We start from the raw sequence: 44719 nt of genomic DNA, 5'->3' as shown, positions 1-44719 counted from the left end.
CGTGGCGTTCAGCGACCCCATAGCCGACGGGCCTGTCATCCAGGGAGCCTCGGAGCGCGCGCTGAAGGCGGGCTCGACGCTGAAGCGCGTGCTGGAGGAAGTGGTGCCGGAGGTGCGTCGGCGCTGCCCGGAGACGCCGCTGGTCATTATGACGTACGTGAACGTCATCATGGCGATGGGCGAGGAGCGCTTCGCGAAGCTGGCGCGTGAGCGCGGCGTGTCAGGCGCGATTCTTCCGGACCTGCCTCCCGAGGAGAGCGGAAGCCTGCGCGCCACGTTCGACGCGGCGGGCGTGGACCTGATTCCGCTGTGCGCGCCCACCACGCCACGAGCACGCGCGGAGGCCATCGCGAAGGACGCGCGCGGCTTCGTGTACTGCGTGTCGGTGGCCGGCGTGACGGGCATGCGCGCGGAGCTGCCGCCGGACCTGTCGCAGCGGTTGGACCTGGTGCGCAACGCGTCGCCAGTGCCAGTAGTGGCGGGGTTCGGCATCTCCAGCGCGGAGCAGGCGCGGACGTTGTCGGCGCATGCGGACGGCGTGGTGGTGGGCAGCGCCCTCGTTCGCGCCGCGCACACCGACGGGCCGCAGGCCGCGAAGGCACTCTGCGCTGAAATCAAGCGTGGCCTGAAGCGCTGAGCACTCGGGTACGAGGGAGGACGGCGCGCACGGCCTTCCTCGTACCGGCTCACCTCACGGCGCCGCCGTGCGAGCCTTCTCCCAGATGGCCCGATAGTCATACGTCGGATAGAACTCCGTGCGGAACGCGCCCCACGCGCCCTTCTCGAACGCGAGGTTCACCTCGCGCAGCTTCTCGGGAGGAAGGCGCACGGTGACGACCTGTCCCACGCCCATCATCACGTACCAGGACACCACCTCCACGCCGGGCGGCGGGAAGCTCTTGCGGAAGCCCGTGCGGTCCAGGTGCGCGTTGATCTCCTCCAGCGTCTTCCCCTGGTCGTGCTTCATGAAGATGGTCAGCAACATCGTGCCGTCCGTGCTGGCCCCCTTCCCTGCTGGAGCCTGCGCATGTCCCGGCAGTGCCAGCGTCGAAGCCAGCAGCAACGCGAGGACGGTGGAGGCGTGGGGCAAAGGGCGGAGATGGCGCATGCGTGACTCCTCATGGAGGCGGTGAATCACCCCAGGGTGTAGTGGACGACGCACGGGTTCAAGCCTCGCGCGTGTGTCGTTGGACAGCGGACCGGATGACACGAGGACTGTCCACTCGACGTCTCGCGAGACAGGGAGCGCGCGCCTGGCACGGGGTGGATGGCACAATCCAGCCAATGAAAACGCGTGGCCCCCAGGTGGTGCTCGTCCGTCACGGTGAGACGGCATGGAGCCGCAGTGGCCAGCACACGGGACGCACGGACGTCCCGCTGCTGGAGGATGGCCGGAAGATGGCGGCGCTGCTCGGCTCACCGCTGCGCGCATGGACTTTCGCCCAGGTGTGGAGCAGCCCCCTGAGCCGGGCCTTCGAGACCTGCGCGCTCGCCGGCTATGGCGACGCGGCGCAACGGCGCGATGACCTGATGGAGTGGGACTACGGCGACCACGAGGGCCACACCAGCGCGGAGATTCGCGTGGAGCATCCCGGCTGGACGCTGTGGAAGGACGGCGTGCCCCACGGCGAGACGGCGCGGCAAGTGGGCGCTCGCGCGGACCGCGTCATCGCCGACGCCCGCGAGGAGAAGGGAGACATCCTCATCTTCTCCCACGGGCACTTCCTGCGGGTGCTCGCCTCGCGGTGGCTGGGCCTCCCGCCCGAGGACGGCCGCCTGTTCCTCTTGAGCACCGGCTCCATCAGCGTGCTCGGCTCCGACGGAGATGCCGCCCAGCCGGCGCTCGCCGGCTGGAACGACACCACCCACCTCAAGGGGTGAGCCACACCACGCGGCGCGGGCTCAGCAGTCGCCGCAGCTCAACACGGAGCCACTGCTGGTCTGCTCGTAGTCCGTGCACGAGGCACCGGCCGGGTTGAAGCAGACGCGGTAGCGCTCCTGGGAGCCGATGAGCGCGGGCAGGGGCTCGCGATAGAGGACGCCACAACACGGGGGCAGCAGGTCCTCGCCCTCCTTCGCGGGAGGCGCCTCGGCGGCGACGCCGTTCGGACAGCCCCAGGGGTCCTCCTCGCAGACCCAGCGCATGCCGCAGGAGGAGCTGGCGCCGCAATAGCTCCCACCCGTGGCGTACCAGGGCGACCAGTTCGCGCAGGAGTCGTAGCCCGGGCACATGCCCAGCGCCGAATCCACCGTGGTCAGCTCCATTTCCTCCATCGGCACGCCCTCGCCACCTTCAGCGGATGACACGCCACCGCACGCGCCCAGCATCAGCGCGCCGAACACCGCCGCAAGACCACGCAACACCGCGTTTCGAGTTCTCATCGGGGCTCCCTTCCGGTGCCGACCCCTGGATGGGGCCTCGGTCGCCGGAAGGGGAGCGATGCTATGCGTGCGGGTTTCCACCATCCGACGCCCGGCTTCGTCGGAATCCAGACAGCGCCCTTCACATGACAATGACCCAGCCCCGCAGGGTGATTCCCTTTTAGAGGCGCCCTTCCAGGAAGTTCTTCACCAGGGTGGGCCCCTCGGGGGTCAGCACGCTTTCGGGGTGGAACTGAAAACCCACCACGGGCTTCTCGCGGTGGCGCAGCGCCATGATGAGCCCGTCCTGGCTCCACGCGATGGCCTCCAGCTCCGGTGGCAGCGAGGACGCCTCCACGATGAGCGAGTGGTAGCGCGCGGCCTGGAAGCCCTGGCTCGCACCCGTGAAGACGCCCGAGCCTCCGTGTTGGATGCGCGCGGACTTGCCGTGCACCGGCTCCGGAGCGCGTATCACCTTGCCGCCGAAGGCCGCGCCAATGGACTGATGTCCCAGGCACACGCCGAGCACCGGCACGCGGGACTGGGCAATCGCGGCCACGCTGATGCCGGCTTCGTGCGGCGTGCAGGGGCCTGGTGAAATCACCAGGTGCGAGGCTCCCTGGGCCGCGACGTCCGCGACGGCGAGCGTGTCATTGCGCACCACCTTCACCTCGGCGCCCAGCGTGTAGAAGAGCTGGACGAGGTTGAAGGTGAACGAGTCGTAGTTGTCGATGACGAGAATCATCGGCCACCTCCCTCGCGAGCGAGCCGGAGCGCGGCGGCCATGGCACCCGCCTTGGCCTCTGTCTCGTCGGCTTCCTTCGACGGCACCGAGTCCGCCACCAGTCCCGCGCCCGCGGTCCACATGGTCCGGTCTCCATCGACGAAGAAGGTGCGGAGGGCGATGGCCACGTCCAGCGTGCCGCAGAAGGACAGGTAGCCCACCGCGCCCGAGTACGGCCCGCGCCGCTGCACCTCCAGCTCGTCGATGATCTGCATCGCGCGAATCTTCGGCGCACCCGAGACGGTGCCCGCGGGGAAGGTGCTGGCCAGCGCATCGAGCGCGTCGAACTTCGAGTCCAGCTTCCCGCGCACCTGAGAGACGATGTGCATCACGTGGCTGTAGCGCTCGATGACCATCAGGTCCTCCACGCGCACCGAGCCCGGCGCCGCCACGCGGCCCACGTCATTGCGGCCCAGGTCCACCAGCATGATGTGCTCGGCGCGCTCCTTCTCGTCCGCGAGCAGTTCCTTCTCCAGCGCCAGGTCCTCCGCCTCGGACGCTCCACGTCGACGCGTGCCGGCGATGGGCCGCACCACCACGTCGCCATCTCGCACCTGCACCAGCAGCTCCGGCGACGCACCCACCAACGCGCGGGCCTCGCCCAGCTCCACCAGGAACAGGTACGGCGAGGGATTCACGCGTCGCAGCGCGCGGTAGAGCGACAAGGGAGGCGGCGCACCTCGCGACTCGAAGCGACGGGCGAGCACCACCTGGAAGATGTCACCCGCGCGGATGTATTCCTTGGAGCGCTCCACCGCGGCCTCGTAGCCAGCACGGTCCCAGCAGGCCACGGGGCTCTCCCCCTTCATGCGCGGCGACGGCGCATGGGCATCCTGCGGCAGCGGCTTGAGGAGCCGCTCGGCCATGGCCTGCGCGCGGTCCTCCGCGTCCTTCAGCGCGACAGCCACGCTCGCGTGGAGCGAGGGGCGAGCGATGGCGGTGACCTTTAGCGTCCCCGTGCGCGAGTCGTGGGTGACGAAGTCCTCGGAGATGAGCCACTCGGAGTCGGGGAAGGACGTGTCGCGCGGGTGCCGGTCCGGAACGGTGGGCTCCATCCACGAGACACAGTTGTAACCCATGTACCCCACGAGTCCGCCGAGGAACGGCGCCTCACCGGGGAGCCGGGCCACGGCGAGCTCCCGCCACAGGGAGCGCAGCACGTCCATCGGCTTGCCGTCGCGTCGCTCCTCGCGCGAGCCACGCCACACAGTGGCGCCGTGCGCGTCCAGGCGCACGCGACCCGCGGCGTGGGTGCCCACGTGGCTGTAGCGCCCGAAGCGCTCGCCGCCGTAGCACGACTCGAGGATGAAGCCGCGCGAGCCTCCACCCAGCTTCAGATACGCCGACAGCGGCGTGTCGAGGTCCGCCGGCAACTCCACCGAGACCGGCACTGCCTCGCCCTGCTCCGCGCGCTGGCGGTAGGCCGCCTTCCGCTCCTGTGCATCCATGGTCATGACCTCTCCCCCGCTACCGCATTATCTCCGTCCCCAAGACGGCTGGGGACCCCGCTCCAGGTGATGGCTCCGCGCGACCTTCCAGCGCGCGCGCCGCACTCCCACAGCGGGGTCCTCGGTGTAGCGCGGCGGACGTGTCCCGGCGAGGACCATCGGTGCGCCCTCGCCTGTCATTCCCGGGGATGCCGTCAAGGCTGGGAGTGATGGCCGGGCGGCTGGCGACCATCCCAGGGACCAGGGTGGGTGAGAGGCCCGCGCACCTGGGTGGTCGTCCCCGGAAGCCCTCGTTATTTCTGAAGGACTGTGGACGCCTCCGTCTCCTTCCAGGCTCGAAGGCCGCTCATCACGGTGACGCCGCACGGGCTCTATTGTGAGCCTGGAGGTTTCCACATCGACCCTTGGCGCCCGGTGGAACGGGCGCTCATCACCCATGCGCATGGGGACCACGCGCGCTCGGGCCACCAGCGTTACCTGGGCACCCGAGCGGGCGAGGGTCTGCTGCGACGTCGCGTGGGCGCCGACTCGCACATCGATTCCCTGGAGTATGGCGAGCCGCTGAAGCTCAACGACGTCACCGTGAGCTTCCATCCAGCGGGCCACGTGCTGGGCAGCGCGCAACTCCGCGTCGAGCACCGGGGCGAGGTGTGGGTCATCTCCGGCGACTACAAGCGCGCGGCGGACCCGACGTGCGCGCCGTTCGAGGTGGTGCGCTGCCACACGTTCATCACCGAGGCGACGTTCGGCCTCCCCATCTTCCGCTGGGACGACGCGCGCGAAGTGGCGGAGGACATGCTGAGGTGGTGGGACGCGAATCGCGCGGTGGGCCGCTCAGCGGTGCTGTTCTGCTACGCCCTGGGCAAGGCCCAGCGCATCCTGGCGGAGCTGGCGCGACTGACGGACCGGCCTGTCTTCGTCCACGGCGCGATGCAGGGTCTGGTGGAGGTGTACCGGGACGCGGGCGTGAAGATGCTGCCCACGCAGCTCGTGTCGGAGGTGGAGAAGGGCACGTCGTTCGCGGGCGCGCTGGTGCTGGCGCCGCCGAGCGCGGGCGGGTCCACCTGGATGCGACGCTTCGGCGAAGCGGAGACGGGCTTCGCCTCGGGCTGGATGCGAGTGCGCGGCAACCGACGGCGGCGTGGCTTCGACCGGGGCTTCGTGCTGTCGGACCACGCGGACTGGCCCGACCTGCTGCGCACGGTGACTGACACGGGAGCGGAGCGGGTGCTCACCACGCATGGCTCCGCGGAGCCCCTCGCGCGCTACCTCCGAGAGCAAGGCGTGGATGCCTCCCCGCTGGCCACGCAGTTCGAGGACGAGGCGGAGGATTGACCCATGCGACGACTCGCGGACCTGTACGAGCGCCTGGACCAGACCACCTCCACCAACGCGAAGGTGGAAGCCCTCACACGCTACTTCCAGGAGGCCCCGCCCGAGGACGCCGCGTGGGCGCTGTACTTCCTCACGGGACAGAAGCTGAAGCGACTGCTCACCACGAAGTTGCTGGTGGGGTGGACGCAGGAGCTGACGCACATTCCCGACTGGCTCTTCGCGGAGGTGTACGCCTCCGTGGGGGACCTGGCGGAAGTCATCTCCCTGCTGCTGGACAACCTGGAACGGCCGAGCGCACCGGAGGAGCTGCCCCTGTCGCAGTGGCTCACCCAGCGACTGCTGCCCTTGCGCGAGCTGGATGCGACGGAGCAGCGCGAGCAGGTGGTGTCCTGGTGGCGCTCCATGCCTCGGCGAGAGGTCTTCCTGCTGAACAAGATGCTCACCGGCGAGCTGCGCGTGGGCGTCTCCTCCACGCTGGTGGTCCGCGCCCTCGCGAAGGTGGCGGGACTTCCCGCGCCGGACGTCGCGCACCGGTTGATGGGGACGTGGACTCCCTCGAAGGAGTTCTTCCAGCAGCTCGTCTCGCCAGAGGTCTCCGATGCGGAGCACTCACGCCCGTATCCGTTCTACCTGGCGTCTCCACTGGAGCAGCCGCCGGAGGCCCTGGGCGACCTCTCGGAGTGGTTGGTCGAATGGAAGTGGGACGGCATCCGGGGCCAGCTCCTCCACCGGAAGGGCGACGTCTATTTGTGGAGTCGGGGCGAGGAGCTCATCACCGACCGCTTCCCCGAAATCACCGACGCGGCGAAGGCCCTGCCCGAAGGCACGGTGCTGGACGGAGAAGTGTTGGCGTACGAGGACGGCAAGCCCCTGCCCTTCGCCCGCCTCCAGCGTCGCATCGGTCGTCAGAAGCTGACGCCCAAGGTGCTCGCGGAGGCCCCCGCCGCGTTCATCGCGTACGACTTGCTGGAGCAGGACGGGCAAGACTTGCGTCCGCTGCCGCTGCGCGAGCGCCGCGAGCGACTGGCCGCGCTGCTGAAGCACCACCCCACCTTCCCGCTGTCCCCCGCCGTGGAAGCACCCTCGTGGGAGTCCCTGGCGCACACGCGAAGCGAGGCACGTGAGCGCAACGTCGAGGGCTTCATGCTCAAGCGCGCGACTTCCCCGTACCTCACGGGGCGCAAGCGCGGCGACTGGTGGAAATGGAAGATCGACCCGTTCACGGTGGACGCGGTGCTGCTCTACGCGCATCCGGGACATGGCCGGCGCTCCTCGCTGTACACCGACTACACCTTCGCCGTGTGGAACGGGACGGACCTGCTGCCGGTGACGAAGGCGTACTCGGGCCTCACGGACGAGGAGATTGGCCGACTGGACCGGTGGATTCGCGCGCACACACGCGAGAAGTTCGGACCGGTGCGCTCGGTGGAGCCCGAGCAGGTCTTCGAGCTGCACTTCGAGGGCATCCAGAAGTCACCGCGTCACAAGTCGGGCGTCGCGCTGCGCTTCCCTCGCATCGCCCGCTGGCGCACGGACAAGAAGCCGCGGGACGCCGACTCCCTGGACTCGCTCAAGGAGCTGCTCCATGCCGGCGCGTAGGTCGCCCTCGCTGCGAGCCCAGCTCCAGGCGAAGAAGAAGGCACTCCACGGGGCCCCGGCGGCATCGACGTCCGAGAACCCACGCAGGAGGAAGAAGCGAGAGAAGCCACGCCAGGCGGTGCCCACGACGAGCGCCCCACCGATGGAACAACTTCGGGGCTGGTTCACCTCGAAGGGCTGGACTCCCTACGCCTTCCAGGAAGAAGCCTGGGCCGCCTATGCACGCGGGGACAGCGGGCTCATCCATGTCCCCACGGGCGCGGGGAAGACCTACGCCGCCTATCTCGCGCCGCTGGCGGAGGTGGCCGAGCACGGCGAGAAGGGCCTCCAGATTCTCTACGTGACGCCCCTGCGCGCGGTGTCACGCGACGTGGAGCAGGCCCTTCGCGAGCCACTGAGCGTGCTCGATACGGACCTCGACGTGGAGAGTCGCACCGGAGACACCTCATCCTCGGTGCGACAGCGACAACGGCAGCGACTTCCCGAAGTGCTCATCACCACGCCGGAGTCGCTCTCGGTGATGCTGTCGAACGAGCGCGCACCGGAGCTGTTCTCCTCACTGCGCGCCGTCATCGTGGACGAGTGGCATGAGCTGCTCGGCTCCAAGCGGGGCACGCAGACGGAGCTCGCCCTCGCCCGCTTGCGAGGCTTCGCGCCGCGCATGCGCACCTGGGCACTGTCCGCCACGCTCGCCAACCTGGAGGAAGCCGCGCGGCATGTCGTCGGCACCAGCGCGCGCCCCACGCTCGTCAGCGCGGACCTGGAGCGCCCGGTGGACGTGGAGACACTGCTGCCGGACCAGGTGGACACGTTTCCCTGGGCGGGGCACCTGGGCTTCTCCATGCTGGCCCGCGTGGCCGCGAGGCTGGACCCGGCGAAGTCGACGCTCATCTTCACCAACACGCGCTCTCAAGCGGAGCGATGGTTCGAGGGCCTGCGCTTCGCGCGTCCGGAGTGGGAACACCTGCTCGCGTTACACCACGGCTCCATCGACCGTGACGAGCGGGAGCGCGTGGAGCGAGGACTCAAGGACGGCTCGCTGCGCATCGTCGTGTGCACGTCGTCGCTGGACCTGGGCGTGGACTTCGGCCCCGTGGAGCGCGTGCTGCAAGTGGGCAGCCCCAAGGGCATCGGCCGGACGCTCCAGCGCGCGGGCCGAGGCGCCCACCGTCCCGAGGCCACGTGCAACATCCTCTTCGTCCCCACGCACGCGCTGGAATTGGTGGAGATGGCCGCCGCCCGCGACGCGCTCGCGCGGAAGGAAGTCGAGCCGCGTGTACCGCCTGGCAAGCCCTTGGACGTGCTGGCCCAGCACCTGGTGACGTGCGCGCTCGGAGGAGGCTTCACCCGAGAGGCCCTGCTCGACGAGGTGCGCGGCGCGGCGGCCTATGCGGACCTCACGGACGAGGAGTTCGACTGGACGCTCACCCTGGTGCACGAAGGTGGCCCGACGCTGACGGCCTACCCGGAGTTCCGCCGCGTGGAGGAGCACGAGGGCCGCTTCGTCGTGAAGAACGCCCGCGTCGCCCGACTGCACCGACTCAACATCGGCACCATCACCTCCGATGCGGTAGTGGAGCTGCGCTACTGGAGCGGAGGACGGCTGGGCAGCGTGGAGGAGTCCTATGTCAGCCGGCTTCGGCCAGGAGATACGTTCCTGTTCGCCGGCAAGAAGCTCGAGCTCGGCCGGCTCCAGGGGCTCACCGCTTATGTGCGGCCCGCGAAGTCGAAGGTGACTCAAACCCCGCGCTGGGGTGGCAGTCGCCTGCCGCTGTCCACGTCCCTGGCCGCCGCCGTGCGCCGCACACTCGACTCCGCGCGCCACGGCGACGTCACCTCCGACGAGCTCGCCGCCGCGTGGCCCATTCTGGAAGCACAGGAGCGGATGTCTCGCATCCCCTCCTCGGGCGCGCTGCTCGCGGAGCTGTGCCACACACGCGACGGGCACCACCTCTTCCTCTATCCCTTTGAAGGACGACGGGTGCACGAGGGACTCGCGGCCCTGCTCGCCCTGCGCCTGACGCGGCTCCAGAAGGCCACCTTCAACGTGTCAGTGAATGACTACGGCCTGGAGCTGCTCACCCCCGCCCCCTATCCCTTCGAGGAGGCGCTGCGCCCCCACCTCTTCACGCGCGAGCACCTGGTGGAGGACGTGCTCGAGAGCGTCAACGTGGGCGAGCTGACGAAGCGCCAGTTCCGCGACATCGCCCGCGTGGCGGGGCTGGTGCTGCCCGGGCTCCCCGGGGCCCGCAAGTCCACGCGGCAGGTCCAGACCAGCGCCGCCCTCCTCCATGATGTCTTCGCCCGCTATGACCCGGGACACCTGCTGCTCACCCAGGCCCGCCGCGAGGTGCTGGAGCAACAGTTCGAGCAGGGCCGCCTGGAGCGCGCGCTGGAGCGCATGGAGTCGAGCCCCCTCGAACTGCTCCATGTCCGGAGGCCCACGCCACTGGCCTTCCCGCTCGTCGTCGAGCGCATCAGCGCCAGCCTCTCCAATGAGTCCCTGCTGGAGCGGGTGGAGCGAATGAAGGAGCGATGGACGCGAGACGATGCCAGGTCCGCGTAGGCGGCACCCCGCTGGAGCTCCTCCCGGAGCGGGCCCTGCACTGGCCCGAGGCCCGCACACTCGCGGTGGCCGACCTGCACTGGGGCAAGACGGAGAGCTTCCAGCAGCACGGCATCCCCCTCCCACTAGGGGTGCTGGAGGACGACCTCGCCCGCCTGTCCTCGGCGCTCGCCACCACGGGCGCCCGTCGGCTGCTCGTCCTGGGCGACCTCGTCCACTCCCGGGAAGGTCTCACCCCCGCGCTCATCCGGAGGCTCGCGGACTGGCGCGCCTCTCATGCCGAGGTGGAGCTGGTGCTGGTCCGGGGCAACCATGACCTCCGTGCGGGGCCCCTGCCCGCGGAGTGGCGGCTGGACGTCCACGAGTCCCACCTGGACGAGGGCCCCTTCCGCTTCGCCCACCACCCCACGCCCGTGACAGGCCGCTACGTCTGGGCCGGTCATCTCCACCCCACCGTGAGGCTGTCTGCTGGTGGGGACCGCCTCCGTCTTCCATGCTTCCATCTGGGGCCCGGGGTGGGCGTGCTCCCGGCCTTCAGCGCCTTCACCGGTGGATTCGACATGCCGCGCCGCCCCGGGGAGCGCGTCTTCGCCCTCGCCGGACCTTCCGTGGTCGAGGTGTAGGATGAGCGACTCCAAGCGCCGCAAGGTCCTGGGCATCATCGCCACGGACACGACGTTCGAGCGCACCGAGCACCGGGGGCGCGAGGCCTGGCTGGGGAAGTGCCTGCACTGCAACGCGCATCTGGTGGTGGGTCTGGATGGCGAGCCCATCAGCCGGGCCACCATCGAGCACATCCTCCCGCGAACCGCCGGAGGAACCGACGCGCCGGAGAACCTGGGCCTGGCCTGCGCCCGCTGCAACCAGGGCAAGGGCAGCCGACATGACCCCCACTATCACCGGGACCCGAGGGTCCGCGAGCTGGTGGAGAAGCTGCTCGCCCGCCGCAAACAACGCTGGCGGGAGCCGGATGGCGCGGACTCCGAGTGACACCGTCGCGAGCCCGGGCCGACGAGCTGTCTCTGTCGGTAGCTGAACCCGCGCGCAGGGCTGCTCATACCTCGCGTGAGCATCGCGCCGAGACACGCGAACACGCGTGATGATCCATCGCGGACGGGTGGAGGCTCAACGTCCCTTCCTCCCGCCAGAAGAGAGATTCATCACCTCCGGACCGCGATTTCCCGCCTCCGCGCGAGGAAGTGGTATCCCACGGCCCCACAACATTTAGAATGGTTGACACTGCCGTGTCGATGGTCGATGGTCCCGCGCCGCGCTGGGTTGGGACAGGAGGAGGGACCCGCCCGCGGCAACATCCATAGAGGTTTCGTTGGACGTGACTGCTTCGCTTTCCGCGCGCCTGGAGCCGCCCCCCCGACCCGTCGGGGCCGGGATCGCCCCGCCGCTCCTCGCGTTCAGCCTCGTCCCCGCCTCTTCCTCCTCTCCTGTCACCGCAGTTGTCGAAGCCCCCTTGCCCATGGTCCTGGTATGAGCGGCCCTCTGTTTCCACGCTGGACGAACACGGTGTCTCGGCTGTCCGCCGCGGCGCTTCTTGCCGTGCCCGCCATCGGTATCGGCGGCCTCATGGCTTACGTACGGTCTCCGTACGTAACGAACCAGCAGATGCCCATCGAGCAGCCCATCGAATTCGACCACCGCCACCATGCGGGGGACGAGAAGATCGACTGCCAGTATTGCCACTGGAGTGTGGACAAGGCGCCCTCAGCGGGCATCCCGTCCACCACCGTGTGCATGTCCTGCCACGCTCAGGTGTGGAACAAGAGCCCGTACCTTACCGAGGTGCGCAAGGCCTTCTTCGCCGACGCACCCATCCAGTGGGTCCGCGTCCACAACCTGCCGGACTTCGTCTACTTCAATCACGCCATCCACGTGAACAAGGGCGTGGGTTGCGCCAGCTGCCACGGTCGCATTGACCAGATGGGCGCGGTGGAGCAGTTCGCCCCGCTGACCATGGCGTGGTGTCTGGAGTGTCACCGTGATCCGAAGCCGCACCTGCGGCCCCCGGAGTTCATCACGTCGATGACGTGGACTCCGCCGACGGACAAGGCCGAGGCCGCAGCGCTCGGCGAGAAGCTTCATCAAGAGTACGACGTCCACTCGCGCACGAGCTGCTCCACATGCCACCGATGAACACGAAGCGCGACGGCGCCCCGTCGCAGGAATCTTCTTCCTTCGCGCTCCCGGTCGTCTCGGACCGGCCCGCCGCGGCGCCTGACGCCGTCGGTGAGGCACTGGAGCACGCCGCAGCGAACGCCAACTCCGCCGAGCACGGCTACGGCCAGTCGTACTGGCGCAGCCTCGAGGAGAAGCTCGGCACCTCCGAGTTCATGGAGGAGACCCGCCCGGAGTTCCCCGTGGGCGCGGACCTGCCCCCCTCGGGCTTCGTGCGCCGCGAGTTCATGCAGCTGCTCGGCGCCTCGCTGGCCCTGGCCGGCGCCACGGCCTGCAGCACCCGTCCCCAGGACGAGAAGCTGCTGCCGTACACGAAGACGCCGCCGGAAGTGACTCCCGGCAACCCCCTGCACTACGCGTCCGCGATGACGCTGTCCGGCCACACCTCCGGCCTGCTCATCACCGCCCGCGAGGGTCGCCCCGTGAAGGTCGAGGGCAACCCGGACCACCCGGTCAACCAGGGCGCCGCCTGCACCTTCGAGCAGGCGTGGCTGCTGTCGCTCTATGACCCGAGCCGCGCGCGCGTGCTGCGCCAGGGCAAGACGCCCCGCGCCCAGCGCGTGCTCCACGAGACCATCGCGTCCCTGGTCGGCAAGTCCGCCACGGAGAACGGTGGCTCGCGCGTGCGCTTCCTCACGGAGGCGGTGGGTTCGCCGCTGACGAGCGACCTGCGCAACCACATCATCAAGAAGCTGCCCAACGCGCGCTTCCACAGCGCCTCGTCCAACCAGGACACGCAGGCGGACACGCTGCGCACCCTGTTCGGCGGGCAGCACGTGGCCGCGCTGTATGACTTCTCCCAGGCGGACGTCGTCCTGTCGCTGGACGCGGACTTCCTGGAGAGCTGCCCGGGCAACCTGCGCCACATCCGCGAGTTCGCGGACCGTCGCGACCCGCGCAAGGGCAAGCTCAACCGCCTGTACATGGCGGAGGCCCGCTTCTCCATCACCGGCGGCATGGCGGACCACCGCCTGCGCATGAAGTCGCAGGAGGTCCTCGGCCTCGCCGCCGCGGTGGCCCAGGCCATCGGTGGCAGCGCCGCTTCCCTGGCCGGCACCGCGGCCGCGAAGTCGCCGCTGCGCGGTGAGCTGGGCAACTGGGTGCAGGCGGTCTCCGCCGACCTGCGCGCCGCCGGCCCCGGCCGGTCGCTGGTCATCGCGGGCGAGCGTCAGCCCGCCGCGGTCCACGCGCTGGCCCACGCCATCAACAACGCGCTCGGCAACGGCGACAAGACGGTCCGCTACATCCAGGCCCCCATCGCCGAGGCGACGGGCCTGTCGCAGGTCCGCGCCCTCGTCGAAGACATCGAGGCCGGCCGCGTCGACACGCTGGTCATCACCGCCTACAACCCCGTCTTCACGCTGCCGGACGACGTGGGCCTGGGCAAGGTGCTGAGCAAGGACCACCCCAGCCGCGCCAGGCTCAACGTCCTCTACACGTCGCTCTACGAGGACGAGACCAGCGCGCACGTCGACTGGTTCATCCCCGCGGCGCACCCGCTGGAGACGTGGGGCGACGGCCGCTCGGTGGAGGGCACCGTCTCCATCGCCCAGCCGCTCATCCAGCCGCTCTTCAACGGCATGCCGGAGTCGGAGCTGCTCGCGATGTTCCTGGACGAGCCCTTCCGCCCCGCCTACCAGTTGCTGCGCGACTACTGGCGCGGCCAGACGGCCAACCCGGCCGACTTCGAGGCCCGCTGGGAGTCCTGGGTGGCCCAGGGCTTCATCGAGAACACCGCGTCCAACCCCGTCGCGGGCTCGCCGGACTTCGGCGCCGCCGCCTCGCTGGTGTCGGGCTACACGCCCCCGGCCTCGGGTGACCTCGAGCTGAACTTCGTCAACGACTACAAGGTCTACGACGGCCGCTTCGCCAACAACTCCTGGCTGCAGGAGCTGCCCGAGCCCATCACCAAGATGGTCTGGGACAACGCCGCCCTGCTGGGCCCGGACACGGCGAAGGCGCTGAGCCTCGCCCCCGGCGACCTGGCGGAGCTGACCTACAACGGCCAGAAGCTGACGGTGCCGGTGTGGGTGGTTCCTGGCCATGCCGACAACACGGTGACCATCGCCCTGGGCTACGGCCGCAACGGCCTGCACGAGCAGGTCGCCAAGGGCGTGGGCTTCAACGTCAACCCCATCCGCACCAGCAAGAACCCCTGGTTCGACGGCGGCGCCACGCTCACCAAGGTGCGCGGCAGCTACAAGTTCAGCCTGACGCAGACGCACTGGCGCATGGAGAACCGCCCCATCGCGCTGGACATGCCCATCTCCGAGCTGGAGCACCCCTCCACGGAGACGCAGCACACCCTGCACCGCGTGAAGGGCGAGCTGAAGCAGGGCATCCAGGACAACCTCGTCGATTTCGACTACTCCAAGGGCTACAAGTGGGGCATGGCCATCGACCTGTCCCGCTGCACGGGCTGCAGCGCGTGCGTGGTGGCCTGCCAGGCGGAGAACAACATCCCCGTCGTGGGCAAGGAGCAGGTGGGCCGCAGCCGTGAGATGAACTGGCTGCGCATCGACCGGTACTTCGAGGGTCCCGAGAACGACCCGAAGATGGTCATGCAGCCCGTGATGTGCGTGCACTGCGAGAAGGCCCCCTGCGAGTACGTGTGCCCGGTGAACGCCACCGTGCACTCGGACGAGGGCCTGAACGACATGGTGTACAACCGCTGCGTCGGCACGCGGTATTGCTCCAACAACTGCCCGTACAAGGTCCGCCGCTTCAACTACCTGCACTACACCGCGGGGAAGACGGCCACCGAGAAGATGCTGATGAACCCGGACGTCACGGTGCGCAACCGCGGCGTCATGGAGAAGTGCACGTACTGCGTGCAGCGCATCGAGCGCGCCCGCATCGACGCGCGCGTCAACAAGCACCTCATCAAGGAAGCCGACCTCAAGACGGCGTGCCAGCAGACGTGCGCCGCGCAGGCCATCGTCTTCGGCTCCCTGAACGACGAGAACCAGCTCGTCACCCAGCTGACCGAGGACGTCCGCGCCTACAAGCTCCTGCACGAGCTGGGCACGCGTCCGCGCACGTCGCACCTCATCCGCGTGCGCAACCCGAATACCGCCCTCGAGCCGGCCAAGGCCGCGACGAACGAAGGGAGCCACTAATCATGGCCGAGACCGCCGCCACCGCCCCGCTCGATCCGCTCGAGCCCCGGGACCTCATCCCGCCGCACCACGACGACAAGTCCCTCAACGAGACGCTGCTGGACCACGTCTGGCGCAAGCCGGGCAAGGGCTGGTTCATGCTCTTCGGCCTGACGCTCAGCGCGCTGGGTCTGCTCGTCGTCGGCGTCACCTACACGCTCGCCCGAGGCATCGGCGTGTGGGGCAACAACCAGCCGGTCGGCTGGGCGTTCGACATCATCAACTTCGTCTGGTGGGTCGGTATCGGCCACGCCGGTACGCTCATCTCCGCCATCCTCCTGCTCTTCCAGCAGAAGTGGCGCACGAGCATCAACCGCTTCGCGGAGGCCATGACGCTGTTCGCCGTCATGTGCGCGGGTCTGTTCCCGCTGCTGCACACCGGCCGTCCCTGGTTCGCCTTCTGGCTGTTCCCCTACCCCAGCACCCTGGGCGCGTGGCCGCAGTTCCGCTCCCCGCTGGTGTGGGACGTGTTCGCCATCTCCACGTACCTCACGGTGTCCGCGCTGTTCTGGTTCGTGGGTCTCATCCCGGACCTGGCCGCGCTGCGTGACTCGTCCAAGACGAAGATGCAGCGCACCATCTACGGCCTGTTCGCGCTCGGCTGGCGCGGCTCAGGTCGGCACTGGCACAACTACAAGATCGCGTACCTGCTGCTGGCCGGCCTCTCCACGCCGCTCGTCGTCTCGGTGCACACCATCGTTTCGTTCGACTTCGCGGTGTCCCTGCTGCCCGGCTGGCACGCGACCATCTTCCCGCCCTACTTCGTGGCCGGCGCCGTGTTCAGCGGCTTCGCGATGGTCATCACCCTCATCGTCCCGGCACGCAAGTACCTGGGTCTGCGGGACGTGATTACGGACCGCCACCTGGAGAACATGAACAAGGTCATCCTCGCGACGGGCCTCCTCGTGTCCTACGGATACTTGATGGAGCACTTCGTCGCCTGGTACTCGCAGAACCAGTTCGAGTTCTGGACCTTCTACGTGAACCGCGCCACGGGCCCCTACGCCGGCGTGTACTGGCTGATGATCACGTGCAACGTCGTCACGCCGAACATCTTCTGGTTCAAGAAGTGCCGCACCAGCATCCCCATCATGTGGGTGGCCTCCATCGCCGTGAACATCGGCATGTGGTGCGAGCGCTTCATCATCATCGTGACGTCGCTGAGCCAGGACTTCCTGCCTTCGTCGTGGGGCATCTACGCCCCCACGTGGGTGGACTGGTGCATCTACATCGGCACCCTGGGCCTGTTCGGCACCCTGTTCCTGCTGTTTTTGAAGTTCGTGCCCGCGGTGGCCATCAGCGAAGTGAAGGAGCTGCAGTTGGAGCTCAAGCACGCCGCCCACCAGAAATCCCACGGAGCGCACTAGAGTCATGGAAGCCACTGTCCTCGATTCCTGGGTGCTGGCCGAGTTCGAGACGCCAGATGTCCTCGTGGATGCCACCCGTCAGATGCGGGAGAAGGGCTTCCAGGGGATGGACACCTACTCTCCGTACCCGCTGCACGGCGGCTCGGAGGCCCTGGGTCTGCCCCCCTCGAAGGTCCCCTTCATCGCGCTGTGCGGTGGGCTCACGGGCCTGACCACGGCGCTCGCCATGCAGACCTGGATGAACACGTACGACTACCCGCTGAACATCGGCGGTCGTCCGCTCTTGTCCCTGCCGGCGTGGGTGCCGATTACGTTCGAGCTGAGCGTGCTGTTCGCCGCGTTCGGCATCTTCTTCGGCCTGTTGGGGCTGAGCCGGCTGCCGCAGCCGTACCACCCCGTCTTCGAGTCCGACGCCTTCCGCACCGCGTCCACGCACGGCTTCTGGCTGAGCGTGCCGCACGCGACGGGCCAGGACGCCGCGGCCGTCATTGACCAGCTCAAGGCCCTGGGTGCCACCCAGGTGACCGTCGTCACGGGAGAGAAGGAATGAGGTGGCTCATCCCCGCCGCCGGACTCGTCGCCCTGTCGGGCTGCGACGTCCCCTCGGAGTTCCTCCAGCGCATGGAGCACCAGGCCAAGTACGAGTACTACGAGGCCTCTGATTTCTGGGCGGATGGCCGTGCCATGCGCACGCCCCCCGCCGGAACGGTGCCCCGCGAGCGCTTCGCGCAACTGCCGGAGCTCAAGGACCCCGTCGCCCGGCAGACGGCCCTCAGCGGCCGCGCCAACGGTCAGCCCGTGGCCACCATCCCCGTGACGGTGGACCAGGGCCTGCTGACCCTGGGTCAGAAGAAGTACAACATCGTCTGTTCGCAGTGCCACGGAGTGCTCGGAGACGGCAACAGCGTCGTCGCGGAGAACATGTCCCTGCGCCTGCCGCCGTCCCTGCTGGAGCTGGAGAGCAAGTCGGCGGGTCACTTCTACACGGCCATCAACGAGGGCTACGGCGTGATGCCGTCCTTCTCCGGTGAGCTGGACGTGCGCGAGCGCTGGGCCGTGGTCGCCTACGTCCGAGCCCTCCAGGAAGCTCGCAACACCCGTACGGGCGGACAGCAGCCCGTCCCGCAGGAGAACCGATGACCCCCGCAGCCGAAGCCCCTGCTCATCTCGAGCGCTACACCGGCACGCCGAAGCTGATGGTGCCGGCGTTCGCCGTGGGCGCCCTGGGCATCCTGGCCACCCTGGCCATCTTCTTCCTGACCAACGCCAAGGGCGCGGCCGCGCACAGCTACCTGCTCGCCTTCACCTACTGGGTGGGCATCAGCGTGGCCTTCACCATCATGGTGGCCATCTTCCACACGGCGAAGGCCAAGTGGCTCATCGTCCTGCGCCGCACGATGGAGACGGGCGCGTCCGTCATCCCCATCTTCGTGCTGCTCATCATCCCCGTGATTCTCATGGCGGGCTACCTGTACCCCTGGTGGCCGGGCTCGCCGCTGCGCGCCGCCATCACCGGCCTGGAGTCCGAGCACCTGTCGCACAAGGAGCACGGCTACCTGAACTGGAAGTTCACGCTCGTCCGCCACGTCATCTACTTCGCGGTCTGGATTTTCGCGGCGTGGAAGCTGCGCGGGCTGAGCCTGAAGCAGGACACGGAAGGAGGCCTGGACCTCACGGTGCGCATGCGCCGCTTCGCCCCCGGCATCCTGCCGTTGCTGGCGCTGACCATCACCTTCGCGTCCTTCGACTGGCTGATGAGCCTCACGCCGCTGTGGCAGTCCACCATGTTCGGCGTCTACTACTTCGCGGGCAGCTTCCTGTCGGCCTTCTGCGTCCTCACCATCGTCAGCACCCTGGCCCGGGGCAAGGACCTCTACGGCAACGTGGTGACGCCGGCCCACTTCCACAACCTGGGCAAGCTGATGCTGGCCTTCACGGCGTTCTGGGCCTACATCGCCTTCTCCCAGTTCATGCTGGTGTGGATCGCCAACATCCCGGAAGAGGCGCCCTGGTACGGCCTGCGCATCTTCGGCGCGTGGAAGCCGTTGTCCATCGCCCTGTTCTTCGGCCACTTCGTGCTGCCGTTCTTCGTGCTGCTGTCACGGAATCTGAAGCTGCAGCCCCGCCGGCTGTCAGTGGTCGCCGTCTACCTGCTGGTCATCCACGCGGTGGACATGTACTGGCTCATCTGGCCGGCGCTGACGGGCAACCAGGGCCCGAGCTTCGACGTGCTGTCGCTCGTGACGCTCCTGGCTTCGTTCGTGGGCGTGGGTGGCATCGCGGTGGGCTTCGCGCTCAAGAACGCGCGCGGCAATTACACGATGCCGGTGAAGGACCCGTACATCGCGGAGTCCCTGAGGTACGTGCAGCCATGAAGAAGACCCAGGTTGAGCTCGAGTCGCGTGTCATCGTCGGCGCCCACGGTGTGGCCGCCGAGGAAGACCACATCGTGATGAGCAAGGTGGTGGGCATCGGCGTCGGCTCGCTCGTCATCTTCGCGGTGGGCATCGTCTGGGCGTACGCCATCCAGGTGCGGACCATGAAGGAGGCCCAGCCGGACGGTCCTCCTCCGCGTCCGGCGGCGATGCAGCAGTACGAGATTGGCATCGTCAACCAGCGCCTGTTCGAGCAGGACTGGCACGCCGAGGAGAAGATTGGCGGCCAGCAGCAGGCCCTGCAGGCCGGCTGGGGTGACCAGCCAGGCGTCAAGGCGCACCCCACCATCAACGAGGCGATGAAGTCGGTCATCTCCAAGAGCCGAAACCCGCCCCCGGCCCCCCCCGCTCCCGCTCCTGAGCCCACTCCGGCTCCTCAGCAGTAGCTTCCCTTCCCTGCCTCGCGTAAGAGCCGTCCGCGATGATGTCCTTCCTCTCCTACATCTCCCCGTGTGCCCCGCGCCGGGGGATGCTCGCCGTCGTGGCGCTGCTCGTCGCCACGGCGCTCCCGGCCTCCGCGATGCCGGGCGGGGGCAAGACGCCCCGCGCCATCGTCGAAGCGCAGCAGGACGCGCCCCCGCAGCTCAAGGGCGTGGACGTGGAGGAGCACCTGGGTGACCCGGTGCCCCTGCACACCCGCTTCACCGACGTGAACGGCCAGGACGTGACGCTGGGCTCGGTGATGCCCAAGACGCGTCCCACCCTGCTGACGCTCGTCTATTACAACTGCCCCATGCTCTGTAACCTGGTGCTCAACGCCCAGGTGAAGAGCATGCGGGAGCTGGGGCTGGAGCTGGGCCGCGACTACGAAGCCGTCACGGTCAGCGTGGACCCCGAAGACACCCCGGCGATGAGCAACGAGCGCCGGCGCAAGCACCTTCAATCCATGGGGAAGCCGGAGAGCGCGCCCTGGCACTTCCTCACAGGCACCGACGAGCAGATCCGCCAGCTCGCGGACGCGGTGGGCTTCAAGTACACGTATGACGCGAGCACCAGGCAGTACGCCCACCCCGCGGTGGTGATGGTGCTCACGCCGGAGGGGAGCATCTCCCGGTATCTGTACGGGACGGACTTCCCCGCCAAGGACATGAAGCTGGCGTTGCTGGAGGCGGCCGGCGGCCGCGTCGGAACCAGCTTCGACCGCGTGGTGATGTCCTGCTTCAAGTACGACACCGCGACCCGGCGGTACGGCTTCTACATCTTCGGGTTCATCCGCCTGGGCGGCATGGCTGTCTTCCTCGCCCTGGCGACGATGCTGATCTATTTCTGGAGGCGCGAGCTGAAGAAAGGCGCGGCGGCATGAGCGAGCTTCTCAACAACCTTCTGTTCCTCCCGGAGAGCGCGTCCACGTTCGCGGAACGGGTCGACCTGCTGCACCACTTCGTCGTGGGAACGACGATGGTGATGTCGGCTGGCGTTGGCCTCGCGGCGCTGTTCATGTTCTTCCGGTACCGCCGGCGGATTCCCGACCAGGCAACCGAGTACGTCGTCCCCACGCTGAAGACGGAGTTCCTCTTCGTCTCCGTACCGCTGGTGTTCTTCCTGGCCTGGTTCGGTATCGGCTTCCGGGACTTCACCTGGGTCACCACGCCGCCCAAGGACGCGATGGACGTCTACGTCATGGGCAAGCAGTGGATGTGGAAGTTCGCGTACCCGGAAGGCCCCAACGGCGTGAACGTCCTTCACGTCCCGGCCAACCGCCCGGTCCGACTGCTCATCACTTCCCGGGACGTGCTGCACTCGTTCTACGTGCCGGCCTTCCGCATCAAGATGGATGCGCTGCCGGGTCGCTACACGCAGATCTGGTTCGAGGCGACCAAGCCCGGCACGTACCAGGTGCTCTGCACCGAGTACTGCGGTCTGTCGCACTCGAAGATGCTCGCGGAGGTCGTGGTCCTCCCCCAGGAGGAGTACGACGTCTGGATCAAGGACCAGCGCCGCGGCCGGCTGCAGGACCGCCAGGACGCGCTCGCGGACACCTCGCTGGTGCCGCCGGTGGCACGCATGGTGGACCAGGGCCAGGTGCTGGCCGGTACGCAGGGCTGCCTGAAGTGCCACTCGGTGGATGGCTCGGCGCACATCGGCCCCACCTTCGTCGGCATGTATGACCGCGTGGAGAAGCTGGATGACGGCCAGACCATCCGCGTGGACGAGGCCTACATCACCCAGTCGATGATGGACCCTGGAGCCCACCTGGTGTCGGGCTACCAGAATGTGATGCCGACGTATCAGGGCAAGCTGCAGGGCCCCGAGACGGCCGCCATCGTCGAGTACATCAAGTCGCTTCGCACTCCGAACGTCCGCGAGGGCGCCTCCGAGGGACCCGCCTATGACCCCATCCAGTAGCCTCGAGACGGCGGGGGCCGCCCCGCACGACGAGCACCACGACCACCACCCGAGCTATCTGGTGGACGGCACCACCATCAAGAGCTGGCTCTTGACGGTGGACCACAAGCGCATCGGCGTGATGTTCCTGTTCTTCATCCTGCTGTTCTTCCTCGTGGGCGGCATCTTCGCGCTGCTCCTCCGGGTGGAGCTGCTGACGCCGGGTCCGACCATCATGGACGCGATGACGTACAACCGTACGTTCACGCTCCATGGCCTGGTGATGATCTTCCTGTTCATGATTCCGGCGATTCCGGCCGTCTTCGGCAACTTCATGTTGCCGCTGATGCTGGGCGCAAAGGACGTGGCCTTCCCCCGGCTGAACCTCGCCTCGTTCTACATCTACCTGACGGGCGCCGTGTTCATGCTCTGGGGCATGCTCAACGGCGGCCTGGACACGGGCTGGACGTTCTACACCCCGTACAGCACGCACACGACGACGACGGTGGCGCCGGTGATGTTCGGCGCGTTCATCATCGGCTTCAGCTCCATCGCCACGGGCATCAACTTCATCGTCACCTGCCACACGATGCGCGCGCCCGGCATCACCTGGTTCAAGATGCCCCTGTTCGTCTGGGCCATCTACGCCACCAGCTGCATCCAGGTGCTCGCGACTCCGGTCATCGGTCTGTTGACGGTGCTGGTGGCGGTGGAGAACCTGTTCGGCTTCGGGATGTTCGACCCGGCGCGCGGCGGAGACCCGGTGCTCTTCCAGCACCTGTTCTGGTTCTACAGCCACCCGGCCGTGTACATCATGGTGCTGCCGGCGTTCGGTGTGATGAGCGAAGTGGTCAGCACGTACAGCCGCAAGAACATCTTCGGCTACCGCGCGGTGGCGTACTCCAGCCTCGGCATCGCCTTCGTCGGCTTCTTCGCCTGGGGCCACCACATGTTCGTGTCCGGTCAGTCGACCTTCGACGCGGGCGTGTTCGGTGTGCTCACCATGCTGGTCGGTGTGTTCACCGCCATCAAGGTCTTCAACTGGGTGGGCACCGTCTACAAGGGCGCCGTCGAGTTTTCGACGCCCTTCGCCTACTTCTGCGGCTTCCTGTTCTTCACCGTGTTCGGTGGCATGACGGGCATCGCGCTGGGCACGGTGTCGCTCGACGTCCCGTGGCACGACACCTACTTCGTCGTCGCCCACTTCCACTTCATCATGGTGGGAGCGACCATCATGGCCTTCCTGGCCTCCCTCCACTACTGGTTCCCGAAGATGTTCGGGAAGACGTACCACGAGGGATGGGGCCTGGTGTCCGCGGCGCTCATCATCCTGGGCTTCAACGCGACGTTCATCCCCCAGTTCCTCTTGGGCAACAACGGCATGCCGCGCCGGTACTATGACTACCCGGAGCGCTTCCAGGCCCTGAACGTGGCCTCCACCGCGGGAGCGACGCTGCTCGCCTTCGGCTTCCTCATCATCGCGTTCTACCTGACGTACGCGCTGGTGTTCGGCGAGGCCTCTGGCAAGAACCCGTGGCGCAGCAAGGGCTACGAGTGGGTGAGCGAGTCGCCTCCGCCGACACACAACTTCGTGGGCCCGCAGGTGACCTTCCCCGAGGAGCCCCACTTCTACGTCGACCCGAAGAAGGCCGAGGTCCCCGATGCAGTCTAGCGCTCACACCGCCGGCGGCACGGCCAACGTGCCGCGCCTGGCGGAGCACTTCGCGTCGCTCGAGGTGCAGAACCATGCCGCCCGCCTGGGCATGTGGCTGTTCCTGGCGACGGAAATCCTGCTCTTCGCCGGCCTGTTCGTCTGCTACGGCTGCTACCGCTTCCTCTTCCCGGACGCGTGGGCAGCGGGCAGCCGCAGCCTGGACCTGACGATGGGCACCATCAACACGGTGGTCCTCATCACCTCCTCGCTGACCGCGGCGCTCGCGGTGCACTACGCGAAGGAGGGGAAGAACAAGATGGTGGGCGTGATGTTCGCGCTCACCCTCGTGATGGCGGTGGGCTTCCTCGTCATCAAGTACTTCGAGTACCACCACAAGTTCGAAATCGGGACGCTGCCGGGCCGGTACTACTTCTACGAGGGGATGCAGATGCCTGGCATCACCCTCTACTTCACCGTCTACTTCTGCTCGACGGCGCTGCACGCGCTGCACGTCGTCATCGGCATGACGGTGCTGGCGGTGGCGATGGTCCGAGCGTTCCGGAAGAAGGACTTCGGCCCCAACAACTACACGATGGTCGAGCTGGGCAGCATGTACTGGCACCTCGTCGACCTGGTGTGGATCTTCCTGTTCCCCATGCTGTACCTGGTCTGAGGGCGACACCACCATGGCCATCGCCAACGAATCCCATCAGGAAGAGAAGAACATGCATGAGCACCACGGAGCGGGCCGCTACTGGCTCATCTGGGGTGTCCTGCTGGTGCTGACGGTCGTCACCGTCATCACCGGCCGCATACACATCGCCAACTACGGCCTGCTGCTCGCGCTCGTCATCGCCACGGTGAAGGGCACGCTCGTCGCGCTGTACTTCATGCACCTGTCCGAGCACCGGGGCGCCAACCGAATCGTGTTCGGCGTCTCCATCGTCTTCGTGGTGCTGATGCTCATCATCCCGCTCGCGGACTTCGGCACCCGCTTCCGCGGCGCCAACCCGCCCGGCTCGCAGTACAGCGACCTGCAGCCCCCCGACATCGGGACGGGCGCGCAGCGCGGCCGGTTCGGTGGTGGGCTGAGGCCTGACCAGACGAAGGACACGCCGGAGACCCCGAAGCCGGGGCACTGACATCCCGGGGCCTCTCGGAAGAGAGCCCCCCTGCTTCAACCGCGCGGCGCCGAGGGAGACTTCCCCGGCGCCGCGTTGCATTTGACGGCTACAGCGCCACTTCGAGGTTGAAGGCCAGCGCGGTGTCCGTGGACACCTTGCCCTCGGGCGGCTTGCTATCGTGCTTCACCAGGAAGCTGACGCCCAGGGACAACATCTCCGTCAGGCGCACGGCGAGCTGCGTCTGGCTGCTGGCCAGCACGCGGGAGTCGCCGATGACGCTCAGCAGCACCTCCGCGTCCTCCTTCAGGAGCACGTCCTTGGTGACGCCGTAGCGGAAGGCGACACCAAAGCGCGGGCCGCCCAGGTCCACGTCCGGCAGGTCCAGCCGCGACGGGTAGTACTGGAAGCGCGTCTCGCGCGCGTAGCGGAAGGCGAGGTCCGTGCGCAGGTAGGACTCGCGCTCGTCCTTCGTCTTCTCGTCCCACCAGAGGACGCCGAGACCGCCTTCGCCGGAGGTCCGCGACTCGACGCTGCCCACGTGGTCCGTCAGCGCCCCCGCCAGCAGGTAGCCGCTCAGCATCTTCGTGAAGCGCCGGTCTCCCCGCAGCTCGATGCCCGCGTTGAGCGCCACCAGCTGCGACTCCGCCTCCTCGCCCGACACTTCCGGCGGACGGCTGCGGCCGTAGTTGCCGAAGGCCTTCACGCCATAAATCCAGTGCTCGGTGGTGCGCGACGCGCTGGCCAGGCCGCTGAACGTCAGGGTGGAGGCGTTGCCCGTCAGGGAGATGAGGCCCAGGCCCACGACGATGTCCCACTCCTCCTTCTTCTTCGCGGCGGCGGCAGCGGCGGCGTCCGCCGGGGCGGCGGCAGCCTGGGGCGCACCGGCGGCGATGTTCGCGGCGCGCTCGGCGGCCTCGGCGGCGCGGGCGCTGGCTTCGGCGGCGCGCTCGGCGGCGGCGGCGGCGCGCTCGGCGGCGGCGGCGATGCGCTCCTCCGGCGTGGCGGCGACAGGGGCCGCCTGCGTGACGGGCTCCTGGGCGGGAGCGGCGGGCGCGGGCGTCTGGGCCTGCAGGGACGTGGCAATCAAGAGGGCTGCGGAAAGCATCGGTTCTCCAAGGTTCTCGCGGTGCCGGCGGACAGAGTCCCGGAGAGCACTGGGCGTCCTTTGCCGCCCCCGGGGCCGGCGCGGCTCCCTTCCTGCTTCAAACACGCCGCGTGCGGCAATGGTTGATTGTCGTGGTTGTGCTTAATTCCGGGGGGGCCAGCTACACCCAGGAGATTCGCATCCCATGAGCACCGCCCGATTCGCGCTGCTGTGCACGCTGCTGTTGCCCGCATGGGCCGCCGCCCAGCGCGTCACCGTCCCGGTGGACGTGGGCGTGGGCCCCGCCGCGTACATGTTCTTCGGCCCCGTCTTCGACGACCAGCCCATCCACACCGGCGTGAAGCTCTCCGTGGAGGCGGTGCTGGACAAGGACTGGCTGAAGAAGAACCAGCGCGCCATTCCCTCCAAGTACCGGAAGTACGCGAAGAGCGTGGACGAGGTCCGCATCTCCCCGTCCATCTTCATCCCCGACTCGTTCATCATCTCCCCCAAGCTGAAGAACACCGGCATGTACGGCATCACCTGGAAGCCGCTGGGGCTGGGGCTGCCGCTGACGGACGGCCCGGTGCGGCTGACCGTGGGGGGCGGGGTGCTGTTGACGTATGCGTACCTGCACTCGGACACCCTGGCGGATACGCACTTCCTCCGGCCGGGCGCCGAGCTGGGCGTGGACCTGGAGCTGCAGTTCACCAAGAACTTCCTCGTCAGCCTGGGCTGGGAGTCCGCGCTCTACGTGCCCCAGGAGCTGGGCAGCCTGGGCCTGCCGGACCGGGTGCGCGACGGCATCTTCCACGTGGGCCAGGCCTACCTCCAGCTCCACGTCCGCTTCCCGTACACCACCTTCCTGTAGGCCCTACCCGGGCCTTCCGGGTGGATGCGCGCGATGCCTGGGTGGCGCTACGTTGGCGTGACATGCACCTGGCCCTCGCCACCGATGCGCAGAAAGCCGAGCGGGACCGCGTCACCCATGCCGCCTGGGGCTCCCCACTCACCGTGGAGCAGTTCCACCAACGCGAGCAGCGACTGCGCGCCCACCCGTGGTGTCGGGAGGGGATGCGCACCTGGCTGTGGCTCGACGACGAAGGCCGGGTGCTGGCCTCGTGTGAGACGTTCCACACGGACAGCTACCTGCGCGGCCCCGACGGAGTGGCCACGCATGGCGTCTGTCAGGCCATCGCCAGCGTCTTCACGGAGTCCGCGCTGCGCGGCCACGGCCATGCGACGCGGCTGATGGACGCCGTCGCCTCCCGGCTGGAGCAGGAGTCCGCGAGCCACCACGCCGCCCTCCTCTTCTCCGACGTGGGCGCTCCGCTCTACCGCCGCTCCGGTTATCGCGAGGCCCCCGCCTGGGACTGGCACCTGTCCGCCGTGGGAGGCCTGTCCACGCACGCCGTGGACGCGCTCTTGTGCGACGGCGACGTGCCCCAGGTCATGGGGCGCATCCAGCGTCCGGACGTGCCCTTCCTCCTCTGGCCGAGCGCCGCGCAGGTGGACTGGCACCTGGAGCGCGAGCGCATCTACTCGGAGCTGCTGCGCCGGCCGCGGCCCGAGGCGTGTGGCGCCACGGTGGGCAACTCCACCGCCCTGTGGGCGATGATGGCCCGCTACGGCGAGCTGGTGGTGCTGCTGCTCGACGCGGAGTCGGTGGAGGACGCCGTCGCCCTGCTGGAGGCCGCGCGAGGCGTGGCCCACCGGGCGGGCCTGGCGCGCGTGGTCATCTGGGAGGAGCCCGCCACCCTGCCCTGGGTGGCGCGAGTGCCCGGGGCCATCCGAGTCGCTCGGGACGGCTCTCTCCCGATGCTCCGGCCGCTGCGCCCCGGCCTGCCGCCGGCCGAGCTGGTGGCGTTCTCGCGCGCGCTCTGGGTGTGACGCACGGCTAGGATGCGAGCATGGCCAAGCGCACGCGCATCATCGAGGGCACCTGGAACTGCACGTCCTGCGACGCCAAGGACATCCTGGCCCGGCACAAGCGCTGCCCGAACTGCAACAACCCCCGCGAGCTGTCGGGCGACGAGTCGGACTTCGACTTCGGCGACGTGGACGCGGAGAGCGGCAAGTCCCTGCGCGAGGGCGTGACGGACGACAAGGCGCTGGAGATTGCTGGCGCGGGCGAGGACTGGTTCTGCGCCTTCTGCGGCGCCGCGAATCGAGGGGACCAGCCCCGGTGCAAGCACTGCAGCGCGGAGCGCTCGGCGGACGCGAAGGCCGCGCCGCTCCAGGCGTTCGAGACGCCCGCGAGGAAGCCTCCCGCCGCGCCGCCGCCGGAGACAAAACCGCGCTCGCTCAAGAAGTGGCTGTTTCTGGGCGTGCTGTTCTCGTGCTGCTTCGGCTCGGGCCTGTACGGCATGTGGTCCCGCGCCACGCACGACTTCACCGGCGAAGTCACGGGCACCTCGTGGAAGGTCGCCGTGACGCAGGAGCGCTTCACGTCCGTGCGGAAGACGGGCTGGGCGGACCAGTTGAGCCGGGTCAGCGCGCGCATGCCCGTCAACGGCTCGGGTGAGGTAGCGGGCGTGGACAACGTGCGCGACTGCGTGGAGCGTCAGCGGGGCACGCGCAAGGTGGCGGACGGGACGGAGCGGGTGTGCCGCTCCAAGACGCGCCGGGTGGCGTGCGGCACCGAGGAGAAGTGCCGCCGCCGGGACAAGGGCAACGGCTTCGTCGAGGAGGTCTGCGAGGACATCACGAAGTACTGCAACGAGCGCTACGAGGACTGTCAGAACGAGACGCGCTACCGCAACGAGCCCGTCTACGCGCGCCAGTGCACGTATGACACGTACGAGTGGAAGCAGGTGGACCGGCGCGAGGCGACAGGGCAGGACGGCAAGCCCGTGTGGCCCACGCTCCAGCCAGGCGCCACGGACCGGCAGCACCGCTCGGAGGAGTACGCCGTGCACATCCGCTACGAGGATGACGGCGTGAAGGAGACCGTGCTCGTGCCCAAGGCCGAGCGGGACTTCCTGTCGTGGAAGAAGGGCCAGGGAGTCCTCGTCACGGTGACGAACTCCGGGGATTTGAAGAAGGTCGTCCCACGTTGAGTCACGGAGGCCCTCCCCCCATGGAATGCACCCTCTGTGGCGCCTGCTGCGTGGCGCCGGACATCGCCGCGCTCGACAAACCGCTGGGGCTGCGCTGCCCGCACCTCACTGAAAACAACCTCTGCTCCATGTACGAGAACCGGCCGAGCATCTGCCGCGACTACCAGGCGGACGAGGTCTGCCGGCTCATCGAGGCCCCCACGCTGGAGGAGCGGGTGGACAAGTACCTGGCCCTCTTCGACCTCACCGCCGAGGCGAAGGCCGTGAAGGAGCAGGGCTGTGCCTCGATGAAGCGGGCCCGACTCCAGAGGTCTCCCGCGGAGGCCGCGTCGACCCCCACCCAAGCGCCCGTTGGCGAACGCCCGCGCTGACGAGCGCACCACGGCCCCTTGTCCCCGTCCCCCCGACGGGGCTATCCCGGAGTCGTGAACTTCCAGCCGACCGAGCCCTTCGTCGCCGCGCCGGGTCTGACGAACGAGCATGCGCAGACCATCTACGCGAACCTCGTGCGTCCCCGTCATGTCCCTCCGCTGAGGCGGGAGCGGCGCGAGCTGCCCGACGGAGACTTCGTCGACCTGGACACCTTCGACGGGCCCACCGGCGCGCCGCACGTGGTGGCCCTGCACGGCTTGGAGAGCTCGTCCCGGGCCGGCTACATCACCGCCATCCTCCGAGGCGCCGCCGAGCGCGGTTGGGGCGCCACCGCGCTCAACTTCCGCTCGTGCAGCGGTGAGCCCAACCGGCTGGCCCGCACGTACCACTCGGGCCACATCGATGATGCGCTCGGCCTCTTGCGCGACTTGCGCGAGCGGGCCACCGGGCCGCTGTTCGCCGTGGGCTTCTCCCTGGGCGCCAACGTGCTGTGCCGGCTCTTGGAGGACCAGGGCGACGACGCGCCCGTGAAGGCCGCCGCCGCCGTCAGCGCGCCGTATGATTTGGACGCCTGCTGCAAGAAGCTGGATGGCCCCGGGCCCATCCACCTGGTGTACCGGGAGCGGTTCCTGCGGACGCTGAAGGGCAAGGCGCGCGCGAAGCTCAAGCGCTTCCCCCAGGCCTTCGACGGCCGCGCCATGGAAGCGGCGCGCACGGTGCGGGCGTTCGACCATGCCGTCACCGCGCCGCTGCACGGCTTCGACAGCGCCGAGCACTACTACGCCGAGTCCTCCGCGGGGCCGAAGCTGCACGCCATCCGCAAGCCCACGCTGCTCATCAGCGCCGCGGATGACCCGATGCTGGAGTCACCCGTCATCCCGCCCAACGCGAAGGACAATCCGAACCTGAGCGTGGTGTTGACCCAGCACGGCGGACACGTGGGCTTCGTCGCCGGCCACGCGCACCGCCCCCGCTTCTGGGCGGAAGACCAGGTGCTGGAGTACTTCGCGGCGCACCGCTAACCGAAGGACAGCAGGAAGCCCAGCTTCGCCGTGGGACGCACCGTGCGCAGCATCCACGAGCGCTCTTCTCCGGGGCCCACCGAGCCGCGAAGCGACTCGTCCAGGTCCTTCATGCTGGGGCCATACAGCTCCATGAAGCTGAGGCCACCCCGCAGGAAGAAGGTGAGGCGCCCAGGCGTGCGCAGCTCCAACCCCACGAGCGCGCTCGCATACGTGTAGCCCACGCGCTCCATCGACGGCAGCGGCGGCAACGACAGGTCCGCGAGCCTGCGCTCCAGGCCCTGCACGTTCGCCGGCTGCGCATGACCGACGTCCAGGCTGAAGGCCGGCGTCAGCATGCCTCGCATCGGCAACAACGTGAGCCCCGCACGCGCGCCAGCACGGACGCCATTGTGAGTCGCGCCCAGGTGCAGTCGCACCACCCGCGTCGGACTGAACGAGACGGACAGGCCCGCGCCCTCCGTCACCCCCGCGTCCAGCATCAAGCCAAAAGGCGCCAACCGCTCGGGGTCCTGTGCCGTCCTCCGGCGCACCTGAACCCCATCCGACGCCAGCGCCCCCCTCGCCACCAGCACGAACAGCAGCGCAATCACCGTGGACAACATCCCCATGCGTCGATTCCCCACCCCATCCCGCCGCGACGCTCCGCGGTCCCCTGCATTGCCAGCCAACACGCACCGGACAGCTCCGGTGGCCCCTTTCCCTCCCAGGTGACGTCCCCCTGGCACCGCACTCCCCCCCACCGCGCGTTGACGTCCTCGCGCGCGCCACGCCCCCGTGGCCCCACTCCCGCCCCCCACCTCGAGGTGAACAGGCTCCGGTGGAAACCCCCGCTTCCACCGGAGCCCGGCTCGCCCGCCCCGCCGCCCGTCCCCCATCCACCTGCGCCACCGCTCGCGAGTCCCGAAGCCCCGCCGCGCCTGTCGCCAACCTTCCCCCTCACCGGCCCCCATCCCCACCGACGAACCCTGCCTCCCCACTCCAGGCACCGACTCGTCTCCGCCCAGCCCCTTGCACGACACGTCCCCGCCCCCAACGCCCCCCACCGGACCGCGTCATCCCCCGCGACATGAACCCATAGCATTCGCCGTGCCGACGCCCGCACCACGCCCGAAACCAGTGAGTTCGCGGAGTTGCGCGGCGGCAACGGGTCCACGGGGCGAGGCTCCTGGTCGGAACCGGAAAAATCTCCGGGCCTCCGGGGAGGGCGTCCTAACGTGCGAGCCCGTCGTTTGACGAAGGGGAGGAACCGCTTTGCGCCTGCAAGTCGTCGCCACGGCCCTGATTGCCCTCGGCGGGTGCTCACGCACCACGGAGGGGCCCTCGCCCGCGGTGGAGCGCATCGTCAATCCCCGGACTCGCGTCTCCACGCTGACGCAGGTCTGCAACGCGCAGGGCGGGCAGACAGGCTGGAGCCTGGAAGTCGAGGGCAAGCGCTTCACTCCCGTGCCTGGCGAAGCGCTCACGGACACTCCGACGGTGGTGCTGCCGGAGGTGACGCTGCGGGGGCCGTCCACCTACACGCTGTCCCGGAGCCAGGTCTTCTACGTGCGGCCGGAGCTGCTGCTCCTCAACCTGCCCACGCGCGACAGCACGCCCCCGGTGGAGCTGCTCCCGGGCACCTATGCGGTGGAGGTCGCCAATCCCCTGGGCGGCACCGGCTCGCTGCCAGACGCGATGACGGTGGTGCCGCCGCCCACGGTGACGCGGGTGGTGCCGCCGGTGGATGGGTACTCGGCCACGGGCGCCAACTCCATCGTCCTCGAAGGCCGCGACTTCCAGCCAGGCACTTCCCCCATCATCGTCCTGCGCCGCGAGGGCCAGGCCGATTTGCCCCTCTTCTTCATCACCGTCGTCTCGACGACGCGCATCGAGTCGGAGGTTCCGCCGGGCACGCCCGAGGGCGTCTATGACCTGGTGCTCACCCAGCCCGAGGGCTGCGCGGCCGTCGCGGCCGGTGGCGTCGACCTGGCCTACCCCCACCTGGGCACCCTCACGCTGACGCCGAGGTCCGGGAGCGAGCTGAGCAACACCGCCATCCGCCTCTTCAATGCGCCCACGGGTGAGCAGCGCGGCTTCACGGACGTGCCGGAGCTGTACGTGCTGGCGCCCTTGAAGTCGGACCCCACGCTGACCCAGCGAATCCCGCTGCGCGCGGTGACGCGGGTGTCCGCCACGGAGGTCACCGCGGAGCTGCCCACGTGCTCGGGCTTCGAGGAGCCGGGGAGTGACCCCAAGTGCCCCCAGGGCCTGGCCCCGGGCGGGCCCTATGCACTCGAGGTCATCGACCCGAGCGGCGCGGTGGGACTGGTGCCCTCGGCCGAGGGCTTCACCGTGGTGCCCGAGCCGACCGTGACGCTCACCTCCGAAGACGGGGCCCGCCCCGCGTCCTTGTCTGGAGCGCTCCTTCCATGAACGCACTCGTGCTCGTCGCGCTCACCGCGCTCGCCGCTTCCGGCTCGAAGCCCGCCGCCTCGACGGAGGGTGTCGGCGGAGGCCGCGTCCTGCTGGCGCCGAAGGTGGGCTTCTTCAAGTCCACCGCGCCGCTGGGTGGCGACCTCTACCTGGGCCTGGAGCTGGGCTACGTCACGCCGTTCCTGAAGCGACGTCTCGCGGTGGTGATGGAGGTGAACTACCACCGGCCTCAGGCGTCGGGCGTGCTCACCGACTCACAGCTGGGCGGCTTCGGCGCGCCCCCTCCGGACGGCCGCTACACGGTCGCGGTGCGCGAGGTGGCCTTCCTGCTGTCGGCGGTCTTCCGCTTCGAGCGGGCACTGGGCTCAATGACTCCCTACGTGGGCGGAGGGCCGGGCCTGTACCTGCACCGCGCCACGTCCGACCTCTTCGGCGCCACCGCGTCGGAGAGCGGCGGCGGGCTGGGGCTGCAAGCGCTGGCGGGATTGGAGCTTCCGCTGGGCCCCGGCGGCCTCTTCCTGGAGGCGCACTACCACCTGGCCCCGCTGGACTTCGTCACCACGGGCGACGTGAATGTCGGGGGATTCCTCGCGGGAGGACTGGGCTACCGCCTGCGCCTGTGAGGCGAAGGCTCAGGCCCGGCCGACGGGCGGACGCAGCACCCTCAGCACTTCCTGGGCGACCAGGTCCCTGACCGCGGTCCTCAAGGTGTCGAGGAGCTGGTGGAGGGACTCGGTGCTGTCACCGGGCGCGTCGACGACACGCTCGTGGCTGCCGTCGAAGATGCGCATGCGGCCCGGCACCAGCGCGATGACCGGCTGGGTCGGGTGCCGCTTGCGCAAGAGCCCGAGGAACAACGGGTGGTCCTCGTCCTGTCTGCGCAGGTCCACCACCACGAGCGCGGGGGGCGCCGAGGCGATGGAGGAGAGCGCGTCGTCGGTGTCGCCGGTGGCGGAGATGAGCAGGCTCTCGTCATCGACAGCGAGGACGCGGCGCAACAGCTCGCGGGACGCGACATGGGGGCTGGCGATGAGGACGCGACGCATCTGCGGGGAAACCTAACCCTTCCAGACGGCGATGGCCGCACCGGAGAAGGCGACCGCCGACCCCAGCACCCGGGCGAGCGTGGCGGGGCGGTTCTCCACCATCGCGTCCCAGACGAGGCTGGTGGCGAGCTGCGCGGCGATGAGCAGCAGGACGGACTGCACCGCGCCCACGCGGCTGATGGCCCAGGGCATGCCGACGACGATGACGACGCCACACAACCCGGGCAGCAGGTGCCAGAAGGTGAAGCCGGAGAAGCGGCCCGTCGTGGCGGCGGCCTCGGGCCACAGGCCGGGCACCGAGCGCGCGACGGCGTACACGGCGAAGGTGGCCACCGTCGCCACCACCATGTTCATCAGTACAGCGCTCAGCAGGCCCCACTGGCCGGCGAAGCGCTTGTTGAGACCACCCTGGGCGACGACCGCCAGCCCACACAGCAGGGGAACGAGCGAGACAAAACGCATGGGCGCGGGTGGGTATCCCGAACGCGGGGCCTCCTGCAAGGAGACATGCGCGGCCCCGGCCTCCCTCTCGCCTTCTCATGAGGCTGGCGAAACGTGGATTGACCGGCTAGGTGCAGGCGACGCCCCATGGACGGCACCTGCGAGCTCCACTTCGACTGCGGCACGCTGGTGGCTCCCACGCTGCCGGAGGATGCGCGGCTGCTCGCCCTCTTCCAGAAGGATGGACGCACGGGGGTGTACCGCGCCCCGGCCTGGCACTACCGCGACGTGGTGCTGCGGCTGCGGGAGCTGGGCGTGGCGTACGAGGACCGGGCGAAGCGCTTCGAGCCGCTCGAGGCAACGCTGACCGTGCCCATCCAGCCGTTTCCCCACCAGCGCGCGGCGCTGGAGGCGTGGACGCAGGCGGGGGGCCGGGGATTGGTGGAGCTGCCGACGGGCGCGGGCAAGACGCTGCTGGCCGTGCTGGCCATCGCCCACGTGAAGCGGCCGACCCTCGTCGTGGTGCCGACGTTGGACCTGATGACGCAGTGGCAGGGGGTGCTCGCGCGCCACTTCGCCCTGCCGGTGGGGATGCTGGGCGGCGGGGTGAATGACCGACAGCCGCTGACAGTGACGACGTACGACTCGGCGGCGATGCAGACGGAGTTCCACGGCAACCGCTTCGGCCTGCTCGTCTGTGACGAGTGCCACCACCTGCCGGCGCCCAGCTACCGCTTCATCGCGGAGGGCTCGCTGGCACCCTACCGGCTGGGCCTCACCGCGACGCTGGAGCGCACCGACGGCGGCGAGCGGGTGTGCGAGGAGCTGCTGGGCCCTCGTGTGCACCGCACCGACATCCGCGAGCTTCAGGGCGAGTACCTGGCGCCCTACGAGGTGAAGCAGGTGGCGGTGCCGCTGACAGCGGACGAGAAGGCGCGCTACGACGAGGCGCGGGCGCTCTACCTCAACTTCGTGCGCAAGCTGGGCGTGCGGCTGTCGGCGCCGGACGGGTGGGCGCGCTTCCTGGCGCAAAGTCAGCGCAGCGACGAGGGCCGGGCCGCGTACCGCGCCTATCGCGAGCAACGCCGCATCGCCCTCACCTCCAGCGGCAAGCAGGAGGTGCTGTGGCGCATCCTGCTGGAGCACCGCGAGGACCGGGTGCTCGTCTTCACCGATGACAACGAGACGGTGTACACGCTGGCGCGAAGGCTGCTTCTGCCCGCGCTCACGCACCACACGCCCGTGCCGGAGCGCAAGGCGCTGCTGGCGGCCTTCTCCTCCGGAGAGCTGCCCGTGCTGCTCACCTCGCGCGTGTTGAACGAGGGCGTCGACGTGCCCGAGGCCCGCGTGGGCGTGGTGCTCAGCGGCAGTGGCAGCGTGCGCGAGCACGTGCAGCGGCTGGGACGCATCCTGCGCAAGCGCCCGGGGAAACGCGCGCTCCTGTACGAGGTGTGCTCCGCGCAGACGGCGGAGAGCGGCATCAGCGAGCGGCGGCGCCAGCATGACGCCTACCAGGAGGAGGCTTGAGGTGCGCGCCCCTGTACGCGGTGGGCCTCGCGCAGACTGCGCAGAGCGGCGGCACCAGCACGACGCCGGCCAGGAGGAGGCTTGAGGTGCTGACACCCACGCGGCCGAATGCACTGTCACGCCTTGGCCTCGCGCGAGGCCCGACGTGCTGACGCGCGAGTTGCTCGCCTTCCGCGTGAGCAAGGGCGTGCTGCGCCCGGTCTTCGTGAAGCGCGACGACGAGGCCCTGCTGTCCCTGTCCTCGGACCTGCTGGCCACCGTGGAGTCTTCACGGGGCGAGACATGCGACGACGTGGAGGAGACGCTGGGCATGTCCGCCGGAGCCTTCGCGCGCCCCAAGATCGCGCGCGGACTGGTGAAGCTGCTCGTGGACCGGCTCGTCTTCGAGGAGCCCGCGCCCGGCGCCTCCGAAGCCCGATGGGAGCGCTTCAAGACAGCCGCGCGGACACTGCGCACGCTGACACCCGACACCTCCGTGGAGGGTTACGAGGCGCGCCTGGAAGCAGCCCTGGGCGTGCCACTGACGGACGCGCGGGCCGCGCTCTACGCGGACCTGCCTGGGAATCGGAAGCTGCTGGGCTGGGACGCGGAAGCGCCCACGGCGCGGGTCCTCCTGGACCGCTACAACCTGGCGCTGGCCCAGGGACCGCTGCTGTCGGCGCGGCGCCTGACGCTGCGGGCCCGCTCGCCGGAGCTGCTGCGCGTGCGCAAGGTGCTGCGGTGGCTGAAGTTCTGCCGCCTGGTCGCGGAGGTGCGGCGCGACGGTCCGGACTGGGAGCTGGAGGTGGAAGGGCCCGGCGCCATGCTGTCGATGCAGAAGAAGTACGGCCTGCAGCTCGCCTCGTTCCTGTCCGTCGTCCCGGTGCTGGAGCGCTGGGAGCTGAAGGCCACCGTGGAGCCCTCGCGACGCCAGGCCACGCTCACCCTGAGCGACAAGGATCCGCTCGTCTCTCCCCTACCCGCCGCGTTGGGCCACGTGCCCGAAGAGGTCGCCTCGCTGTCGGCGAGCTTCGAGGATGACGCGTGGGAGCTGGACCTCACGCCCCTGCCCCGGCACGTGGGCGCCGCGAGCCTGTGCGTGCCGGACCTGACCTTCCGCCACCGCGCGTCGCGACGGGAGGTCGCGCTGGAGCTGTTCCACCCCTGGCACGCGAGCGCGCTGACCCGCCGGCTCGCGGAGCTGCGCACGAGACCCGACGCGGGACTGCTGCTGGGCGTGGACCGCGCGCTCTTGTCGAAGGAGCCCACCGAGCGCGAGACGCTGGAGGCACACCCCCAGGTCGTCCTCTTCCACGGGTTCCCCTCCGCGAAGAAGCTGCGCGAGCGCCTGGGGAAGCTGGAGGCCGCGCGCGCCGGCTCGTAAGCGCGCGCCCCGGTGTCAGCCGTTGCCCTTGGGGCGGAACTGCGCGGCCAGGACACTCAGCAGCCGGATGGCGGCGCGGTCCAGTTGCTTGGCGCGACGCAACAGGCGGCGCAGCTCACCGGACTCGCCATACTCACTGGGAGGCTCCGCGGCCCACTTCACCTCTCCAGACGGCTTGAGGCCCAGGGCTTCGTCCGCGGAGATGGAGAGCACCACGCACAGCCGACGGAAGGTCTGGATGCTCGGCAACATGTGCCCGCGCTCCAGTCGCCCGTAGACTTCACTCGCGATACCGATGCGCTCCGCGACGTCGGCCTGCGTCAGATTCAGGCGGGTCCGGGCGAGTCGCGCAGCTCCTCCGAGGCGGGTTGCGAGGGTCTTTTCCATGTTCGTTAACCTAACGGGTTCGCCCATGTCGATATGACTTGAGAGGTTGGCATCCAAGAACTTCCCAGGTAGTCTTGAGGGGACCTGACCTGAGGCGTTCCCCTCGCCCCGAGGACGTCGAAGCGATGACCGTGATGCCCGTGCTCACCTTCTTGTTCGTGGACGAAGACCCGCGCGCGCTCGCCGCGCTGCGGCGACTCGCGAGGGACCTGCCAGGTGGGAAGCGCTTCGCGCGCGACATGACGGAAGCACTCGCGCTCGTGTGTGAGCAGGCACCGCGCGTGGTGGTGAGCGGCGACCTGCTGCCGGATGGAGACGGGCTGGGCTTGCTGGAGCAGGTGCGCGCGCGCCATCCCCGCACCGCCTGCGCGCTCCACGCGGTGCGGCCTCCAGCCCGGCCGTGCCTCCGGGGCATCACCTGGGTGGACCGCGCCGCGCCTCCGTCAGAGGTGCATGCGCTGCTGCGCGCCCTCGGCTCGGGGCCCTCGGGGCCCTCGGGCCCTGCTGGGGCGTGCTCCGCCTGAGCCGTGGGCACCCTCCGTGCGGCGCGCCCCGCCCGCCCGCGTTAAGGTGGCCGCGCCGCCATGAAGCTCTACGCCATCAGTGACTTGCACCTGCGCCACGCCGACAACCGGCAGGCCCTGCAGACCCTCCCCTTCTTCCCCGAGGACTGGCTCATCGTCGCCGGTGACGTGGGCGAGAGCCTCTCCGAGATGGACTTCATGCTGCGCACGCTGACGGCGCGCTTCCGGCAGGTCCTCTGGGTACCGGGCAACCACGAGCTGTGGACCATGCCCTCCGAGCAACCTCAGCTGAAAGGCGACGCGCGCTACCAACGATTGGTGGCGCTGTGCCGCAGCCACGGCGCGCTCACGCCCGAGGACCCGTACCCGCGCTGGCCCGGCGGGGGCCCTCACCGCGTCCTCGTCCCCATGTTCCTGGGCTACGACTACTCGTTCCGCCCGGACCACGTGCCGGAGGACAAGGCGCTGGAGTGGGCGTGGGAGGATGACTTGTTGTGCACCGACGAGGTGCTGCTGCACCCGGAGCCCTACGCCAGCCGCTCCGCGTGGTGCGCCGCGCGCGTGGAAGCCACCCAGGCGCGGCTCGAGGCCCTGCCCGCGGGCTGCACCACGGTGCTCATCAACCACTACCCGCTGCGCTACGAGCACGTGCGCCTGCCGCGCATCCCCCGCTTCTCCATCTGGTGTGGGACGAAGCGCACCGAGGACTGGCACGCGCGCTACAGGGCGGAAGTGGTCGTCACCGGCCACCTGCACATTCCGCTGACGCAGTGGCGGGACGGGGTGCGCTTCGAGGAGGTGTCGCTCGGCTACCCGCAGCAGTGGAAGCACCGGGGCGGAATCGAGCGGTGCCTGCGCGAAATCCTGCCGGGCCCCGCCGTCCGCCCGCTCTGAAGCACCCTCACCCCGCACATGACAAAGCCCCGGACGTCCGTGAGGAAACGGACGACCGGGGCCTTTCCGGCGCGACCCGAGGGCCGCGCCGGTGACGTCAGGTGATTACTTGTGCGACGCGATGAACGCGATGCCTTCGTAGCCGCCCTTCGCGCCGAAGACCTCGATGTAGTACTTGCCGGCCGGCACGTTGATGAGGTTGCACACCTCGGACTGGTGCTCCTTCACGCTGCGGCAGTCGTAGTCGAACTTCGACGGCGCCGACGCCAGCTTGACGTAGATGTCCGGGTTGCCCTCACCCTCGCCCGTCTGGATGTACAGGCTGTTGGTGCCGGTGCCGGGCTTGCGCTCCGGAACCTGGATGGTGAACACCCGCGACGAGCCCGCCGCGCCAGAGAGGTTCTTCACGGCCACGCCGCTCTGCACGGGCACGAAGCCACCCTTCCAGGTGACGGTCAGCGTCACGCCCGTGTAGGGGCTGAAGCCGTTGAGCATGACGTACCACTTGCCGTGGTTCGGCGTGGGGAACGGGCAGCTCTCCGCGTTGCCCGAGCGGTACGGACGGCAGTCGTACAGGCTCGTCGTGGGAGCATTGCCGTACCGGACGTACATGTCCGCGTCGCCCGTGCCGCCCGTGATGCTGACGTTCAGGTCGTACGCGCCTTCCGGCACCTCGAAGTCCCAGTACTTCTTCTCGCCGCGGCCACCGGAGATGTCCGCGATGGGGACATCCTTCTCGATGGGGGTGGAGTCGATGATGATGGGAACGCCGACGCCCGTCGCCTTCCAGGCGTTGCTCACCGACTCAATCTCGGCGGTGGTGTAGCCCAGCTGCGCCGCGGCCTGCTCGGTGGCGAGCTTGGCCGCCTCGAAGCCGGAGCCGGCCAGGAGGATGTCCCGGTTGGCGCGGTAGAAGATCTGCCCGGCCTTGTCGATGCCGATGCCCGCGACCACCGTCGTGGTCTTGGCGCGCGGGTGCGTGCCACCCTGCGACAGCAGGTAGAAGGTCAGGTTGGGGATACCGGAGCTGTAGTGCACGTCCACGCCGGAGGAGTAGTCCGGGTAGTAGTCGAGCGAGTCGCCGTCCTGCGTGGGGTTCGCCATGTAGCGCAGGGCGTCGTTCGGGATGGACGGGGTCCAGATGTCGTCGCCCACCAGCCACGTCCGGGCGCTGACAACCCCGCCGTCGGCGAACGACTCGCAGACCGCGCCGAAGATGTCCGACATGGACTCGTTCAGGCCGCCGGACTCACCGGAGTAGGTGAGGTTGGACTCGTTCTCCGTCACGGCGTGGGTCAGCTCGTGCGCCGTCACGTCCAGCGAGTTCGCCAGGTTGCTGGCGTTCACGCCGTCGCCATCGCCGTACACCATCTGGGTACCGTCCCAGAAGGCGTTCACGTAGGCGACGCGGTGGTGCACGGTGCTGATGAGGACGCCACCGGTGCCGTCGATGGAGTCGCGGCCGTACTTCTCCTGGTAGCAGTCGTAGACGGTGCCCAGGTGGTCGTAGTTGGTGTTGACGACCGGGTCGGCGTGCTCGGGCTGCCCCTCGGAACGAACCAGCGCACCCGGCAGGGTGGTGGTGTTGTTGCCGTTGTGCAGGCGGCGGTTGAGCGCCGTGTGGATGCGCGGCAGGCGGGCAATCACATCGCCGTTCTTCGCGTTCACAATCACGTCGTCGCGAACCGGCGTTCCGTCGCGCTTCTCACCCGTCTGGGTGAGCTTGTACGACAGGATGAGCTGGTCGGAGTCGCGCCAGTAGACGAGCTCGCTCTCCTCCTGGATGACCAGACCCTCGTGCGTCTCACGGTCGGCCTGGAGGGACGCCTTCGCCACCGACACGTCGACGCCGGCCTTGGCCTCGGCCTTCAGGTCGCTGCGGGTGTTGGTGTTCGCCGCGTAGACCTCACCGTTGCGGGTGTGGATGCGCAGCTCGCCGCCCAGCACGGGGATGTTGTTGACCCGGACGCCATAGCGGAAGTGGCTGTCGCCCTGGGGGTCCGTGTAGGCCTTCTTCAGGAACAGGTCGCCCGTGTTCAGGTGGAACAGGGGAGCCACGACAGCCACCGCCGGAGCCAGCTCGGCCTCCCGCATGGACGCCGCGCCTGCGGGCGAAATCACCAACTGACCCAGCTTGCCGGTGATGAACGTCGGGATGCCGGAGGCATCCTTGGCAAGAATCTTCGTCCCAGCGGACTCCAGAGCCGCGGTCTTGCTCGCGGTCTCCTGGGGCTTCGCCTCGGGAGCAGGGGTGGACTCGTTGCAACCAACAAGGAAGGACAGCGCCGCAACACCAAGTGCACCGCGCACTCGCTGATTCACCATTGTAATCCTCCTAAGCGGAAAGATTAGGAAGCACAGTGCCACGGGAGGGTTACGTATTTCAAGGTTGCGCGATAATTTTACTAAGTAGCCTATTCTTAAATTCCGAGTTTAGGCTAAATAGCCCATGTATTTCATAGACTTATGAGTGCCCTACCCGGTACTTTTGAAGAACCAGGCGACGTAGTGGGTAACCCCAGCCCCCTCAGAATTTCCCGAAAAAGGCGTGACCGAGGACAGCCTGCGAGGGTCCGCGCGCGAGGGCCCCGGGCATTTTCGGCGGCATTTCCGACAGGAATTGAGGGTGGGAGGGATTCCGGCGTCCGAGTGGCGCGGCCATTCGTTTCAGGCTCGCGCTCTACCTCTGAGCTATCTCCCGGAAAGACAGTCGGGAGAGCTGGACTCGAACCAGCGACATCAAGCACCCAGGGCGTGTAGGGCCACACCGGCCGGACGCCGGAATCCTTCGGGTGGAGACGCGCGCCGCTCGCGCCGCCTGACAGGGATATCCCCATGTGGGCGCCGTGTCCCTTTGCGGATGCGGTGGGGTGCGCGAGGCTCGCGCGCTGGGAGGAAGGGACATGCGCGCACTTCAGTTGCAGCGACTGGAAGGACCCGAGGGCCTCACGCTGGTGGAGCTCCCGGAGCCCGACGCAGCGGACGCGGTGCTCATCGACGTGGTGGCCGCGGGGGTGAGCTTTCCGGACCTGCTGCTCACCCGGGGGCAGTACCAGCTGAAGCCGCCGGTGCCCTTCGTACCGGGCGTGGAAGTGGCGGGCGTGGTGCGCTCCGCGCCCTCGGGAGCGGCGGTGAAGCCGGGCGACCGGGTGATGGCGTTCAGCTTCGGGCTGGGAGGCTTCGCGGAGGTGGCGGCGATTTCGCCGGACATGGTGTTCCGCATCCCCGCGCGGTGGAGCTTCGAGGCGGCGGCGGGCGTGGTGATGAACTACCACACGGCGCACTTCGCGCTGCACCGGCGCGGGCGCCTGAAGGCGGGCGAGACGGTGCTGGTGCACGGCGCGGCGGGTGGCGTGGGTACGGCGTCCGTGCAGGTGGCGCGCGGCGCGGGGGCGCGGGTGCTCGCGGTGGTGAGTGACGAGCGCAAGGCGGAAGTCGCGCGCAAGGCGGGGGCGCACGAGGTGCTGCTGTCGAGCGGGGACTGGCTCTCGCAGGTGAAGGAGAAGACAGGCGGCCTGGGCGCCAACGTGGTGTTGGACCCGGTGGGCGGCGACATCTTCGACAAGAGCCTCAAGGCGCTGGCTCCGGAGGGGCGACTGCTGGTGGTGGGCTTCGCGGGCGGCCGCATTCCCGAGGTCGCGGTGAACCGGCTGCTCCTGCGCAACATCGACGTCGTGGGCGTGGCCTGGGGCGGCTTCCTGCTCCATGAGCCGTCGCTGACGGCGACCATCGCCAAGGACCTGGAGGCGATGGCGGACCAGGGACTCCTCGAGCCGGTGGTGGGCAGCGTCTTCCCCCTGGAGCAGGGAGCTCAGGCCCTGCGCGAGCTGGAGAGCCGACGCGCCACGGGCAAGGTGGTGCTGCGCATGCGAGAGGGCTGAGGGCTCTTGGGTGGGCGACGGGCGGACACCGCTCGCCCACCGAGCATGCGACCCATCAGGACGCCACGCCGTCTCGCTGCCGCCGTCGGGCGTCGTCCGCAAGTTGCTGACAGGAGGTGTCAGCACCATGGCGGACGACCCCATCATCGACCGACAGCACCAGCGCGAGCGTGAGCAGGAGCGACAGCGGCTGCGCGAGCAGGAAGAGAAGGACCTGGAGGTGGAGGCGCGGCGAGGCGCTCGTCCCCTGGAGGGCTATGCCGGAGGGCACACCACCTGGGCCAGCGCCCAGGATGACGCCGCGGCCTCCGTCGTCCACGCTCACGACGCGGAAGAGTCCTGGGAGGCCAGCCAGCGACAAGCTCGCCTGGAGCCCGAGCCCGTGGGCCGCGTCGAGGAGGATGAGGACGAGGCTCCACCAAGGCGCGACTGAGCCTGGGGGCACCGACTAACGTCCGCGCCGTGCCCTCGACTTCGCTTCCCGTCCCCACCGTGCTGCAGCCCGACGAGGCGCGGCGCTACCTCGTCGGACAACTGGGACTCGCGCGCCCCCTGTTTCCGCCTGGGGCGCGTGGAGTTCGCGCGCTCCTCAAGTCGCTGCGCTGCATCCAGTTGGACCCGCTGGATGTCATGGGCACCAACGCGGACCTGGTGGCGCTAGCGCGCGTGGACGGCATCGCTCGCGGCGACGTGTACCGCCACCTGCTGCCGGGCCACGCCTTCGAGCACTTCGCCAAGGAGCGCTGCCTGCTGCCCGCGAGCGCCTTCCCGTACTACCGCGAGCGCGCGGCCCAGGCGCCCTGGTGGCGGCTGGAGGAGCGGCTCAAGCGCATCCCCGAGCCGGTGTTGCACGCCGTGCTGGAGGAGGTGACGCAGCGAGGCCCGTCCTCCTCTCGCGAGCTGAAGGACCATGGCGCGGTGGTGCCCATCGACTGGAGCGGCTGGAAGGGCACCGCGCGCGCCACCGCCATGGCGCTGGAGGTCCTCTGGACGCGCTGCCAGGTGGTGGTGTGCGGACGCGGCCCCGGCGGCAAGGTGTACGACGTCCCCGGACGCGCCCTGCCCAAGATGGCCGAGGCCCGCGTGAAGAGCGCCTTCGAGCGCTGGGCCCTGGGCGAGCGCGTGGAGGCCGCGGGGCTCTTGAGCCGCGCCAGCGGACCGCACTGGTCCATGCTGTCCGACGTGCGCACCTCCGCGCTGCCCGACACGCTGGTCGCCGAGGGCGTGCTCGAGGAAGTCACCGTGCCCGGCTCACCCCGTCGGTATCTGGCACCCACGGGCTTCCGGGAGCGCGAGTTCCCCGAGCCGGACGCGCGAATGCGCATCCTCGGGCCGTTGGACCCGGTGCTGTGGGACCGGGGACTGGTGCGCGTCGCGTTCGGCTTCGACTACATCTGGGAGGTCTACAAGCCCGCCGCGCAGCGACAGTGGGGCTGGTACGTGTGTCCGCTGCTCCACCGGGGCCAACTCGTGGGACGGCTGGAGGCCCGCGTGCGCGAGGGCGTGCTCCAGGTGGACAACCTCTGGCGCGAGAAGGGCGTGAAGCTGGACGACGCGGCGGTGGACGAGGCGCTCGCGCGACACGCGGTGGCCTGTGGCGCCCAGGCCGTTCGTCGGCCCCGGGCTCGCGTCGCGTCCTGAGACCGGGACACGCGGCTCAGGTGGGCGGCTTGGGCAGCTCGCGCTCCAGGGCGTCCGCCGCGCCCGCGTCTCGCAGCACGCCGAAGCGCTGACGAGAGCACGCCAGGAGCTGCCCGGCGTAGACGGTGTCCGACAAGGCGCCCACGAAGTCACCGTGCTCCGCGAGGGTCCGCGCCCGCTCGTCCATCAGGTGGGCGAGGATGCGCGCCTGCTCCGCGTGTGCGAACAGCCGCACGACGGAGCGCGCGTCGAACAGCGTCAGCGTGTCCAGCTCCATGCCGAGCGTCGTGAGAGAAGCCTCGCGCAGGCTCTCGAGGCTGGCCTCCAGCGAGCGCGCCGCCCGGTTGCGAGCGAGGTCCGGGGCCAGCCGACCGAGCTCGCGGAGGGCCTGGAGGACGAAGACCTGACGCAGAAGGGGCATGCGGGGGAGAACTACACCCCGGGCCGGAGGAATCATCCAGTCCCCCTGTCCTCCTTTCCCACGCGTCACCCCGAGTCGCCCGCCCTGCCACGACGCACGGTGGACCGCTCCACGGGCGGCGCGTCACACTCCGTGAAATGCACCGTTTCCGATGGGTCTTCCTCGTCCTGCTCCAGTCGCTCGTCTCCCAGGCCACCGAGTACCGCGTCGGCCCCGGCCAGCCCCTCGCCAGCATCGGCGCGGTGCCCTGGGAGTCGCTCCAGCCCGGTGACACCGTGTTCATCCACGCGCGCCGA

44 protein-coding genes are annotated in these 44719 nt (G+C 69.1%); 33 read left to right on the top strand and 11 right to left on the bottom strand.

The annotated features are described in order from the left end of the window. Window positions 1-637 (top strand): tryptophan synthase subunit alpha (trpA, locus tag ACN469_RS32590; protein WP_498774309.1); only part of this gene is annotated, 637 nt, incomplete at its 5' end. A gap of 54 nt (window positions 638-691) precedes the next feature. Here the strand turns inward: trpA and ACN469_RS32585 are convergent. Further along, window positions 692-1108 carry a hypothetical protein gene (locus ACN469_RS32585; RefSeq protein WP_498774307.1) on the bottom strand — a complete coding sequence of 139 codons (417 nt, stop codon included), beginning with the start codon at window positions 1106-1108 and terminating at the stop codon, window positions 692-694. Between the two features lie 176 nt (window positions 1109-1284). Between ACN469_RS32585 and ACN469_RS32580 the strand changes: the two genes are divergently transcribed. Further along, window positions 1285-1881 (top strand): histidine phosphatase family protein, encoded by a 597-nt coding sequence (locus tag ACN469_RS32580; protein WP_498774305.1) that lies wholly within the window; start codon window positions 1285-1287, stop codon window positions 1879-1881. Window positions 1882-1902: 21 nt separating this feature from the next. Here the strand turns inward: ACN469_RS32580 and ACN469_RS32575 are convergent, their stop codons facing one another. The 3 genes from ACN469_RS32575 to ACN469_RS32565 all read right to left on the bottom strand — a co-directional run bounded on the left by ACN469_RS32575 (window position 1903) and on the right by ACN469_RS32565 (window position 4593). Next, window positions 1903-2382 carry a hypothetical protein gene (locus ACN469_RS32575; protein ID WP_498774303.1) on the bottom strand — a complete coding sequence of 160 codons (480 nt, stop codon included), beginning with the start codon at window positions 2380-2382 and terminating at the stop codon, window positions 1903-1905. A 160-nt stretch (window positions 2383-2542) separates the two neighbouring features. Then, window positions 2543-3106 carry an anthranilate synthase component II gene (locus ACN469_RS32570; protein WP_498774301.1) on the bottom strand — a complete coding sequence of 188 codons (564 nt, stop codon included), beginning with the start codon at window positions 3104-3106 and terminating at the stop codon, window positions 2543-2545. Beyond that, window positions 3103-4593 carry an anthranilate synthase component I family protein gene (locus ACN469_RS32565; RefSeq protein WP_498774315.1) on the bottom strand — a complete coding sequence of 497 codons (1491 nt, stop codon included), beginning with the start codon at window positions 4591-4593 and terminating at the stop codon, window positions 3103-3105. Before ACN469_RS32565 ends, ACN469_RS32570 begins: the two co-directional genes overlap by 4 nt. A 309-nt stretch (window positions 4594-4902) precedes the next feature. Between ACN469_RS32565 and ACN469_RS32560 the strand changes: the two genes are divergently transcribed. The 17 genes from ACN469_RS32560 to ACN469_RS32480 all read left to right on the top strand — a co-directional run bounded on the left by ACN469_RS32560 (window position 4903) and on the right by ACN469_RS32480 (window position 24364). After that, on the top strand, window positions 4903-5928 hold the full coding sequence (locus ACN469_RS32560; protein ID WP_498774299.1) for a ligase-associated DNA damage response exonuclease: 1026 nt from the start codon (window positions 4903-4905) through the stop codon (window positions 5926-5928). Between the two features lie 3 nt (window positions 5929-5931). After that, complete coding sequence (locus tag ACN469_RS32555; RefSeq protein WP_498774297.1) at window positions 5932-7527, top strand: ATP-dependent DNA ligase; 1596 nt, start codon at window positions 5932-5934, stop codon at window positions 7525-7527. 142 nt (window positions 7528-7669) lie between these two features. Beyond that, the gene (locus ACN469_RS32550; RefSeq protein WP_498774313.1) at window positions 7670-10093 is read left to right on the top strand and encodes a ligase-associated DNA damage response DEXH box helicase; all 2424 of its coding nucleotides are present in this window, start codon (window positions 7670-7672) and stop codon (window positions 10091-10093) included. Continuing rightward, complete coding sequence (gene pdeM / locus ACN469_RS32545; RefSeq protein WP_498774295.1) at window positions 10063-10716, top strand: ligase-associated DNA damage response endonuclease PdeM; 654 nt, start codon at window positions 10063-10065, stop codon at window positions 10714-10716. The genes ACN469_RS32550 and pdeM overlap by 31 nt, the downstream gene beginning before the upstream one ends. A gap of 1 nt (window position 10717) precedes the next feature. Further along, window positions 10718-11083: an HNH endonuclease gene (locus tag ACN469_RS32540; RefSeq protein ID WP_498774293.1), complete on the top strand. Its 366-nt coding sequence runs from the start codon at window positions 10718-10720 to the stop codon at window positions 11081-11083. A 495-nt stretch (window positions 11084-11578) separates the two neighbouring features. Next, the gene (locus tag ACN469_RS32535) at window positions 11579-12241 is read left to right on the top strand and encodes a cytochrome c3 family protein (protein WP_498774291.1); all 663 of its coding nucleotides are present in this window, start codon (window positions 11579-11581) and stop codon (window positions 12239-12241) included. After that, window positions 12238-15402 carry a TAT-variant-translocated molybdopterin oxidoreductase gene (locus ACN469_RS32530; RefSeq protein WP_498774311.1) on the top strand — a complete coding sequence of 1055 codons (3165 nt, stop codon included), beginning with the start codon at window positions 12238-12240 and terminating at the stop codon, window positions 15400-15402. The genes ACN469_RS32535 and ACN469_RS32530 overlap by 4 nt, the downstream gene beginning before the upstream one ends. A 2-nt stretch (window positions 15403-15404) precedes the next feature. Next, window positions 15405-16808, top strand: a complete 1404-nt coding sequence (nrfD, locus tag ACN469_RS32525) for an NrfD/PsrC family molybdoenzyme membrane anchor subunit (RefSeq protein ID WP_498774289.1) — start codon at window positions 15405-15407, stop codon at window positions 16806-16808. 4 nt (window positions 16809-16812) lie between these two features. Then, entirely contained in the window at window positions 16813-17358 is a 546-nt protein-coding gene (locus tag ACN469_RS32520) for a DUF3341 domain-containing protein (protein ID WP_141646858.1), read from the top strand. Further along, on the top strand, window positions 17355-17948 hold the full coding sequence (locus ACN469_RS32515; RefSeq protein WP_498774287.1) for a c-type cytochrome: 594 nt from the start codon (window positions 17355-17357) through the stop codon (window positions 17946-17948). Before ACN469_RS32520 ends, ACN469_RS32515 begins: the two co-directional genes overlap by 4 nt. After that, the gene (locus tag ACN469_RS32510) at window positions 17945-19183 is read left to right on the top strand and encodes a hypothetical protein (protein ID WP_498774285.1); all 1239 of its coding nucleotides are present in this window, start codon (window positions 17945-17947) and stop codon (window positions 19181-19183) included. The genes ACN469_RS32515 and ACN469_RS32510 overlap by 4 nt, the downstream gene beginning before the upstream one ends. Further along, on the top strand, window positions 19180-19629 hold the full coding sequence (locus ACN469_RS32505) for a hypothetical protein (protein ID WP_498774283.1): 450 nt from the start codon (window positions 19180-19182) through the stop codon (window positions 19627-19629). The genes ACN469_RS32510 and ACN469_RS32505 overlap by 4 nt, the downstream gene beginning before the upstream one ends. Window positions 19630-19664: 35 nt before the next feature. Further along, complete coding sequence (locus ACN469_RS32500; protein WP_498774281.1) at window positions 19665-20546, top strand: SCO family protein; 882 nt, start codon at window positions 19665-19667, stop codon at window positions 20544-20546. Then, window positions 20543-21589 (top strand): cytochrome c oxidase subunit II, encoded by a 1047-nt coding sequence (coxB, locus tag ACN469_RS32495; RefSeq protein WP_141646863.1) that lies wholly within the window; start codon window positions 20543-20545, stop codon window positions 21587-21589. Before ACN469_RS32500 ends, coxB begins: the two co-directional genes overlap by 4 nt. Next, window positions 21573-23240, top strand: a complete 1668-nt coding sequence (ctaD, locus tag ACN469_RS32490; RefSeq protein ID WP_498774279.1) for a cytochrome c oxidase subunit I — start codon at window positions 21573-21575, stop codon at window positions 23238-23240. Before coxB ends, ctaD begins: the two co-directional genes overlap by 17 nt. Continuing rightward, window positions 23230-23895 (top strand): cytochrome c oxidase subunit 3 family protein, encoded by a 666-nt coding sequence (locus ACN469_RS32485; protein ID WP_498774277.1) that lies wholly within the window; start codon window positions 23230-23232, stop codon window positions 23893-23895. Before ctaD ends, ACN469_RS32485 begins: the two co-directional genes overlap by 11 nt. 13 nt (window positions 23896-23908) lie before the next feature. Further along, window positions 23909-24364 carry a cytochrome C oxidase subunit IV family protein gene (locus tag ACN469_RS32480; protein ID WP_498774275.1) on the top strand — a complete coding sequence of 152 codons (456 nt, stop codon included), beginning with the start codon at window positions 23909-23911 and terminating at the stop codon, window positions 24362-24364. Window positions 24365-24452: 88 nt separating this feature from the next. Here ACN469_RS32480 and ACN469_RS32475 read toward each other — a convergent pair whose 3' ends face one another. Then, window positions 24453-25451 carry a DUF481 domain-containing protein gene (locus ACN469_RS32475; protein ID WP_498774273.1) on the bottom strand — a complete coding sequence of 333 codons (999 nt, stop codon included), beginning with the start codon at window positions 25449-25451 and terminating at the stop codon, window positions 24453-24455. Between the two features lie 184 nt (window positions 25452-25635). Between ACN469_RS32475 and ACN469_RS32470 the strand changes: the two genes are divergently transcribed. The 5 genes from ACN469_RS32470 to ACN469_RS32450 all read left to right on the top strand — a co-directional run bounded on the left by ACN469_RS32470 (window position 25636) and on the right by ACN469_RS32450 (window position 29883). Then, window positions 25636-26301: a hypothetical protein gene (locus ACN469_RS32470; RefSeq protein ID WP_498774271.1), complete on the top strand. Its 666-nt coding sequence runs from the start codon at window positions 25636-25638 to the stop codon at window positions 26299-26301. Between the two features lie 62 nt (window positions 26302-26363). Then, complete coding sequence (locus ACN469_RS32465) at window positions 26364-27320, top strand: GNAT family N-acetyltransferase (protein WP_498774269.1); 957 nt, start codon at window positions 26364-26366, stop codon at window positions 27318-27320. Window positions 27321-27340: 20 nt separating this feature from the next. Then, window positions 27341-28489 carry a hypothetical protein gene (locus ACN469_RS32460; protein WP_498774267.1) on the top strand — a complete coding sequence of 383 codons (1149 nt, stop codon included), beginning with the start codon at window positions 27341-27343 and terminating at the stop codon, window positions 28487-28489. 20 nt (window positions 28490-28509) lie between these two features. Further along, on the top strand, window positions 28510-28860 hold the full coding sequence (locus ACN469_RS32455) for a YkgJ family cysteine cluster protein (RefSeq protein ID WP_498774265.1): 351 nt from the start codon (window positions 28510-28512) through the stop codon (window positions 28858-28860). Between the two features lie 54 nt (window positions 28861-28914). After that, window positions 28915-29883 (top strand): hydrolase, encoded by a 969-nt coding sequence (locus ACN469_RS32450; RefSeq protein WP_498774263.1) that lies wholly within the window; start codon window positions 28915-28917, stop codon window positions 29881-29883. Here ACN469_RS32450 and ACN469_RS32445 read toward each other — a convergent pair. Next, complete coding sequence (locus ACN469_RS32445) at window positions 29880-30494, bottom strand: hypothetical protein (RefSeq protein ID WP_498774261.1); 615 nt, start codon at window positions 30492-30494, stop codon at window positions 29880-29882. The genes ACN469_RS32450 and ACN469_RS32445 overlap by 4 nt on opposite strands. Window positions 30495-31137: 643 nt before the next feature. Between ACN469_RS32445 and ACN469_RS32440 the strand changes: the two genes are divergently transcribed. Both ACN469_RS32440 and ACN469_RS32435 read left to right on the top strand, forming a co-directional pair. Next, window positions 31138-32298, top strand: coding sequence for a hypothetical protein (locus ACN469_RS32440; protein ID WP_498774259.1), 1161 nt, complete (start codon window positions 31138-31140; stop codon window positions 32296-32298). Further along, complete coding sequence (locus ACN469_RS32435) at window positions 32295-32921, top strand: hypothetical protein (protein WP_498774257.1); 627 nt, start codon at window positions 32295-32297, stop codon at window positions 32919-32921. Before ACN469_RS32440 ends, ACN469_RS32435 begins: the two co-directional genes overlap by 4 nt. A 9-nt stretch (window positions 32922-32930) precedes the next feature. Here the strand turns inward: ACN469_RS32435 and ACN469_RS32430 are convergent, their stop codons facing one another. Continuing rightward, window positions 32931-33344 (bottom strand): DNA-binding response regulator, encoded by a 414-nt coding sequence (locus ACN469_RS32430; RefSeq protein WP_498774255.1) that lies wholly within the window; start codon window positions 33342-33344, stop codon window positions 32931-32933. A 12-nt stretch (window positions 33345-33356) separates the two neighbouring features. After that, window positions 33357-33806, bottom strand: coding sequence for a DMT family transporter (locus ACN469_RS32425; RefSeq protein WP_498774253.1), 450 nt, complete (start codon window positions 33804-33806; stop codon window positions 33357-33359). A gap of 126 nt (window positions 33807-33932) precedes the next feature. On the opposite strand from ACN469_RS32425, the gene ACN469_RS32420 reads away from it, so the two are divergent. Both ACN469_RS32420 and ACN469_RS32415 read left to right on the top strand, forming a co-directional pair. Then, window positions 33933-35312, top strand: a complete 1380-nt coding sequence (locus ACN469_RS32420) for a DEAD/DEAH box helicase family protein (protein ID WP_498774251.1) — start codon at window positions 33933-33935, stop codon at window positions 35310-35312. 145 nt (window positions 35313-35457) lie between these two features. Continuing rightward, window positions 35458-36675 (top strand): DUF790 family protein, encoded by a 1218-nt coding sequence (locus ACN469_RS32415; protein ID WP_498774249.1) that lies wholly within the window; start codon window positions 35458-35460, stop codon window positions 36673-36675. 15 nt (window positions 36676-36690) lie between these two features. Here the strand turns inward: ACN469_RS32415 and ACN469_RS32410 are convergent, their stop codons facing one another. Further along, the gene (locus ACN469_RS32410; RefSeq protein ID WP_498774247.1) at window positions 36691-37062 is read right to left on the bottom strand and encodes a helix-turn-helix transcriptional regulator; all 372 of its coding nucleotides are present in this window, start codon (window positions 37060-37062) and stop codon (window positions 36691-36693) included. 125 nt (window positions 37063-37187) lie between these two features. Between ACN469_RS32410 and ACN469_RS32405 the strand changes: the two genes are divergently transcribed. After that, window positions 37188-37586, top strand: coding sequence for a response regulator (locus ACN469_RS32405; protein WP_498774245.1), 399 nt, complete (start codon window positions 37188-37190; stop codon window positions 37584-37586). A 60-nt stretch (window positions 37587-37646) separates the two neighbouring features. After that, window positions 37647-38480: a metallophosphoesterase family protein gene (locus ACN469_RS32400; RefSeq protein WP_498774243.1), complete on the top strand. Its 834-nt coding sequence runs from the start codon at window positions 37647-37649 to the stop codon at window positions 38478-38480. 105 nt (window positions 38481-38585) lie between these two features. On the opposite strand, the gene ACN469_RS32395 is transcribed toward ACN469_RS32400, so the two are convergent. Further along, window positions 38586-40805, bottom strand: a complete 2220-nt coding sequence (locus tag ACN469_RS32395) for a M4 family metallopeptidase (protein ID WP_498774241.1) — start codon at window positions 40803-40805, stop codon at window positions 38586-38588. Between the two features lie 578 nt (window positions 40806-41383). On the opposite strand from ACN469_RS32395, the gene ACN469_RS32390 reads away from it, so the two are divergent. From ACN469_RS32390 to ACN469_RS32380, 3 genes are all read left to right on the top strand, one after another. Next, window positions 41384-42361 (top strand): NADPH:quinone oxidoreductase family protein, encoded by a 978-nt coding sequence (locus ACN469_RS32390; RefSeq protein ID WP_498774239.1) that lies wholly within the window; start codon window positions 41384-41386, stop codon window positions 42359-42361. A 127-nt stretch (window positions 42362-42488) separates the two neighbouring features. Continuing rightward, entirely contained in the window at window positions 42489-42794 is a 306-nt protein-coding gene (locus tag ACN469_RS32385) for a hypothetical protein (RefSeq protein ID WP_498774237.1), read from the top strand. A gap of 29 nt (window positions 42795-42823) precedes the next feature. Next, window positions 42824-44002, top strand: coding sequence for a winged helix-turn-helix domain-containing protein (locus ACN469_RS32380; RefSeq protein WP_498774235.1), 1179 nt, complete (start codon window positions 42824-42826; stop codon window positions 44000-44002). 16 nt (window positions 44003-44018) lie between these two features. On the opposite strand, the gene ACN469_RS32375 is transcribed toward ACN469_RS32380, so the two are convergent. Continuing rightward, window positions 44019-44423: a hypothetical protein gene (locus ACN469_RS32375; protein WP_498774233.1), complete on the bottom strand. Its 405-nt coding sequence runs from the start codon at window positions 44421-44423 to the stop codon at window positions 44019-44021. Window positions 44424-44719: the final 296 nt, after the last annotated feature.

This window comes from Corallococcus terminator, assembly GCF_049194865.1.
In the GTDB taxonomy this organism is placed as follows: Bacteria; Myxococcota; Myxococcia; order Myxococcales; family Myxococcaceae; genus Myxococcus; species Myxococcus terminator_A.
The sequence above is the reverse complement of the archived record's forward strand: the minus strand, read 5'-3'. Positions and strand labels throughout refer to the sequence as shown.

Coding starts and splice junctions, on each gene's coding strand:
- ACN469_RS32585 (WP_498774307.1), bottom strand. CDS start 1,108: ATGCGCCATCTCCGCCCTTTGCCCCACGCCTCCACCGTCCTCGCGTTG.
- ACN469_RS32580 (WP_498774305.1), top strand. CDS start 1,285: ATGAAAACGCGTGGCCCCCAGGTGGTGCTCGTCCGTCACGGTGAGACG.
- ACN469_RS32575 (WP_498774303.1), bottom strand. CDS start 2,382: ATGAGAACTCGAAACGCGGTGTTGCGTGGTCTTGCGGCGGTGTTCGGC.
- ACN469_RS32570 (WP_498774301.1), bottom strand. CDS start 3,106: ATGATTCTCGTCATCGACAACTACGACTCGTTCACCTTCAACCTCGTC.
- ACN469_RS32565 (WP_498774315.1), bottom strand. CDS start 4,593: ATGGATGCACAGGAGCGGAAGGCGGCCTACCGCCAGCGCGCGGAGCAG.
- ACN469_RS32555 (WP_498774297.1), top strand. CDS start 5,932: ATGCGACGACTCGCGGACCTGTACGAGCGCCTGGACCAGACCACCTCC.
- ACN469_RS32550 (WP_498774313.1), top strand. CDS start 7,670: ATGGAACAACTTCGGGGCTGGTTCACCTCGAAGGGCTGGACTCCCTAC.
- pdeM (WP_498774295.1), top strand. CDS start 10,063: ATGGACGCGAGACGATGCCAGGTCCGCGTAGGCGGCACCCCGCTGGAG.
- ACN469_RS32540 (WP_498774293.1), top strand. CDS start 10,718: ATGAGCGACTCCAAGCGCCGCAAGGTCCTGGGCATCATCGCCACGGAC.
- ACN469_RS32535 (WP_498774291.1), top strand. CDS start 11,579: ATGAGCGGCCCTCTGTTTCCACGCTGGACGAACACGGTGTCTCGGCTG.
- ACN469_RS32530 (WP_498774311.1), top strand. CDS start 12,238: ATGAACACGAAGCGCGACGGCGCCCCGTCGCAGGAATCTTCTTCCTTC.
- nrfD (WP_498774289.1), top strand. CDS start 15,405: ATGGCCGAGACCGCCGCCACCGCCCCGCTCGATCCGCTCGAGCCCCGG.
- ACN469_RS32520 (WP_141646858.1), top strand. CDS start 16,813: ATGGAAGCCACTGTCCTCGATTCCTGGGTGCTGGCCGAGTTCGAGACG.
- ACN469_RS32515 (WP_498774287.1), top strand. CDS start 17,355: ATGAGGTGGCTCATCCCCGCCGCCGGACTCGTCGCCCTGTCGGGCTGC.
- ACN469_RS32510 (WP_498774285.1), top strand. CDS start 17,945: ATGACCCCCGCAGCCGAAGCCCCTGCTCATCTCGAGCGCTACACCGGC.
- ACN469_RS32505 (WP_498774283.1), top strand. CDS start 19,180: ATGAAGAAGACCCAGGTTGAGCTCGAGTCGCGTGTCATCGTCGGCGCC.
- ACN469_RS32500 (WP_498774281.1), top strand. CDS start 19,665: ATGATGTCCTTCCTCTCCTACATCTCCCCGTGTGCCCCGCGCCGGGGG.
- coxB (WP_141646863.1), top strand. CDS start 20,543: ATGAGCGAGCTTCTCAACAACCTTCTGTTCCTCCCGGAGAGCGCGTCC.
- ctaD (WP_498774279.1), top strand. CDS start 21,573: ATGACCCCATCCAGTAGCCTCGAGACGGCGGGGGCCGCCCCGCACGAC.
- ACN469_RS32485 (WP_498774277.1), top strand. CDS start 23,230: ATGCAGTCTAGCGCTCACACCGCCGGCGGCACGGCCAACGTGCCGCGC.
- ACN469_RS32480 (WP_498774275.1), top strand. CDS start 23,909: ATGGCCATCGCCAACGAATCCCATCAGGAAGAGAAGAACATGCATGAG.
- ACN469_RS32475 (WP_498774273.1), bottom strand. CDS start 25,451: ATGCTTTCCGCAGCCCTCTTGATTGCCACGTCCCTGCAGGCCCAGACG.
- ACN469_RS32470 (WP_498774271.1), top strand. CDS start 25,636: ATGAGCACCGCCCGATTCGCGCTGCTGTGCACGCTGCTGTTGCCCGCA.
- ACN469_RS32465 (WP_498774269.1), top strand. CDS start 26,364: ATGCACCTGGCCCTCGCCACCGATGCGCAGAAAGCCGAGCGGGACCGC.
- ACN469_RS32460 (WP_498774267.1), top strand. CDS start 27,341: ATGGCCAAGCGCACGCGCATCATCGAGGGCACCTGGAACTGCACGTCC.
- ACN469_RS32455 (WP_498774265.1), top strand. CDS start 28,510: ATGGAATGCACCCTCTGTGGCGCCTGCTGCGTGGCGCCGGACATCGCC.
- ACN469_RS32445 (WP_498774261.1), bottom strand. CDS start 30,494: ATGGGGATGTTGTCCACGGTGATTGCGCTGCTGTTCGTGCTGGTGGCG.
- ACN469_RS32435 (WP_498774257.1), top strand. CDS start 32,295: ATGAACGCACTCGTGCTCGTCGCGCTCACCGCGCTCGCCGCTTCCGGC.
- ACN469_RS32430 (WP_498774255.1), bottom strand. CDS start 33,344: ATGCGTCGCGTCCTCATCGCCAGCCCCCATGTCGCGTCCCGCGAGCTG.
- ACN469_RS32425 (WP_498774253.1), bottom strand. CDS start 33,806: ATGCGTTTTGTCTCGCTCGTTCCCCTGCTGTGTGGGCTGGCGGTCGTC.
- ACN469_RS32420 (WP_498774251.1), top strand. CDS start 33,933: ATGGACGGCACCTGCGAGCTCCACTTCGACTGCGGCACGCTGGTGGCT.
- ACN469_RS32410 (WP_498774247.1), bottom strand. CDS start 37,062: ATGGAAAAGACCCTCGCAACCCGCCTCGGAGGAGCTGCGCGACTCGCC.
- ACN469_RS32405 (WP_498774245.1), top strand. CDS start 37,188: ATGACCGTGATGCCCGTGCTCACCTTCTTGTTCGTGGACGAAGACCCG.
- ACN469_RS32400 (WP_498774243.1), top strand. CDS start 37,647: ATGAAGCTCTACGCCATCAGTGACTTGCACCTGCGCCACGCCGACAAC.
- ACN469_RS32395 (WP_498774241.1), bottom strand. CDS start 40,805: ATGGTGAATCAGCGAGTGCGCGGTGCACTTGGTGTTGCGGCGCTGTCC.
- ACN469_RS32390 (WP_498774239.1), top strand. CDS start 41,384: ATGCGCGCACTTCAGTTGCAGCGACTGGAAGGACCCGAGGGCCTCACG.
- ACN469_RS32385 (WP_498774237.1), top strand. CDS start 42,489: ATGGCGGACGACCCCATCATCGACCGACAGCACCAGCGCGAGCGTGAG.
- ACN469_RS32375 (WP_498774233.1), bottom strand. CDS start 44,423: ATGCCCCTTCTGCGTCAGGTCTTCGTCCTCCAGGCCCTCCGCGAGCTC.